Genomic DNA, 57,671 nt, shown 5'->3' with positions numbered 1-57,671 from the left:
GGCAGGTGTCGACGACAGCGTGCGCAGCTACCTGAACGCCCTGATGATGGATCTCGCGCTGGCGGACCCCGATCAGCGCGACGTGGCGTTGTTGCGCGCCGGGCAGGTTGCCCGGTCGCTCGGCAGTCTCGACGCATTGCAGCTCAACCTCCGGCGCGACGCGGGCCTCGGCAAGCGCGAACTCGAACGCTACAAGCGGCAACTGGCCGAGGAGAAGGACGCATGAACGACAGGATCGCCGACGGTGCGCCGCGCACGCTGCGTACGCTGATTGCCGCGCAGGCCGGCGCGGCGTTGTCGACCGACGACGTGCTCGTGCTGGTGCTGCCGTTGTTCGCGCAGGTGGCGGAACTTCACGCGCAGGGCAAGGTGGCGTCGCTGGACGCGGACAGCATCGTGATCGACGAAGGGGGCGGCCTGGCGCTGCGACGCCCCGACGGCGAAGCGCCGCAGATGGACGTCGGCGCCGTGCATCGCGTCCAGCCGCACCCTGCGTCGGGCCTGAACATCGTCGGTGCGCTGCAACTGGAGCACACGCCCGATGGCCATCACAGCCAGACCGATCTTGCATTGCAGCTTGACGCAGCGGCTCCGGTCGTGCGGCCCGTCTATTTGCCAGGGTACGCGAGCTGGGAGCGATCCATCGGGCATCACGACGAGATCACCGACGTGTTCATGCTGGGGATGGTGCTGGCCAGCCTCGCATGCGGGCTGAACTTCGAAACCGAAAGCGACCTGCGCGCGTTCGTCGAGCATCGACGCAATCTGTTCGTGCTTCATGAACGGCTGCATCCGATCGTTGCGGCGGCGATCGTCGAAATGACGGAAGTAAACCGCCATGATCGCGCGACCGACGTGGCCGCGCTTGCGATGCGCCTGCGCACCTGGCGCGAGCAGCCGCTCGGCCTGGACGTCGAGCGTGCATTGGCCGGGGCGACAGGGGCGGCGTCGCGCCGCGGTGCAGTGCTGACGCACCTGCGCGACCGCTTGTTCGATCTGTCGCGTCGCAACCGGCTGCTGCATTTCCGGCCGACCGCGGCGACCGTCAACCTGACCGTGGCCAGCGTGCCGCTGATGCTGCATATCGAAAGCGTGCGCCCGGAGCACATCTGCACGTGGGGCGGACCGTTCGCCGCCGACCTCGTGGCCGGCAAGGCAGTGGCGTTACAGCAATGGCTGCGGTTCGACGATCAACCGTACCTGCCCGCGTCGCTGGACCGGCTGATCGCCGATACTCGCCGCGAACGGGCCGAATTCGGCTTCAGCAACCTGCGTCTCGTGATCGCGTTCCTGCGCTGGCACAACCTGAAGGACGCTCCCGACGAGCGTATCGTCTCGCCGCTGCTCTGGTTGCCGGTCGAACTCGTCAAGCGCAAGGGCGTGCGCGATCAGTACGTGATCCAGTGCGCTGGCGGCGACGCCGAATTCAATCCGGCGCTGCGGCACCATCTCAGTCAGCTCTACGACATCCGGTTACCCGAGACGGTCGACCTGGGCAAGATCACGCTGGCTGAGATTCATGCGGATATCCTGACGCAGATCCGGAGGTCGGAACCCTCGGTCGAGCTTCGGCTCGTCGACAAGGCGTCCGTACGGCTGGTGCGCCAGAAGGCACAACAGCGCATGCAGCAATACCGACGGCGGAAGCCCGCGGCACGTGCAGGCGGTTCGCACGGCGGTCGGCTGCCCTCTTTCAGCTATGCGCAAGACGATTACCGACCGCTCGGCCGCGCGTTGTTCGAGGAATGGGTGCGGCCGAGCGAACTGCCGCAGCGTTTCGAGGCCGGCGCCACGCCGGGCGCCAGCCTGCGTCGGCCGCAGATGGCGGGCGCAGCGGCAGAGGCCGTCGACGAGCGGCAGGGTTACGTGCTGCAGGAATCCGACGGGCATCGCTATGCGTGGGATTTCGATCTGACGCAGGTCACGCTGGCCAATTTCAACTACAGGAAGATGTCGCTGGTGCGTGACTACGCGCAACTGCTCGACGAGACCACCGCGAATCCCGCCTTCGACCGGGTGTTCTCGATCGAGCCGCGCGAGGTCGAAGCGTCGGCGGCCGCGCCGCTGCCGGCAGGAGAGCAATGGAACGTGGTGGCTTCCGATGCGACCCAGAATGCGTCGGTGAGCCTGGCGCGCAGCCAGCGCAGCTTCATCATCCAAGGGCCGCCGGGCACCGGCAAGTCGCAAACCATTACCAACCTCATCGCCGATTACGCGGGGCGCGGCAAGCGTGTGCTGTTCGTATGCGAAAAGCGTGCGGCGCTGGACGTGGTGTTCCACCGGCTCAAGCAGAGCGGGCTGGACGCGCTGTGTTGCCTCATCCACGATTCGCAGTCGGACAAGAAGGCGTTCGTCGCCGATCTGAAGGGCTGCTACGAGCGATGGATCGCCCAACCGCACGACAGCGAAGCGCTGCACGCACGACGAGCGGCGTTGATCGATGCGCTCGACGTACAGCAGCGACGCATCGATGCATTCGAAGCGGCGATGGCGGCTGCGCCCGACGCGCTGGGTGGCAGCGTGCGCACCTTGCTGCGGCGGCTGGTCGCGCTGCCGGCGGTACCGGATGTCGGCTTTGCTTTGCGCGAGCGCTTGCCGGCGCTGGCCGTTTGGGACCGGCATGGCGAGCTGACCCGGCGCGTGCATCGTGCGATGCGCGAACGGTTCGGCGCGAACAGTCTGGCCTCGCAACCTTTCGCACGGCTGTCTGCGGCGCTGCTGGCCGACGAGCGGGCATTCGGGCGGGTCGAGCAACTGTGCCAGGACGCCGACGCGCTGTTCGACGCGCTCGATCCGGTGCTCGACAGCACGGTGGCGTCGATCGGACACGCCACGGCGCTGTCGCGCGCATGCGCGATCGCAGCCGATTGCCAGTGGCTGATCGATACCGGCCTCGCCGCGCATCTCGACGTGCTCGATCCGGCGTCGTCCGCGCAGACGGTATTGCGAGAAGCCCGCGATGCGTTGTCCGCGCACGCAGACGCGCTCACGGCCGCGCAGGCTGCCACCGTGCACTGGCGAGACAAGCTGTCGCCGGGCGATACCGTGTCGGCGCTCGCACTCGCGCGCCGGCTCGAGGCGTCGGCGATGCGATGGCTGCAGCCGGCATGGTGGCGGTTGCGCGGCGAGCTTCGGCGTCGCTACGACTTCGCGCAGCATGCGGTGCATCCCGGCTACGTCAAGGTGCTGGAGCAGCTTGCCGCCGAGCAGGCCGCGGCTGCGGCACTCGACGCAGCCGATGTCGAGTGCCGCAAGCGCTATGGCGTGAGCGAAATGGCGGCGTTTCTGCGCGCGCTGGCCGAGCTGGAGGCGCGGCTGGCGTCGGACGGCGATCTGCGCGAACGGATCGCGAATCTGCGTCAGGCGGTCGATCCGCTTGCTGCCGCGCGTATCGATGCCGGCGCACGCGAGGCCCTCGACAAGCTCGAGCGTCGCATCCGCGACAACCTGGTCATGGACGATGACGTGTCGCTGGCCGAAATCGCCGAGGCGCTGCGCGATCTTCGGGAGGGACTGGACGACCTGCCTGATTTGCTGCCGCTGTTGCGTGCGGTCCACGCGGCCGACCCCGCCTATGCGGCGACGCTGCAGTCCGTCGACCTCGCGCCCGCGGAGCTGGAGGCGCTGATTGCCGACGAGGCGTTGCGCCGCCTGGAGCGCGAGAATCCGGTGCTCGCGCGATTCGGCGGCGTGGCGCTCGCACAGGCCGCGCGTGCCGCGGCCCGGATCCAGCGCGAATTGCTGACCGTGAATGCCCAGGTCGTGAGCGCGACGTTGCATCGGCAGTTTGCCGACCACGTGCGCCAGTCGTCGTTATCGGCGACGCAACTCGATGCCGACGGCAAGACCTTCAAGAAGCGCTACGCAACCGGCCGGCGCGAGCTCGAACACGAGTTCGGCAAAAGCATGCGCCACCGTTCGATCCGCGATCTCGCCGATGACGAAACGGGCATGGTCGTCAACGACCTGAAGCCGATCTGGCTGATGAGCCCGCTATCCGTATCCGATACGCTGCCGCTGTCGCCCGATCTGTTCGACGTGGTGATTTTCGATGAGGCCAGTCAGATTCCCACCGAGGAAGCCGTGCCTGCGCTCAGCCGTGCCCGTCAGGTCGTGGTGGTCGGCGACGAGATGCAGTTGCCGCCGACGAGCTTTTTCACGGCAGCGGGCGCGGATGGCGACGACGAGATCGTGATCGAGGAAGAGGGCGAGCGCATCGCCATCAATCTCGACTCCGACAGCCTGTTGAATCAGGCAGCGCGCAATTTGCCCGCGACGCTGCTGGCATGGCATTACCGCAGCCGGCACGAAGCGTTGATCAGCTTCTCCAATGCGGCGTTCTACGACGGTCGTCTCGTTACGATTCCGGACCGCGTGCTGGAGCGCGCCGACGAGGACGGGTGGTCGGTGCGGTCGAGCCAGGACGATGCCGGCATCGTGGGCGCCGACGCGTTGCTCGCGCGGCCGATCAGTTTTCATCGGCTCGACGACGGCGTGTACGTCGAGCGGGGCAACGTGCCCGAAGCGCGCTATATCGCGTCGCTCGTACGCGAGATGCTGCGCCGGGAGACGGGCCTGAGCCTCGGCATCGTCGCGTTTTCCGAGGCGCAGCAGAACGCGATCGAAGCGGCGCTGGAGGCACTGGCGGCCGAAGACGCCGACTTCGCCACGCGGCTCGAGCGCGAGTACGTGCGCGAGGACGACGACCAGTTCAACGGCCTGTTCGTGAAGAACCTGGAAAACGTTCAGGGCGACGAACGCGATGTGATCATTCTCAGCATCTGCTACGCACCGGGCCCGGACGGCAGGATGCTGATGAATTTCGGGCCGATCAACCAGCGTGGCGGCGAAAAGCGTCTGAACGTCATCTTCAGCCGCGCAAGGCACCGGATGGCGGTGGTTTCCACGATTCAAGCCGATGCGATCACGAACGTGCACAACGACGGCGCGGCCGCGCTGCGGGCATTCCTGCAATTTGCGCAGGCGAGCGCCACAGGCCAGTTCGACCGTGCACAGGCGGTGCTCGGTGCGCTGAATCAGGGTGCGCGCGATGCGTTCACGCGGCGGACATCGCCTGACGCCATTCGCGATGCGTTGGCCGAAGCACTGCGCGCACGCGGTCACCAGGTCGATATCGACGTCGGCCGTTCGCAATTCCGCTGCGACCTGGCGATCGTCGATTCGTCGAAGCGGGACTACGCGCTTGCGATCCTGCTCGACAACCCAGCCCATGTCGTGACCGATACGGCGGAGCGCTATGTATTCCGGCCCGGCATCCTGCGCGGCTTCGGCTGGCGTGTGCTGGACATCCCCGGGAAAGATTGGCTTGATGACCCGGCCGCGGTGCTGGCGCGCATCGAGGCAATGCTTGCTGACGGTGAAGATCGAGCACTCGATCAGGAAATCGAGCTGCCGACGCCGGTTGTTCAGACGCCCGCGCAGGAGGCGGAAACTGTGCAGGGCGAGACTGCAGCGGCGACTGGCGTGCCGACGGAACGCGTGAGATCGCTGCGATTCGAGCAAGGCACTTCCAGCAAGTTCTGGCGCGCCAGCCTGCGGGGCACGGAGCTGAACGTGACGTACGGTCGGATCGGATCGGCAGGACAAGCCAACCTCAAGCAATTCGAAACCGTCGAGCGTGCACAGCGCGAGATGGACAAGCTGGTGGCGGAGAAACTGCGCAAGGGCTATGTCGAAGACCCGGCCGGGTGACGGCCGGCGTTCGATCCGCCGTTCATGCACGCGTTCCGCACGCAGCTGTGGTGCGACTTCACGTTTTCCGCGTTCCGCGCGTGAATTGGTGGCGTGTTCGATTTGACCGGGTGAAGCGGGGCCGATCTCGGGACACCGGGCATCACGCGGGGGATGAACGGGGATGGCGGCGTGCACATGCGTGCCGCCGTATCGTCAATACGAATCGTCGTCGAAGCGAGACGCCGCCGGCTGGCGCTTCATGTCCTTCAGCCAGCGCCTGACGTTGTCCGGATCCTCGAATTCGCGTAGCGCGACGGCCAGGTCCTGGTTGCTCCGCTGCATGCCGGCGATGTCGCGCGTCAGCATGCGCAGCACGGTATCGGGCGTGACCTTGGTGGACGACGCGATGCCATAGGTGCGCCGGAAATCGTGCTCGACGTGTTCGATCTCCCGATCGAGCTCGCGCAGTTGTTCCTCGAGGATGCCGTTGTAGCGCGTCAGCCGCGCTTCGCCGAGGCCGTCGATCGCGCGCCGGTCGATCTGTTCGATTTCCAGCTGCAATTCCAGCAACTGCAGCAGGTTGCCCTTGTCGTAAGCGTGATTGACGCGCTGCATCAGCGCGGTCTTGCGTGTCTGTTCGTTCGGATCGGATTCGCGATCGGGGTGCAGCGCGCTGGCCAGCTTGCGATAGATTTCGCGGATCGATTTGTTCGATTCGGCCTGTTCGGCTTCGATCCGCGCCTGCGCGGCCGATTGCTTCGGTGCTTTCTTGCGCTTCGCGCGCTGCGCCTCGCGGGCCGCGTGCGCGGCCATGTCGCGCTCGAACTGGGCATCGAGTTCGGCCTGCATCCGCTCGGCGAGTTCGTCGGGGGACAGCGAGTCGAGATCCTCGGGCGAGGGCGACTGCGATTCGGGTTCCCGTTTCGGTTTCGTCGGCTCGGGAGCGGCCGTTGCGTTGCCGACGCGATCGGATCCGGCATGCCGGTGGTAAATCACCTTCAACGCCGCGTCGTCGCTGGTGTGCAGCAAATCGCGCGCCATGTCGGCGATCAGGTCGGACAGCGTGCGCTGCTCGGCTTTGCTCAAGCCCTTCTGCAGGAACGCGTCGTCGAGCAGATGGATCAGCCGGATGCGCAGCGCCGTTGCCTCCTGTTCGAGCGGCAACAGCCCGTCGACGAACTTCTTCTGGAACGCCGGCATGACGGCTTCCCACGCACCGAGACGTTCGCGCCGCTTTTCGATTTGCTCGACGAGCGTATTGAACGTCTTCTGGGCTTTCGACAGGCTGGCTGTCTCGTGGCTGGGCGCGATGGCGACCGCGGCACCGCGACGTCCGGTCATGATCGATGTCCTCCGGCCGCGGCGGGAGGCGCGGCAGGCCGGTATTTTAGCCGGATGGGGGCGCCCCCGAAACGGCTCGCGGCGCGTTAGCGCTTCATCGTCGCAGCCGCCGGCGCGCCCGAGTCCATGCCCGGTGCGCCGTTCGCCCCGTAGGCGGCTTCCGCGCTTTTGCGTTCCGCGAGGCGCTTCGCGGCGAGGCGTTCCTGCGCGGCGACGATGTCGCCCGGATAGTTGTCGCCGTCACCGGCGACCGGCTCGTAGCCGACCGACTCGAGATCGAGCAGTTCCTGGCGCACTTGCGCGCGCGTGAGCGTCGAGTGCGACGACTGTGCGTACGACGCGGCCGGTGCGGTGAGAAGGGCGGTAGCGGTGACAGTGGCGATGGCGGCGATGATGGATTTCACGGTTTCCTCGGACGATTTCGTTGCGGTTTGCTGAACCGACGAGGAAAGTTTAGGAACCTTGACCGGCCTGATAAATGGCGATTCCAGGCGAACTGTGTTCCAGAATGGGTGAAAGTGCGCGATGTGGACGGCACGCGATGGAGATCGACGTCACATGGCAGCGAGATGCGACGACTGCGCCGACGCGTGTACGGACGCGTCATCGTTCGTCAGTCGCCGAACAACTGCCCCTGCCCGGAGATCACGCGTTCGAAATCGTCCCGCAGGAACGGCAGGATCGCATCGGCGACGGGTTGCAGCTGACGACTCAGATAGAACGCATAGTCGATCGGCGAACGCATCGTCTCCAGCGGCTCGGGGCCGGCCGTCGTCATCACGTAGCTGATCCAGCCGCCGCGCTGATACTGCAGCGGCCGGCCTTGCGCGAGGTTGAACTCGTCGGCGATGCGCGCTGCGCGCACGTGCGGCGGCACGTTGCGTTCGTACTCGCGCAGCGGCCGGCGCACGCGCTTGCGGTAGACGAGCTGATCGTCGAATTCGCCGGCGAGCGTGCGCCGCACGTAATCGCGAATGAAATCCCGGTACGGCTCGCGTCTGAACACGCGCCGGTACAGCTCGCGCTGGAACTGCTGCGCGAGCGGCGTCCAGTCGGTGCGCACCGTCTCGAGCCCCTTGAACACGAGGTCCTCGCCGCCGTCGGCCGTCGCCGCGAGGCCCGCGTAGCGCTTCTTGCTGCCTTCTTCCGCACCGCGCACGGTCGGCATCAGGAACCGGCGGTAATGTCGCTCGTACTGCAGCTCCAGCGCGCTGTCGAGCCCGAATTGGTCGCGCAGGTGCGCATGCCACCAGCGATTCACGTGCTCGACGAGCGCGCGGCCCTTGGCGCCGGCTTCGTCGTCGTCGTGCGCGCGGCCGAGCCACACGAAGGTCGAATCGGTATCGCCGTAAATCACTTCGTAACCCTGCGCTTCGATCAGTTTGCGCGTGCGATGCATGATCTCGTGGCCGCGCATCGTGATCGACGACGCGAGGCGCGGGTCGAAGAAGCGGCAGCCCGTCGAGCCGAGCACGCCGTAAAACGAATTCATGATGATCTTCAGCGCCTGCGACAGCGGCGCGTTGCGCTGCCGCTTCGCGTCGTCGCGGCCCTCCCACACGCGGCGCACGATGTCGGGCAGGCAGTGCGCGGTGCGCGAGAAGCGCGCGCCGAGAAAGCCGGGCACCGATGCGTCGTCGCCGGGATTCGCGAGCCCTTCGATCAACCCGACCGGATCGATCAGGAACGTGCGGATGATCGACGGATAGAGGCTCTTGTAGTCGAACACGAGCACCGAGTCGTACAGGCCGGGGCGCGAATCCATCACGAAGCCACCGGGGCTGTTCTGCCCCGTCACGTCGCCGAGGTTCGGCGCGACATAGCCGAGCCGGTGCATGCGCGGCAGGTACAGGTGCGTGAAGGCTGCCACCGACCCGCCGGTGCGGTCGGCCGCGAGCCCGGTGACGCTCGCGCGTTCCAGCGCGAAGGACAGCAGGTCGGCCTTGTCGAAGATGCGCGTGACGAGTTCGCAGTCCTTCAGGTTGTAGCGCGCGAGCGCGGGCTTGTCGTGATCGAAGCGGCGCTGGATCTCGTCCATGCGCTGGTACGGATTGTCGATCGACTTGCCTTCGCCGAGCAACGCTTGCGACACGTATTCGAGGCTGAACGACGGGAACGTCCACGTCGCCGATTTCAGCATGTCGATGCCGTCGAGGATCAGCCGGCCGGCCGCGCCTGCGAAGAAGTGGTCGGGCTGCTGGCCGTGCGCGCGCCAGTCGAGCACGCTGCCGCCGCGCCCGAGCTTGAGCGGCACGCCGTATTGCTCTGCGTGCGCATGCAGGATGCGCAGGTCGAACTGCACGAGGTTCCAGCCGATCACCGCATCGGGGTCGTGTTCGTCGAACCAGTCGTTCAGGCGCGCGAGCATCGCGGCCCGGGTGTCGCAGTAGTCGAGGCGGAAGTCGACGGCGCTCGCGTCGGCATCGCCGTTCGGCGGTCCGAGCATGTAGACCTGCCGTTGTCCGCAGCCTTCGAGCGCGATCGAATACAGCTCGCCGTGGACGCTGGTTTCGATGTCGAGCGACACGCAGCGCAGCGCCGGGCGGTAGCCGGTCGCGGGCTTCAGCTCGGCGCCGGTCAGCGTGCCGTCGCGGCCGGGCTGGCCGCGAAACTCGACGCATGCGGTGATGAAGCGCTCCATCGCATAGCGATCGGGCGGCTGCACGTCGGCTTCGTAGACGTCGACGCCGGCCGCCGCGAGGCGCTTCTGCAGCCCGGACAGATGGCGATAGCGCCGGCAATAGAGGCCGACGACCGGGCGCCGGCTGAAATCGCGCAGCGCGAGCGGGCGCAGTTCCGCGTCGCGTTCGCCGGCCAGCGTGCGTTCGGCGAGCGCCTGCTGTTCGGCCGGAATGAACGCGACGGCTTCCTGCGGGCGCAACCGCACGCGGCGCGGACCGCGTTCGGTCGCCAGCCAGAACTCGATCTCGATACCGGATGCGGTGTCCCGCCAGTGGCGGGTAAGGATGAAACCCTGCTCGAACGCCGTCAAAACGCTTGCTCGTCGTGGATGCCCAGGCGGCGGATTTTAGCGCTTGAACGGCTGTCGTGCCGCTGCGGGCGCTTGGCAACAGGCGGCAGGAAGCCGTCGAGCGATGCGGATGCGGCGCAACGGAAGCGACGGCATGGCGATGACGGCCGAGGTAGACGGCCAGGCACCCGACGGACAACGGACGCTATTCGCGACGCAGCGCTTCGAGCACGGTTGAGGGCGACCGCTGGCCGGCGCCATAACCGTTCGACTGTAGCCTGGGCATCATGCCGACCACGAAGTCGATGAACGCCCTTACCTTGGCCGGGACGTGGTTTCGACTGGGATAGTAGACGTAAAGAGGAAACGTCTCGTCGCACCAGTCCGTCAGAACCGGCTCCAGCGTGCCCGCACGCAGGTGCGTGTCGATTCCGAGGTCGATCACCTGGGCGATCCCGAAGCCGGCGAGGCAGGCGCCGATTTTGGTTCCCGCATCCGTGACGGTCAGGGTGCCGCTGACGGCCACTTTCACTTTCTCGTCGTCGCGCCAGAACTCCCAGTCGAAGGGGCGGCCGGTAGCCGGGTCGATGGCGAGGATGCATTCATGGCCGCCGTCGACCAGATCCTGCGGCGACCTCGGCCGACCGCGCTGCTCCAGGTAGGACGGCGCGGCCAGAGTCAGTACCCGCGGACTGTATAGCCTGCGGCAGACCAAGGTCGAAATGGACGGCGGTCCAAATCGGATGGCGAGATCGAATCCCTCGCTGACCAGGTCCGAGAGATCGCTCCGGGTTTCCAGCTTCAGGTGAAGCGCGGGGTGATCCTTCATGAACCGGGTCAGCTCCGGGGCCAGCACGAGGCGTGCGAACACGGCATCGCATGCGACACGGAGCGTTCCGTTGACGACCGAGGTCTGATCGGAGGCGTCGACGGCCGCCTCTTCGATTCCCTGGAGTAACGGCAGCACCTTCGACAACAACGCATGGCCGGCGTCCGTCACTTCGACGTGCCGGCTGGTGCGATGCACGAGCTTTGCGCGCAAGCGGTCCTCCAGTCGCTGGATGGCGCGACTGACCGCCGGCTGAGTCTTGCCCAGACGCGATGCCGCACGGCCGAAACTGCCGGATTCGGCCAGGGCTGCCAGGACGAGCAAGCCGCTGACCAGCCCTCCATCGAGGTCTTCCATCATCCATGTGTTCCTGTAATGGCAGCGATAACCGGGTCGCCGTAGCAGAGAGCGGGAAGGATCGCTCACTATACGAGCCGTTCACTACCGAGGAAAGCCAACAATGACCCAGACCCAAGCCGTCGTCGCTTTGATCGACGATTATTTCAACCTCGCTTATGAGCCGCAGAGCCGTGACTTCGACAAGATTTTCCATCCGAACGGCTTCGTTCAGTGGCTGGATGAAGGCCGGTTGCGCACGCTGTCGTCGTCGGAGTACGCGGCGCTCATCGGCGGGAGGCCCAGTCCTCGATCGACCGGCGCGCCGAGAGACGAGGCGATCCTCTCGATGGAGCATGTCTCTGACGGCCTTTCAACGGCGACGGTGCGGGTGCGGATCGGCAACCGGCTGTTCAACGATCACTTCGTCATGCATAAGGTGGCGGGCGACTGGCTGATCTCGACCAAGGCGTCCGCCATCGTGCGTACGTTCGACTGAAGCGCAGCGCGGCAGTGTCCGGTTTCGTCGGCGTGCGACAAGATGCGCGCCGACACCGACGAATGAAAACCGCGGGAAATTCATCGATTTCCCGCGGTTTTCATGCTGCCGAGCATTGACCGACTTGAAGCGGGCGCCTGAGGCCCGACTCGAACCGGCACTGCTCAAACATGCCCTTCATGCTCGATCGGGCTGCCATGCGCGGGCCGTGCGGCCAGCGACGGCAGCGGCGCACCGCTTGCCCGCGCCGCCCGCTTCGCCCACATCGCCGTCAGGATCGGCACGAGTATCGCCGTCACGAGGCACGCGGTCGCGACGATCGCGGTGGCCGCCGGCACCATCGGCTTGAACTTCGGAATCATCTCGCCGATGATCGCCGGGTTCGCGACCGCAGCGCCCGCCGTCGACGACGCGGCAAGCCCGGCCGTCCCGTTGCCGCCGCCCAGGACCTTGTCGGCGAGCATCAACGGCACGCCCGTCACGACGATTACCGCGAGCCCGAGCGCGATGCCCGGCAGCCCGCTCTTCGCGATCACGTTCAGATCGATGCCGTTGCCGAGCGCGAAGCCGAAGAACGGAATCAGCGGATGCACGCAGCGTCCGAACAATTCGCGCAGCTCCACGTCGAGGTTGCCGAGCGTGAAGCCGATCAGGAACGGTAGCACCGCGCCGACGAAGAGCCGCGTCTCGAACACCGCGACGCCGGCCGCGCCGAGAATCAGCATGCTGACGAGCGGCCCCGATTCGATCGACATCAGCACGAACGCGCCGGCTTCTTCCCGGGTGCCGTACTGCTGCATCACGGCCGCATAGAGGCCGCCATTGGTCATGTCCATCGACGTCGTGATCGCGAGCAGCGACAGGCCCGCGAACAGGCCCGTGCGGATGCCGTCGTCGGGGATGAAGCGCGCGGCGATCACCGTCGCGAGCCATGCGACCGCGATTTTCGTCGCGAGCAGCGTGCCCGATTTGCGCAGCACGACGCCCGTCGCGCGCAGGTCGATCGTCGCGCCCATGCAGAAGAACCAGACGGCGAGAATCGGCACCGTGCCCGCGATCAGGCCGTTGGTGAACGAGCCGAAGTACTTCCCGGCGTTCGGCGCGAACGTGTGCACGCACGCGCCCAGCAGCATCGGGACCAGCATGAGTCCGCCCGGAATGCGGTCGATGGCCTGTTTCAGCTTCACGTCTCCTCCGTGGACGTCGATGCGTCCCGTTGTCGAATGATGTCTGCTGACTGACTATAGGACAGGATTCGGAACGATGGTCCGTTTTTGTGAGTTTCGACGGTAGTCGTATACCCGTAATGCTAGATAGCGCTGATCTGAAAGGAATTTATCGATCCACCAGACGAGATCGAAAATCCGGATCGACGTTCCGAATTCAAGAAATGTGTGCTTCAATCCTCATCGGGGCGACCGGCGGCGACGGTGCGGGCGGCGGCCCCCTTCCCGATGGAGAACCGGCATGGACGTGCGGCATGGCATTCACGGCGAACACGCGAAGACGCTCGACACGGCCGGCCTGCGCCGGCATTTCCTGGTGGAGAAGGTGTTCGCGCCGGACGCACTGTCGCTCACCTACAGCCATATCGACCGCATCGTCGTCGGCGGCGCGTGGCCCGCGACGCGGCCGGTCGAGGTGCCGGCGTCGCTCGGCGCCGCGATGGGCGTGAGCCATCTGCTGGAGCGGCGCGAACTCGGGGCGATCAACATCGGCGGGCCCGGCTGGGTCGAGGTCGACGGCCAGCGTCATGCGGTGGGCACGGAGGAGGCGATCTACATCGGGCAAGGCGGGCAGGGTGTCGTGTTCGGCAGCGACGATCGCGCGCAATCCGCGAAGTTCTACCTGAACTGCGCGCCCGCGCACACGGCCTATCCGACCCGCACGATCACGCTCGCGCAGGCATCGCCGGAAACGCTCGGCGACGCGGCCACGAGCAACCGCCGCACGATCTACAAGTTCATCGTGCCCGATGTATTGCCGACCTGCCAGTTGTCGATGGGGATGACGAAACTCGAGCCCGGCAGCGTGTGGAACACGATGCCGTGCCATACGCACGAGCGGCGGATGGAAGTGTATTTCTACTTCAACCTCGCCGCCGACGCGGCCGTGTTCCACATGCTCGGCGAGCCGCAGGAGACGCGTCACGTGGTGGTGCACGACGAGCAGGCCGTGATCTCGCCGAGCTGGTCGATTCATTCCGGCGTCGGCACGCAGGCGTACACGTTCATCTGGGGGATGGCGGGCGAGAACCAGGTGTTCAAGGACATGGACCACATCGCCGTTGCCGACCTGCGCTGACATCATGAAACGCGATACACCCGATCTTCCCGCCGCCGATGCGCATGCCGTGCTCGCCGGCCTGTTCGACCTGACCGGCAAGGTCGCGATCGTCACCGGCTGCAACACGGGGCTCGGCGCGGCGATGGCCGTCGCGCTCGCGTCGGCCGGGTGCGACATCGTCGGCGCGAACCGTTCGTCGTCCGATGCAACGTCGGCGCGCGTGGCGGCCGTGGGGCGGCGTTTCGTCGACGTGCGCGCGGATCTGTCGACGCTCGAGCCGGTCGAGCGGATCGTCGGCGGCGCGCTGGATGCTTTCGGCCATGTCGACATCCTCGTCAACAACGCGGGCATGATCCGCCGTTGCGATGCGCTCGAGTTCACCGAAGCCGACTGGGACGCCGTGATCGACGTGAACCTGAAGAGCGTATTTTTCCTGTCGCAGGCGGTCGCGCGGCAGATGGTGCGGCAGGGGCGCGGCGGCAAGATCGTGAACGTCGCGTCGATGCTGTCGTTCCAGGGCGGCATTCGCGTGCCGTCGTACACGGCGTCGAAGAGCGGCGTGCTGGGCCTCACCCGGTTGCTCGCGAACGAATGGGCCGCGCGCGGGATCAACGTGAACGCGATCGCGCCCGGCTACATGGCGACCGACAACACCGCGCCGTTGCGCGAGGACAGCCGGCGCAGCGACGAAATCCTCGCCCGCATCCCGGCCGGCCGCTGGGGCGTGCCGGACGATCTCGCGGGCGCGGCGGTGTTTCTCGCGTCGCGCGCGTCGGACTACGTGCACGGTCATACGCTCGCCGTCGACGGCGGATGGCTCGCGCGCTGACCGGGTCGCGCGACGAACGCGTTATGCTCTCCCGATTCGCATCTCACGGATTCACGGACTCACGGACATGACAGCAACGCCCAGGCAGCGCAAGCGCGATCAGGCGAATCAGGAAACCGGGGCGGACCTTGCGGCGGCAGGCGCCGTCGAGAGGCCCGATTCGGTTGCCGCCGTCGGCAAGGTCTTCACGATCCTCGCCGCGCTCGGCGAGCGCCGCGAGATCGGCATCAGCGAACTGTCGCACCAGCTCGGCATGTCGAAGACGACGGTGCATCGCTTCCTGCAGACGCTCAAGGCGCTCGGCTATGTCGCGCAGGAAGGCGAGACCGATCGCTACCGGCTGACGATCCGGCTGTTCGAGCTCGGCAGCAAGGCACTGGAGAGCGTGGATCTCGTGCGCGAGGCCGATCTCGAGATGCGCCGCATCGGGCAACTGACGCGCGAAGCCGTGCATCTCGGTGCGTTCGACGAGGACGCGATCATCTACATCCACAAGATCGACGCCGATTACGGGCTGCGCATGCAGTCGCGCATCGGCCGGCGCAATCCGCTGTACAGCACGGCGATCGGCAAGGTGCTGCTCGCATGGATGTCGCCAGCCGACGCGCGGGCGGTGCTGGCCGGCATCGAGTTCAGGAAGTCGACCGCGAAAACGCTCGCGTCGGCGGATGCGGTGATGAGCATCCTGCCGCACGTGCGACGGCAGGGCTACGGCGAGGACAACGAGGAGCAGGAGGATGGGCTGCTGTGCCTCGCGGTGCCCGTGTTCGATCGTTTCGGTCGCGTGATCGCGGGGTTGTCGCTGTCGTTTCCGACGATGCGGTGCGGCGCGGACACGAAGGCGCATTACGTCGCGCTGCTGAAGGAGGCCGGGCAGGCGATCTCCGCGCGGCTCGGGCATCATCCGGAAGCGGCGGGCGTCGAAGCGACGACGGTCGCGCAGGATTGAGCGCGGGCCGGACGCGAACCGGCAAACCGAAAAAATACGGCGTTCACGAACGAACCATGCAGATGAAGACGACGATGCACATCGGCATCGCGATGCTGGTGCTCGGCGCGAGCCTGGGCGTGCACGGCGCGCACGCGAAGAGCTCGGTCGATTGCGGGAAGCTCGACGCAGCCGCGAGCGGCCCGGACGACAACTTCCGACCGCCGGCGTCCGGCACGGTCGTCGGGGCGGGGCGCGCGTATTTCTACTCGGCGCCCGACGCGCAGTGCGTCACGAAGCGGACCTTCATCGTCCCCGGCGATTCTGTGACCGTCTACAAGTCGCACGGGCGCTGGTACAACGTCATGTACGTGAACGGCAAGACCGGCGACGACGTCGAAGGATGGGTCGAGCAGGGCCGCGTGCACCTCGGCGGTCAATACGGCGCGCAGTAGTCGCCGTCGGCGGCGCCGCTACACCGTCGCCGACGCGAAATCCCGCGTCAGGTGCGCCGCGCGCATGGGTCGCTGATACAGGTAGCCCTGCGCGTACTGGATTCCGACCGCATGCAGCGCGCGATGCTGCGCTTCCGTCTCCACGCCTTCCGCGATGATCTTCAGGCCGTAGTGATGCGCGACGGCCGCGATCCCCTCGATCAGCCCCGCGCTGCCATGGTCCAGCTGCGAGACGAACTGTCGGTCGATCTTCACGTAGTCGAACGGAAAGCGCGACAGCATGTCGAGATTGCTGTGATGCGTGCCGAAATCGTCGATCGCGAACTTCGCGCCTTTCGACCGCAGCGCCTGGAAGATCTCGGTGGTTCGCGCGTTCTTCTCGAGCAGGATGCGCTCGGTGACTTCGAGCACCAGCGTGAAGCCGGGCGGCAGCGCGCGGATCGCTTCCTCGACGACGGCCACGAACCGCCCGCGCTCGAGGTCCTGCGGCGCGACGTTCACGGCGATGCGCAGCGGCGCGGACGGCGTCAGTGCGGTCAGCTCGGACACGGCGGTGCGCAGCACGAATTCGGTGACCTTCGGCAGCACGGTGCTCGATTCCACCTGCGGGATGAACACGGCCGGGCTGATGGCCCCCCACTTCGGATGGTGCCAGCGCAGCAGCGCTTCGACGCCGACCGTCCTGCGTGTCTGCACGTCGACGATCGGCTGGTACACGACATGGAATTCGTTGCGCCGGAGCGCGTGGCGCACCGCCTTCAGCAACAGTCGGCGCGGCGCCATCGCGAGCAGGTACGCGGCCATCACGAGGCTGTCGGCCAGCAGCACGATCGTCGCGCAGATCAGCCGGTAGTGGCGCTGGACCTGTGACGCGTAGTGCGCCGAGGCGACGACCGACACCGTGAACGGCCAGTGCTGCGAAGCAATCGTGCTGCCGCCCGCGGGGCCTGCGTCCGTTTCCGGCGTGAACTTCCCGTGCTGATCGAGACGGCCCGAGCCCGCGATCGACAGCACGGCCGTCGCCGCTTCATTGCCGGTGCCGTGGGCGAGCGCGTCGGCCACGTAGTCGCCTTCGATCAGGTACAGGACGCCCGCGCCGCGCGCGGTGGCGCGAAACGCGGACAGCACCGGAATGTCGTGCTGGAACGGCGTCTGGCGCAGCAGCGTGACGATCGTCGATCCCGGTTCGGGTTCGCGTGCATAGGCGGCGAGCGGCAGGTCGATCGAACCGAGCGCCGACGAGCACATGACGCGCCCGTCGTTCACCAGCGCGACCGCACGCAGATAACGCAGGCGAGTGCCCACTTCGGCCAGCGTCCGGAACACCGTCGCACAGGGCCGCCCGACGAGTGCGGTCAGCTCGTCCGCGTGCCGAAGGCGAACGCCGTCCAGGATGCGGTCCACGGAGGTCACGATGTCGTTTGCCACGACGCGCTCGTGCGCGGTGACGGCATCGCGCGCGTAGCGGTCGGCCAGCACGATTGCAAACGCGGGCACGAGCACGCAGATGATCGCGGCGGCGAGAAACACGACGCGAGGCCACGCGCCGCTGCGCTGGAAAACGGGTTTCGAGCCGCGGGGGCGTGCCCACGGTCCTGCGGTCGCCTTTGGTGTTGTACGCATGGCGCGGCAAATCGAACCGGTCGATGTGCAAACGGCGCGCATGCCGCATGCCTGATTCGGGCCATGCGGCTCGCGCGCCGGTTTCGGGACGCCGGTCGATTCGGCCGTTGCGACGGGCATCGGCACGCGCCTGTCGCGATCGGCCATCTATCCGGCAGCATTCCGTAATAACATGCTCGCATCGAGCATGTATATGGACGCAGCGTACCGAAAAAAGCCCCGGCCGCACAGTGTGTGCAGCCGGGACGAAAGACACCGTCTCTTGGCACGAGGATGGTGCGCGGCAAGTATAAGATGCGGCGCGCCATTGCGAAATATTGTTGTCTAAATATTGATGAGATTTCGCGATTGTGTCTCAAAAAGAAACATTTTCATGTGGTGCCGTTGTCGGCCGACTGCCGCCGGCGTGTCAAAACCGGAGCGTTGCGATGGAGAAAATGCCGCCCCCGGTCATCGTGACCGACGGCGCCGCCGCGGCGGACGGTGGTTCACTGTGGATTCGGATCTCGGTGGACGGAGCTGCTCGCGACTATTCGCTCGATCGCGCGCTCGCGTCGCGCGGTACGCCGCGTTACGACAGCATCCGCGGCGCGCATGGCGTGCTGTCGAACGAAGAACGGCAGGAATTGCGGGTGCTGCTGGAACGCATTGCCGACCCCGGGATGTGGGCCGGCATCGTCGGCGCGTTCATCCAGGTGCTGAACCGCCCCGACGCATCATGAACGATGCGGTGCCCGCGGCGCTTCAGAAATCGTTGCGCATCTTGTGGAGCAGGCCGCTGGGCGACTGGTGCGTGTCCACGGCGGTGAGGACATCGGTCAGGAACCACGGCAGGTTCAGTTGCGTGTCGGAATCGCCGACGCAGACGCGGATCGGCGGCGCGCTGGAGGGGGAGCGGGCGCCTTGCGACGCATCCCGCGACGGCACGCAATTCTTTGCGTATGCCTGAGTCGGGGCCGCCGAGGCGGCGCCGGATGGCGCGCCGGCGATAGCCGGCACGCCGATGGTGGCAAACAGGGTCAGGACGGCGGCAAGCGCGACGCGTTTCATGAGAGTCCTCCGACGATGCTCGTTCGACCGACCGAGCCGCCGCGAGTTCGTTGGCGCGAGATGCCGGCCGGCCGCACCGCTGCAGGCTGCGGCGCTGCGCTTCACTTCACTGATACCCGTAACACTGCTTCAGCCCCGCGTAGTCGTAGAAGTGGCTGCCCGGCGCGATCTTCGCGCCGTCGCACGCGGCCTGGAAATCCGTTTCGCGCTCGTTGTACAGCATCTTCACGATGAGCCGCGACCCGTTGCGATAGACGTCCCACTGCATGTTCGCGGCCATCGGCGACACCTGGTCGCCGCGCCACGGGTTGTTCGCATACGTGTACGTCTGTGCCTGCGGTGTCGGCACGAACACGTTCTTCAGATTCATGATCGACGCGAACGGAATCACGATCTCCGCATGCGTGAAGCGCAGCTTCGCGGCGTGCGTCAGGTCCCCGCGCGCGATTGCGTCGACTTCGCCGAAGAAGTCGTCCTGCAGCACCTTCGCCATCCGGTACGTCACCGGGTTCGCTTCCTGGATGCCGGGCCCTTTCTGATAGTAGTCCTCGGCATCCTGCAGATACGCGAGATACTGCGCCTGCTCGGCGCCGATGTACTTCTCCATCGTGACGCCGCCGGTTTCCGCGGTCATGGCGGGCGCAACCTGCAACAGGTTGTACAGCACGTTCACCGCGTCGACGGCCGTCGCGATCTTCGTCTTGCCGTCGCCCTTCAGCGTGTTGGTGAATTTGCCGTCCGACGACGTGAACGCATAGGTGCCGGTGTTCGCGAACGTGTAGCCGTCGGAGCCGAGCTTCGCGATGAAGGCCGGCGACACGAGTGCGGACAGCACCGTCTGCGCGACGTCGGCCGCCTGCGGCGCGGCCTTGATCGCCTTCAGCTTCGCGGCCACCGTCGCGTCGTTTGCATAGGCCTGGTACGCCTGGCTCGCCTGATAGGTCGCGTAGTACGGATCGCTCGTGTCGGTCACGAGATCGGTGGCCGGCTTCAGCGAGTGGAAGTACAGCAGGAAACGGTTGGTGCCGGCCGGCTGCGCGACCGGTGCGCTCGCCGGATAGCCGGCCGGCGCGGCCGGCAGCGTGATGGCCGGCGCCAGTGCCGGCTGCGCGGCGACGAGTGCCGCCGAGAAATACGTCGAACTGTCGACCGCGCGATCCTGGCCCGAGTTGACGACGACCACCTGCCGATTGCCCGTCGCGAACAGCGCGGGCAGCCGCTGCGCGAGACGCGCGGCGAGTTGCTGATGTTCGCGGATGCCGGTTTGAGTCAGGTTGCCGTAACCGGGCGTCGAGATGCCCTGCACGCCGTAGCCGAGCAGCGCATTGGCCTTCATCATCGCGTACGTGTCGGCCTTGAGCTGCGCGCCGAGCGTGGTCAGCGCGCCGTCGGCCTCGGCCTTGGCCAGCATCGCGTAGATCGCGCCGTCGTACTTGAAGCCCGACAGCCCGCGCGAGCCGTGACGTGCGACGAGTTCGGTATAGACCGGCGCGTAGCCGGCCGGCGGCGCTTCGTACGTTGCGGCGTCCTGCTGCGGGCGGTACGGCGTCTTCGTCTGGTAGTAGGTCGCGGGTGCCGGGGCCGGCGCGGGCTCAGGCATGGGCTGCGGCGCGGGCGCCGTGCCGTTGTTGTCGGCCGACGTGGCAGGCGGCGTCGAGTCGTCCCCGCCGCAAGCGGCGAGCAACAGGCAGGCAATCGTGAGAGCGGCGGCGGTGCGGATCGGGCGTGTCATCGTGGCGGGCAACGGACGGGACGATGCGCATGCGCGTCGTCCCGTCGCCGGGGGAAAGTGGTTGAGCCCCGCAGTGTTGCAAGCGACTTTGACAGCAGAATGTCAGGATGCGGTCGGGCAATCGTCGGATTGCCGCCGGATCGACGATGATGGCCGACTCGAGCGGGCCCGGGGTCCGGCGTTCAGTGCAGCTCGGCCGATGCGATCGAGCGCACCGTGTCGGTGATGTTCACACAGCGCGAGAACCCGAAATGCTCGGCTTCGCGGCGTTCCGGTTCGCTGCTCGCGATTCCGACCGCGCGCTCCCTCGGCACGCCGAGCGCCTGCAGCGCGACGTCGAACGGATGCCGATTCGATCGGGAGTCCTGTTGATCGGTGTCCGTGACGACGACCGAGAAGCGGTCGAGGTTCGCGCGGCCGAACTGGCCTTCGAACATGTCGTTGAGCCGCGCGGCCGGCAGCGTCGTGACGAGACCGAGCCGATAACCTTCTTCCGATGCCCGGTCCAGCCAACGGAGGATCGCGTCGCGTTGATGGCGCGACTCGCGCGAATCCGGCGTTGCTTCGATCTGCGCGAATGCTGCGTCGAGACGGGTGACGATGGCTTCGATGACCACGGTGATTCCTTTTCAGAAACGTGATGATCCGTTCGCCGACGGGAATGCCACACACCTTAGCGTCGATGCGGAAAATGCGACCAATCAATATTTATAGCCGACTCATACGATTCGACTTATGAATGGGGCGGCAGGCCAGAGTGGGCGTGGGATACGCGTCGCATGGCATTTCACGCACGCATCGCATCGTATCGACGGCGTTCGATGCGATGCACCGGCGTGGCGCACGTTCCGGCTGCATCGCGCATATCCATATGGAAAAACGGCATATCGGACGATGCTCGCCCGATATGCCGCGCTGTGAGGCTGCGTGCGAACGGCGACGATCAATGCAGCTTGATCGACGGCTGGTTGCGGCTTTGCAGCCAGTGGCTCAGCGACTGGAACAGCGCGCGCTTGATGCCGACCACGCTGAACAGGTGCTTGCGATACAGGAACTTGTACAGCCCGATCGCCGCCAGTCCGTCGACGATCAGCGAGCGCGAGCGCATGCCGATATCCGCCTGATACACGGCGCCCGCATGCCCGAGCGACACGACGGTGCCCGCATCGCGGAACGTGAAGCCGGGCACGGGCTTGCCGGCGACGCGGCGTGCGAATGCGTCGGCCAGATACACGGCCTGCTGATGCGCGACCTGCGCACGCGGCGGCAGGAACCCGCCTGCACCGGCCGACGGGCACGCGGCGCAGTCGCCGAACGCGTACACGTGCGGATCGTCGGGCGTCTGCAGCGTGTCGGTCACGATCACCTGGTTCGACCGGTTGAGCGCGATGTCGCCGATGTCCCGCAGCATCGCGGGGCCGGCGACGCCGGCTGCCCAGATCGTGATGTCGCTCGCGAGGCGTTCGCCGGTTGCGGTCGTCACGGCATCCGCGCCGACTTCCGCCACGCGCGTATCGGTCAGCACGTCGACGTTCAGCGCGCGAAGCTGCGCGTGCATCTTGCCGGACAGCCGTTCGTCGAGCGCCGGCAGGATGCGCGGGCCGCCTTCGATCAGCCGGATATGCACGTCGCGCGCGGACACCAGCGCCTTGAAGCGATACGTCGTCAGTTGCTGGACCGCATGCCGCAGCGCGGCGGCCAGCTCGACGCCCGTTGCGCCCGCACCGATCACGTTGATGCAGATCGGCGCGCTGCGCCGTGCCGGCTGCTGCTCGGCCAGGTGATTCGCCTTCGTGCAGGCAGCAAGGAACTTGCGGCGGAAATCCTCGGCCTGGTCGAGGTTTTCGAGCGGCAGCGCATGATGCGCGGCGCCCGGCACGTTGAAGTAGTTCGTCACGCTGCCGACCGCCAGCACGAGATCGTCGTAGTCGAGCACGCGTTGCGGCAGGATTTCCGTGCCGTCCGCATCCTGCACGGCCGCGATCGTCGCCGTGCGCGCCGCGCGATCGACCCGCTGCAGCGCCCCCTGCACGAAGCGAAAGCCGTGGCGCTTCGCCTGCGCCGCGTATTCGATCGTGTGGGAAGCCGGATCGCGATGGCCCGATGCGGCTTCGTGCAGCAGCGGCTTCCAGAAATGCGTCGGATAGCGGTCGACGAGCACGACGTCGGCCTGCCCGCGGCGTCCGACCGTATCGCCGAGACGCGTCGCGAGCTGCAGGCCGCCGGCGCCGCCGCCGACGATCACGATGCGCGGCAGGCGCGGTGCGTGGTCCGTTGCAAGGTTGGGCGTGGTGTAGTCCATGTTCGGCTCCCGCTGAATGACGATTCGGATGACATTGCTCAGGAACCGACGATATAGTTTCGAACCCACTCGAACAATTTAATGTTTATAAGCAACTCATATGTATTCACTTATAGGAAAGACCGCGACGTTCCGACAGTTGAAGGCGCTGGACATGATTGCGCGGCTCGGCAGCGTGTCGCGCGCGGCCGAGGAACTGAACCTGACGCAGCCGGCCGTGTCGCTGCAGGTTCGGTTGCTCGAGGAGGCCGTGGGCGCCGCGTTGTTGCAGCGAGTGGGGCGCGGCGTGCAACTGACCGCGGCCGGCGAGATCGTGGCGCGCTATGCGCGCGAGATCCTGCATCTGTGGAGCGAGGCCGGCGACGAGGTGGCCGCGCTGACGGGCGATCTCGGCGGCACGTTGCGGATCGGCGCGATCACGACGGCCGAATACCTGATCCCGCCGCTGCTCGTCAAATTCACTGCCACGCGTCCGCACGTGAAGACGTATTTCAAGGTCGGTAATCGCGACGACATCATCCGCATGCTCGCGACGCACGAAATCGATCTCGCGGTGATGGGCAGCGCACCGAAGGAGCTGCGTACGCATGCGGTCGAGTTCGCGAAGCACCCGATGGTGTTCGTCGCGGCGCCCGACCATCCGCTGATGCGGCGCAAGCGCGTCGCGCTGAAGGATCTCGAATCCGCGCACCTGCTCGTGCGCGAACGCGGCGCCGGCACGCGCTCGACCGTCGAGAGCCTGTTCAAGAACGCGGGCTACCGCTTTCATGTGGGCTCCGAACTGTCGAGCAACGAGGCGATCAAGCAAATGGCCGAAGCCGGGCTCGGCGTCGCGTTCCTGTCGTTGCACGCGTGTGCGCTCGAACTGCGCACGGGGCTGCTTGGGCAACTGCCGTTTCCCGGCAACCCGATCGAGCGCGAATGGTATGTGGTGACCCTCGCCGACCGGCGCATCTCGCAGGTGACGGGGTTGTTTCGCGATTTCCTGATCAAGCAGGGTGCGCCGGTGATCGACGGCGCAACGGTGGCGCCGCACGAGCGGCGGCGCAAGTAGGCGGCCGCAAGTAGGTGACGCAAGTAGGCGGGGTGTCGACCGGTCGGTCAGACGAGCCCGAAATCGTCGTTGCTGTCGGGAATCGACGCGAGCAGCCGTTCGAGCCGGTACCAGCCGACGATGCGCAGGCACCACGCGGCGATGGCCGGGCGGCCGTGGCGTGGGTGGGGGCCGGCTGAAGGGCGGGCGGCGCAGGGCGAGCGCGCGACGAACGCCGCGCGTTGCGGGCAGTAATGGGGCATGACGGGCTCCGTAGGTGTCGGATGAGCCGATCGTAAGCGGGGCGGCGCCCGTCGGCGCGCACGCAAGGATCGTCCCGAGCAGAAACGGATGATCTTTTTGTGCTCGATGCGCAGACGGCCGGGCACGGCCGGCACGCCGGCGCGAAACGCGTCACAATGCGCATTCGTCACCCGATCTGGTGGAGACCCTCGATGAGCGATCCGATTCTTGCCGCGCCGACGGACAACGGCGTCCCGGTCAGCCTGCGCTCCAGCCGCGGGCTCGGCTGGCAGGGCTTCGGCGCGTCGCTGCTGGAGATCCGCGCGGGCACGTACCGGATTCCGGCAGCCGAGCATCACCGGATCGGCGTGCACATCGGCGCGCCGGTGCGGGCGGATTGCGTATGCGACGGCGAGCGCGTGTCGCGTATCCAGGCGCACGGCGACGTCGACGTGATTCCGGCCGGCCTGCCCGGCCAGTGGACCGACAGCGCCGACTGCCGGATTCTGCACATCGCGCTCAGCGACACCTTCGTGCGGCGCACGGTCGAGCAGCTCGAACTGAAGCCGTCGCACGCGCAGATCCGCCGGCGGCTGCAGGTGCGCGACCCGCGGCTGCAGCACATTGCATGGGCGATGGCCGCCGAACTCGAAGCGGAAGACGCATCGGATCCGCTCTATGCGGAAAGCCTGTGCACGGCGCTCGTCGCGCGGCTGGTCGACGGCCAGCCCGCGTTTCGCGAACGCCGGCGCACGCTTGCGCCGAAGGCCGCTGCGCGCGTGATCGACTATGTCGAAGCGAATCTCGACCGGCGCATGACACTGGCCGAGCTCGCGGCGCTCGTGTCGATCAGCGTGCCGCATTTCAAGGTACTGTTCCGCGAAACGCTCGGGATGCCCGTGCATCAGTACGTCGTGCGGCGGCGGGTGGAGCGCGCGAAGGCGCTGCTGCTCGAAGGGAGGCTCAGCATCAGCCAGATCGCGCTGGAAGCCGGGTTCGCGCATCAGAGTCACATGGCGAACTGGATGAACCGCGTGCTCGGCGCGACGCCGACGGAGATTGCGCGGTCGGGCGCGCGGGGCGGGTTGCGGCTGGCCTATGACGGCGAGGATGGAGGCAGGGACGCATAACGAAACAGCGCTGCACGGGCGTTGCATTCGATCCGGCGGCAATTGTCCAACAGGGTGTTGGACAATTGCCGCGTTCGCTTCTCCGGCGCACACGAGCGCTGTCGACGCGCGACGCGTCGGATGTGAGCGGCGGTTCGTTTCAGGTGGGTTGTGCCTCGTGATCGGCAGATCGCCCGACGCGACGCGATCGGTGTCGCATCCAGCAGCGCGCATGGCAACCGCCGTTCATCCCGCCATCCTTTTCTGCTCGATTCATCCGTCCGTGCGCGCCACCCGGGCCGCGCATGCCGACAATCACAGCACTTCCATCCCCCAAGGAGCGAATCGTGTTCGTGATCTTCGGCGCATCCGGCAACGTCGGCCAGTCGACCGTGACGACCTTGCGCAACGCAGGCCATTCCGTGCGCGCGGTGCTGCGCGACGCACGCCATCGTGAACGCTTCGTGCAACTCGGCTGCGATGTCGCGATCGCGGACCTGACGGACGCGCACGCGATCGCCGCGGCGATCGACGGCGCGCAGGCCGTGCAGATGCTGTGCCCGGTGCCGGTTGCCGATCCCGATCCGGCCGCGACGATGACGCGGACGATCGACGCGGCGACCGCCGCGCTCGCAGCGAATCCGCCGCCGGCGCTGCTCGCGTTGTCGGACTACGGTGCGGAGCTTGAAGGCAATACGGGTATCACGCGCTTGTTCCATGACTTCGAGGAACGACTGAAGACGATTCCGACGCAATTGACGCTGCTGCGCTCGGCCGAGCATGTGCAGAACTGGGCCCGCGTGCTGCAGGTCGCGCTGGGCACCGGTGTGCTGCCGAGCTTTCACCATCCGGTCGACAAGGTGTTTCCGACGGTCTGGGCGCCCGACGTGGGCGTCGTCGCGGCGCGGCTGCTGCTCGATGCGCCGGAAGGCGGTAGCGGGCCGCGCATCGTCAGCGTCGAAGGGCCGCGGCGGGTGAGCGTGACGGCGATCGCGGCTACGTTGGGCACGGCGGCGGGCCGTGCGATCGTCGCGCACGAACTGCCGCGCGACACGTGGAGCGCGACGCTGCTGCGCGCCGGGCTCGGCGAACGCCATGCGCAACTGATCGTCGATTTGTACGACGTGCACAACGCGGGGCGGATCGACGTCGAGGCCGACGTGTCGGAGCGAGTGTACGGTACGACGCCGCTGGAGGAGGCCCTCGCGCAACTGGTGCGCCGGCATGCGCGTTGAGCGAAGCGTCGGCGCGCGGCGTGTCACGCAGGCCGTCGCACCCTGTTCAACACCGCAAACGACAGGGATCCGATCACGATCCCCCAGAACGCGGACCCGAGCCCGAGCCACGTCATCCCCGACGCGGTCGCGAGGAACGTGATCACCGACGCTTCGCGATGGTTCTCGTCCTCGAAGATCCCGTGCACGTTCGCGCCGATCGCGCCGATCAGCGCGAGCCCCGCCAGAATCGCGACGAACGCCTTCGGCAGTGCGAAGAACACCGTGACGATCGTGCCGGCGAAGAGTCCGCCGATCAGGTAGAACGCGCCGTTCGCGAGCCCGGCGACGTACCGTCGGTCCGCGTCCTCGTGCGCGTCCTTGCCGGTGCACAGCGCCGCGGTAATCGCCGCGACGACGATCGTGATCCCGCCGAAGCACGCGACGACCAGCGACATCACGCTGGTCGCCGTAATGATCGGGCGCGCCGGCGTGCGATAGCCGGACACGCGCAAAATCGTCATCCCCGGCAGGAACTGGCCGGTGAGGCTGACGACGACGAGCGGCAGCGCCAGGCTGAGCGTCGTGCCGAGCGTCCACTCGGGGGCGATGAAGATCGGCCGCGCGAGGCTCGGCGACACGTTGCCGAGATGCGTCATCCCGAGCAGCGTCGCGAGCGCGGCGCCCGTCAGCAGCACGAGCACGATGCTGTAGCGCGGCAGCAGGCGCCTGAAGATCACGTAGGCGGCGATCATCCCGAACGCGAGCGCGGGCTGCGCGGACGCGGCCGAGAACGCATGCATGCCGAACGGCAGCAGGATGCCGGCCATCATCCCGCAGGCGATGCCGCGCGGGATGTGACGCACCAGCCGGTCGAAATAGCCGGAGACGCCGATCGCCAGGATGATCAGCGCAGCCGTGATGTACGCGCCGACGGCCTGATTGAGCGTCAGTTGCGGAAACAGGCCGACGAGCAACGCGGTGCCGGGCGCCGACCACGCGGTGACGACGGGCACCTTCAGCTTCCAGCTGGCGACGAGGCCCGACACGCCCGCGCCGATCGAGATCGCCCAGACCCACGACGACACCATGTCGTTGGACGCGTGCGCGGCCTGCGACGCCTGGAAGAAGATCGCGAGCGGGCCTGCATAGGAAATCAGGACCGCAAGAAAACCCGCGGTGATCGCGGAAACGGACCAGTCGTGGCCGAGCGTGCGGATCGCGCCGGATGGGGTGTTCGGTTGCATCGTCTTCGGGGAATGCGGCGCGCGGCCGGGCGGCGGAGCCGGGGCGAATGATGGTTGGAAGCCCGGATGAGCCGCCATTCTGGACATTGCCGACGCAATTGGCAATTCGGGCGCGGCCGAGCGGCATTGTCGGCATTTCGTAAGAATTGGCGCGCAAGCCCGGAGGGTCGACAGCGCGTGCCGGGCGACGTCACGTGCTGATCTGCAACACCTCGTCGACCACCGCCACTTTGATCCCGCTGCCCGTCGACAGCGACGCCGTGCCCTCGCCGAACGGATGCACGGGCGGATCGGTCGGCGTCCACGCATGGCGTGCGAGCAGTTCGCGATAGCCGCCGCGGATCACGAAGCCCCCGCATTTGCGCGCATATGCGTCGCGTCGCATCCGGTACGCGCGCGGCAGGTCGTACCACGGCAGCTTCGGCAGGTCGTGATGGACGAGGTGATAGTTGTTGTTCAGGTACAGCAGCCGCATCGCGAACCCGGCTTCGTTGATCGCGATGCGCGCCTTCGGATGCGGTGCGGCGCGATGCTCGTACAGCGAGCGGATCATCGCGAGCGACAGCGCGGGCCATGTCACGAGCAGCAGGTAGTACCACCACGGCACGCCGATCGCGCAGTGCAGCCACGCGAGCAGCGCCGCCACGCACGCGGCATGCGTCGCCCACATCGGCAGATAACGGAAGTCGCCGCGCCGGAACGCGGCGAACGCATCGCCGAACGTCGCGGCGATGGCCAGCGGCGGCCCGACGACGATTCGTCCGGCGAAAGTCTTGCGCGCGACCGTCAGCGCCCGGCGCCAGCGTGGCAGCCGCGCCCAGCGTTCGCGCGTCACGTAGTTCGTTTCGGGATCGACGCCCGGCACGGTCAGGTCTTCGTCGCGGTGATGATCGAGGTGCGTGTCGCGATACAGCGTGTACGGATACCAGACGGTCAGCGGCGGATAGCCGAGCAGCTTGTTCACGAACGCGGAACGCGTCGGGTGGCCGTGCAGCAGTTCGTGCTGCAGCGACAGATGCCACGCGCCGAGCAGGATCAGCGGCGGCGTCGCGGCGGCGAGCGACAGGTGCCCGTCGCGCACGAGCAGCAGCACGGCGAGCCAGCCGCCGTAGATGACGACGACCAGCAGCCAGGTCGGCCACTCGGTGCGGGCGGTGAAGCGGGCGTCGAGCGCGGCGATCGCGCGCGCGTGGTCGACGTCGAAATATTCGGCCATGGCGTTGAGGCGGGGTGGATCGGGCAGTGCGGGGAACGAGCGGGGGAACCGGGGCGCTCGGCCCGGGTGCGCTGGTGTCTCGCGGATCACGGTCGACCTGCACGGCGTCGCGCGCGGTGGCGGCGCCGACAGGCATTCGAACGGTACCGGGGCGGGGCGGCGACGCCAACCAATCGATTCGCATTTGCTTATCGTGCCGGCGCCGATAAGCATCGGGGCCGCCGCCGATGCGTAGAATGTCCGCATGAAGCCCTGGATCGCCGTCTTGCCGATGTACAACGTGACGCCGCGCCACACGGCCCTGTGGCGCGCGCTGCTGCGCGACGCTCTCGATGGGTTCGCGAAGGCGGGCGGGCCCGCCGGCGTCGTTTTGCCCGACGCGCCGTTCGACGACCTGCATGCGCTATGGCGGCGCGACGATCTGCTGCTGTCGCAGACCTGCGGCTATCCGTACCGGATGCTGGGCCTGCGCGATACCGTGCGATTGATCGCGACCCCGGTGTTCGACGCGCCCGGTTGCGACGGTGCGCGCTACAGCAGCGTGCTGGTCGTGTCGGCGCGCGCGCATGCGGGCGGCGCGACGACGCTCGCCGCATGCCGCGGATTGCGAGCTGCCTTCAACGGCGAGGATTCACACAGCGGGATGAATGCATTCCGGCACGCGATCGCGCCGCATGCGCGCGACGGCCGGTTTTTCGGCTCGGTCACGCCGTTCGGTTCGCACCTGAACGTGCTGCGTGCGCTGGCGTCGGGAGAGGCCGATTGCGCGGCGATCGACTGCGTGACGTTCGCGTACGTGCGCGACGCGCTGCCCGGTCTGCTGACGGATATCCGGATCGTCGGCACGACGGCATCCGCGCCGGGATTGCCGTTCATCGCATCGCGGGCGCTGGCGGACACGCAGGTCGGCGCGTTGCAGGATGCGCTCGATCGCGCGGTCGCGGCCGATGCGCAGCGCGCGCGCGTGCTGAGGCTGAAGGGATTCGACCGGCTGTCGCCGGCCGACTACGACGCGATTGCGCGGTTCGAGCGGGAAGCCGTCGCGCTCGGCTATCCCGAACTCGCGTGACGCACGGAGCGCGGCGGCGCCGCGGCCGTCCGCCCCGCGGCCCGTTTACTCCTCGTCCATCAACCGGACCTTGACCCGCTTGCCCTTGATCTTCCCGGCATTGAGCTTGCGCAGCGCGTCGCGCGCGACGCCGCGCTCGATCGCGACATAGGTCGAGAACTCGGTCACGTTGATCTTGCCGATCTGCTTGCCGTCGAACCCGGCGTCGCCGGTCAGTGCGCCGAGCACGTCGCCCGGACGAATCTTGTCCTTGCGGCCGCCGAGAATCTGCAGCGTTTCCATCGGCGGCAGCAGCACGCTGTCGTCCGCCGGCGTCAATTCGGCGAGCGGATGCCATTCGACGTCGCGCTTCTGCGCCTGTTCGATCGCGCCGACGCGGCCCATCTCGTCCATGCTCGCGAGGCTCAGCGCCCAGCCGTCCTGATCCGCGCGGCCCGTGCGACCGATGCGGTGCACGTGCACTTCGGGGTCGGGCGTCACGTCGACGTTGATCACCGCTTCGAGCTGCGCGATGTCGAGCCCGCGCGCGGCGACGTCGGTCGCGACCAGCACCGAGCAGCTGCGGTTCGCGAACTGGATCAGCACCTGGTCGCGCTCGCGCTGATCGAGCTCGCCGTGCAGCGCGAGCGCGTGAAAGCCCTGCGCGTGCAGCACGGCAAGCAGATCGCGGCACTGCTGCTTGGTGTTGCAGAACGCGATCGTGCTCACCGGCCGATAGTGGTTCAGCAACTGGCCGACCGCATGCAGCCGCTCGTCCTCGGTCACTTCATAGAAGCGCTGGCGGATCTTGCTGTCGTCGTGGCGTTCCGCGAGCTTGATTTCCTTCGGATTGCGCAGGAACTGTTGGCTCAGCTTCGCGATGCCGTCCGGATAGGTCGCGGAGAACAGCAGCGTCTGGCGCGTCGTCGGGCACATCCGCGCGACCTTCGCGATGTCGTCGAAGAAGCCCATGTCGAGCATCCGGTCGGCTTCGTCGAGCACGAGCGTGTTCAGCGCGTCGAGCTTCAGGTTGCCGCGATCGAGGTGATCCATGATGCGGCCCGGCGTCCCGACGACGATATGCGCACCGTGCTCGAGGCTCTGCGCCTGCGGACGCATCGGCGTGCCGCCGCACAGCGTCAGCACCTTCACGTTTTCCTCGGCGCGCGCGAGGCGGCGCACTTCCTGCGCGACCTGATCGGCGAGCTCGCGCGTCGGGCACAGGATCATCGCCTGTACGTCGAAACGGCGCGCATCGAGGCGCGCGAGCAGCGCGAGCGAGAACGCGGCGGTCTTGCCGCTGCCCGTCTTCGCCTGCGCGATCAGGTCCTGGCCGGCCAGCGCGACCGGCAGGCTGGCGGCCTGGATCGGCGTCATGTCGACATAGCCGAGCTGCGCGAGGTTCGCGAGCGTGGCGGGCGTCAGCGGCAGCGCGCTGAACGGCGTGGCGGTCGGTTGGGTCAAGACAGGTCTCCGAGGTAGGGGCGGCCTTCCATCTGCTCGTAGACGACGTTGCCTTCGTCGTCCTCGAAGCGTTCGAGATAGTTGCGGGCGCCGCACAGCGGGCAGCGGAACAGCAACCCCTGGCCCTCGTCCTTGATGACGACGTCGGACTGCTCCCACTGCGTGCCGCAGCTCTGGTTTCGGCAGGTAAACACGGTCTTTCTCCAGCTGAATTCGGTTGTGCGCCCTTTGCGGGCGGTCGCGGGCGTCGCACGGCCGCGGCGCTCGCGTGCACCCGCGGGCGCGGGGCGGTGCGGACGGAGGCGTAAGGGTGCGACGCTGCGGATGATGGATCGGGAGGGCGATTCGGGATCGCGCGTGCCGCAATTCTAGCGGATACCGCGCGCCACGCCGGGCCGGATGCGGCGGAACCGGCGCCATCGGTCGATTTTGCCCGGATATCGCGACCGTGCGGCCGGTGGCGCGCATCGGGCGCGCCGGGCGTCGACGCAAAAACGGCCATCCTCCCGGATGGCCGTGGATCGCCGCCTGCCTCCCCGTGCTCCGGGGCGAGACGATGTCCGCCTTTCAGGCGAAACAGGCCGGAACGGGCGACGGTCGCCCGTCGGGTTCGCGTGGCGTGTCGCGGTTCGGCGCGTTACAGCGCCATGTCGGCCGACGCCTTCGCCGGGCGGGCCGGCGCGGCGCCGGCGCCGGACGGAGCCGGCGCGCCCAGGTCGATCTTCGGCGGCGGCGCGAGTTGCAGCACGTCGCTCGTGTAGGTCCATTCCTCGACGACCTTCGCCGGGCTGTCGTTCAGCTTGGTGCCGTAGCTCGGCACGATCTGGCGGATCTTCTGCTGCCACTCGGGCGTCGCGACCTTGTCCTTGAACACCTTCTGCATCAGGTTCAGCATGATCGGCGCGGCGGTCGATGCGCCCGGCGACGCGCCGAGCAGGCCCGCGATGCTGCCGTCCTTCGAGCTGACGATTTCGGTGCCGAGCTTCAGCACGCCGCCCTTGACCGGGTCGCGCTTGATGATCTGCACGCGCTGGCCGGCCTGCCACAGGCGCCAGTCTTCCTTCTTCGCGTTCGGGAAGTATTCCTTCAGCGCGTTGAAGCGGTCGTCGTCGGACAGCATCAACTGGCCGGCGAGGTACTGCACCAGCGGGAATTCGTCGACGCCCACGCGCATCATCGGCGCGACGTTGTGCAGATTGGTGCTCTTCGCGAGGTCGAAGTACGAGCCGTTCTTCAGGAACTTGGTCGAGAACGTCGCGAACGGCCCGAACAGGATGATCTTCTTGCCGTCGATGATCCGCGTGTCGAGGTGCGGCACCGACATCGGCGGCGAGCCGACCGACGCCTTGCCGTATGCCTTCGCGAGATGCTGCTTCACGACCTCGGGGTTGTCGGTCACGAGGAACGAGCCGCCGACCGGGAACGCGCCGTAGTCCTTCGCTTCGGGGATGCCCGACGCCTGCAGCAGGTGCAGCGCACCGCCGCCCGCGCCGATGAACACGAATTTCGCGTCGACCGCTTGCGGCGGTTCGTCCGAGTGCAGCTTGACCCACGACACGTGCCACGTGCCGTCGGCGTTGCGCGAGATCTCGCGTACTTCGCTCGACAGCGACAGCGTGAAGTTCGGCTGCGTCTTCAGGTAGCCGACGAACTGGCGCGTGATCTCGCCGAAGTTCACGTCGGTGCCGATCGGCGTCCACGTCGCGGCCACCTTCTGGTTGCGATCGCGGCCTTCCATCATCAGCGGCACCCACTGCTTGATCTGGTCGTAGTCTTCCGAATACTGCATCCCGCGGAACAGCGGGCTGGCCTGCAGCGCTTCGTAGCGCTTCTTCAGGAAACGGACGTTGTCGTCGCCCCAGACGAAGCTCATGTGCGGCGTCGAGTTGATGAACGAATGCGGGTTCTTCAGCACGCCCTGTTTCACCTGCCACGCCCAGAACTGGCGCGAGATCTGGAACGACTCGTTGATCTCGATCGCCTTCGAGATGTCGATCTTGCCGTCCGCCTTCTCCGGCGTGTAGTTCAGCTCCGCGAGCGCCGAGTGGCCGGTGCCGGCGTTGTTCCAGCCGTTCGAGCTTTCCAGCGCGACGCCGTCGAGGCGCTCGACCATCGTCATCGACCAGTCGGGCTGGAGTTCGTGCAGCCAGACGCCGAGCGTCGAGCTCATGATGCCGCCGCCCACCAGCAGGACGTCGACCTTCTTCGTGTCGGCGGCGTGCGCGGACGATGTCGCGACGCACAGCGCGAGCGCCGACAGTATTACCCGTAACGTTTTGATCACAGCAGATCCCTTTTTCAACTTGGATGCATCGGTTTGCCATGCCGCCCGGCACGCGGTTCCCGCGGTTCCGTTTCGCCGAAACACGGATCCGGAGATCCGGACCGCGAATCCGGAACTCCGGATCGACGCTGCGCGCCGTTGCATTTGCGCACGCGAAGCCATTCGGAAGGACACCTTCGGATCGGCTTCCCGCGAGCCGGCGAGCGCCTGCGTCGTGACGGTGCGCCACGCGTCCGGGCCGTGGCGGCAAGCCTGGGCGGACGGCGCTTCGGGCCGCGTCGAAAGCGGCCGCGTGCGGCGCGTTTTGCCGGGGCGGGACGGCAAGGGGCGCGTAATATAACCGAACTCGGACAACATGTCGCAGACGCTGAATATCCTTGTTTTTGTGGGGTTTTTCGTGCGTCCGGGTTTCCGGAATGGCGAGGCGGGAAAGCGAGATTTCGCGGGAAGCGCAGGGGCGTCGGGCGGCCGACGTCAATGCTTCGCCGGCGAGGTTGACCGGCTGCGCCGTGCGATGGCTGAAGGAAAGCGCAAGCGGCGGACTCGGGCCGTATCGTGACCGGCGCGCGCGGCTACGATGGAGAGTGGGTCGAATCCATCTTTGCGCAAATTACTGGATGTGGCGAGTGCCGGTTCCATGGGTGGGGCCGGTTGACGTGCCGTCGCTTCCCGTCCTGCCCGCGCCGCTTCGAGCGGAAACGAGTCGGAACGGCTGAACAAAACCTGACGAGCGTCGCGACCTCGGTTTTCCTTCGATTGACGTTCAAGAAATCAGAGCGAATCGTCGCGAATTCGATTGACGGTATCGAGCGTGACTGGGCGGGTCGTCGACGAGATCGGTATCAGCGGCACTCCGTTGCGGCTTATCTGGTCGGTTGTCGTTCGCTGCAATGCCGCGCGAGCGAGCTCGGAAATGACCTTGCCGACACTCATACCGGGCCTTGCACGTTCCCGGGCGAATGCGAGAACGTCGTCATCGATGTCGATTGTTGTACGCATGAGGTAGTTCTCCCATTAGGCAGCAAACATCTAGCACTAGGCGTCAAGCAGGTCTCTGAAGGTGGAGCAATCTCGCGCCGTGTCGAGATGTGAAATGCATATCGCGCGCCAACCGCAGGCGAAGACCTCAGGCCGCGATATCGGCGAACACGTCGTGGTCGATCACACCGGGCACGAGGCGCGGCTGCCGCAACCACTCGAACGCGAGCTCGACGATCATCGGCGTCGGCCGGCTGCAATGTAGCGACCTGAGCGATTCGCGGTCGATCCACGCGCAGTGTGCGATCTCCTGCGCGGGACGCGCGATCGCAGCCGGATCGATCTCGGCGAGAAACACGTGATGCAGCTTGTGCGTGCCCGCGATCCGGAACAAGTAGCGCGCGTTGCCGCACGCGAGCCCGGTTTCCTCCTGCAATTCGCGCCGCGCGGCGTCGCGCAGCGATTCGCCGTCGTGCGGCTTGCCGCCGGGCAGCGCCCAGCGGGCATTCAACCGGGCGACCAGAAGGATCCGGTCGCCGCGTCGACAAAGGACGGTGGCGCGTTCTTTCATTTCGGTTTCCTGATTTCATGCCCGCGTCGAACGGCGGACAAAAAGACGCCGCCCGCGAAGGGCGGCAAGGTAAGGACAGTTCGCTACTGCGTGCCGGACGAGATGACCGTTTCGTCCAGCACGGCCATTGTCGCGAGACGATGTCGCGCAGTGAATCAGACGGGTCCGATTCGAAGGCGGATCGGGCGACAACTCGACCGGGCGCGGCTGCGTACCGCGACGCGGTGATCGCCGCCGTGGTCGTGATGGCGGCGGGCGCTCCGGGCGCGCCCGCCGCCGCGGCGATTACACGCGTCGGACGGGCGTGCTGTCCGTGCGACGCTCCGCGTCGTGCACGATGTGCAGCTCGCGCGTGCGGATCGGCAGCGCGCAGTTCGCATCCGCGAGCGCCTTGCGCGCCTGGCGCGCGAGACGCCAGCGCATGTCCCAGAACTTGTCTGTATGCGTCCACACGCGCATGTTCGCGACGGCCGTGCTGTCGTCGAAGCGCATCACCATCACGTCCGGCGCCGGGTCCTGTAGCACGTCGGGATCGGCCACGGCCAGTGCGTGCAGTGCCTCCAGCGCGCGATCGATATCGTCGTGCACGGACACTTCCACTTCGAGATCGAGGCGGCGCGTCGGGTTGCGCGTGTAGTTGCGGATCGCGCTGCCCCACAGTGCGCTGTTCGGCACGTATTCGCAGATGCCGTCCGGCTTCGTGAGGCGCGTCATGAAGAGCCCGACCTCTTCGACGGTGCCCGCGACGCCCGTGCCGCCGTCGATGTAGTCGCCGACCTTGAACGGCCGCAGCAGCAGAAGCATGATGCCGGCCGCGATGTTCTGCATCGTGCCCTGCAGCGCGAGCCCGATGGCCAGGCCGGCCGCGCCGAGCACCGCGACGATGCTCGCGGTTTCGATGCCGAGCTGCGACAGCGCGCCGACGATCGCGACGATGCGGATGCCCCATACGGCGACGTCGCAGAGGATCGGCCGCAGCGTGTCGTCGACGCGTTCCTTGTTCGAGAGCAGCCGGTTCAGCCAGTTGCCGATGCGTTTCGACAGCCACCAGCCGGCGACGAGCAGCGCCACTGCGGCGCAGAGTTTGATGGAAAGCGTGGACAACGCGTTCCACAGGAACGTCCAGCGTTCCGGATGAAGTTGATCGAGAAACATGACGGGATTCCGGTTGGATGAAACGATGCGCGGCGCGCATGAGCGTGCGCAGGCAGCGTTCGACCATGCACGGCGCGCGATGGTTCGCACGCGTGAGTGGAGGCGGAGTCGTTGTCGTGCCGGATGAACGGTACATCCGGATTTCGTTCCGGTACTAAACGTTGTTCCAGGAAAATAGGATTGGTCCTATTTGCCCGTTTCAAGCCGCCCGATACACTCGATTTCATATTGCCGGATCGCGACGCCTGTTCCTTCGCGATACCCGGTTTTCCCGAATTTCCATTGATAGCGAGTGACGACGTCATGCGGTTCGACCTGCGTTCCCGTCTCGCACGCGAACAAGGTCGATCCGCCCGATGCGGCGTCGCGCGTTTCCCGATGTACCGCGCGCTGTTGCGCGGCGTCATCGCGGCAGCCTGCGTGGCCGGCGCCCAGAGCGCGCCAGCTCAGGGCGCTCACGATGTCGCCCCCTTCGCATTCGCGATGGCGGAAGCCACCGACCTTGGCGACGTGCCTTTCTTCAATTCCGCGCGCACGACGTGGGGTGGCCTGCGTGTATCGGCAGCGCCGCTCGACGTCGCGTACGCGCCGCATGCATCGAACTTCTCGTCGAGCGGCGATAGCGACGACCCTGTCGCGCGCTTCGGCGCATGCGTGGCGTACCGCGTGCTGTGCGACACGGCGCGCGGTGCGGTCGAACGCGCGTACGCGACCCGGTTCGATTACGGGCTTGCGTCGCCGCTGTCCGTGCTGGGGTCGTCGGCGGCATTCGAGCCGCGTCCCGTCGATTTGACTTCCGCCGAACCGTTCGTGCTCGCGCAGCCCGATCGCGGCGCGCGAGCCAGTGCGATCGATGGCACGCTGCAGGCGTCGCTGGCGCTCGCCGAGCTGCCCGACGGCGTTGCCGCGCAGGTCCTGCGCGCGTTGACCGGCCGTATCGATGCGAAGCAACGCGGCGCGGTCGGCGACACCTTCCGCGTGGCATACGAACCCGACGACGGTGCGGCGGCGCCGGGCCGCGTGCGCGCGACGGCGTTCGACGTCCGTTTCCGCGGCCAGCGGGTTTCAGGTGTGTGGTTCGCAACAGGGGCACACGCGTCGGGCGCCTATTACGACTTCGACGGCATGCCGCTCGCCGGCGCACACTTCGCGATGCCGGTCGCGGCGACGCGGATCAGCTCGCAGTTCGGCACGCGCGTGCATCCGGTGAGCGGTGCGCGTCACGTGCATTCGGGTGTCGATCTCGCGGCGCCGGCAGGTCGTGCCGTCCATGCGTCGGCGCACGGCGTCGTGACGTTCATCGGCACCGAGCCGCGCGGCTACGGCAAGTACGTGGTGATTCGTCATGACGACGGTTACGCGTCGTACTACGCGCACCTGTCGGCGTTCGAGCCGACGCTGCGAGTCGGCGCGCGCGTCGTGCGCGGCGAGCGCGTCGGCGCGGTCGGCAGCACGGGTACGGCGACCGGCCCGCATCTGCATTTCGAGGTTCGGCGGCACGACCGTCTCGTCGATCCGATCGAACTGGTACAGGCGGCCCGCGCGGCGAAGCTGAAGGGAGAACGGCGCGTGGCGTTCAACCGTGCGACGCATGCCGCGCGGACGCAACTGGCGTCGGCCGCGTGGTCACAGCCGGTCGCGATGTCGGCGACGGTCACGCCGAGCGCAGGCTGAGCGTCGGTGGGTGCCCGTCCGTCTCGGCCAGTGTCGGGCCGCCGGCGTGCGTGATCGCGCATTCGCGCGCTGGTTCGCCGGTGCGCCCGAATTCGCACGGCAAGACATCATGCGAAGCAACATCGCTGAATGGCGTATGACCCGTGCGCAGTGAATCGTTCGACGAACGATGTCAAATTTTCCGATCGTTTCGGATTGCAACGCGATCGTCTTTCGAGGCGGCAACGAAACCCGGTAAATTTCACCGGTTTCCGTTTGGCCAGCCCGCGAAGTTTGCAGATATCCCGCTTTTCTGCGACGCAGCAAATTTTCCTTCATTGTTTCCCAGTACGAAATTAATCGACCTCTGATTGTCGATATATCTCATTTGGTTCTTGTGATTATTTCGAGACAGGTGCTATAACGCGTTTCACGTACCGATTGATAGCAATAACATCATCAATAAAGGCCGGCGGAACGATGAAAAGAAAAACGAGGCACCTGGGTTTGGGTGGGATGGCGATCCTGACCGGCGCGATGCCGGTGGGCGTTCATGCGGCGTGTTCGGCCACGGCGCCAGGCAGCGGCGCGACGGTCACGTGTTCCGGCGCTGGCATCCCTTCGGTCGTGGCCACGGCCGGCAGTACCAACGTGACGATCAATCTCGATGCGACCGCGACGGGCAGCTATGTGCTGAGCGCCACGCCGACGCCGTTCTCCGTCGACACGTCGAGCGCGATCGCCAACAACGGCAGCGTGTCGATGTCCGGCAACGGCACGGGCGTCGCGAACCGCGGCGCGGCGCTGCTCGGCGTGAACAACGGCAACACGCTCACGAACGGCGCGAGCGGCACGATCTCGACGACGGGCGCGTACAACGACGGGATGGCCGCGAACGGCAACAACAACACGCTCGTCAACAACGGCGCGATCACGACCACCGGCAACAACGCGTACGGGATGACGGCCGCGTGGGGGCAGAGCAACCCGGGCGCGTCGGGCAACCAGATCGTCAACACGGGCGCCGTGACGACATCCGGCAGCAACGCACGCGCGGCATCGCTGCTCGGCGGCAACGGTACGATCACCAACAGCGGCACGCTGACGTCGAACGGCAAGGACGCGCCGGCCGTCTACATGCAGGGCAACAACGACACGCTGGTCAACAGCGGCACGATCCAGACTACCGGCACCGCGACGAGCGGCGGCAGCGTCGACGCGGTCGTGTCGAACACGCTCGGCAGCTCGTTTACCGCAACGATCACGAACCAGGCCGGCGGCCGGATCATCAGCAACAACGGCATCGGCGTGCGCTCGACCAACGGGGCGACGACGATCACCAACGCGGGGCTGATCCAGGGCGGCGGCGGCACCGCGATCCAGGGCGGCAACGGCAACGTGACGCTGATCCTGCAGACCGGCTCGCAGATCGTCGGCACGGCGAACGGTGGCGCCGGTACCAACACGGTGACGCTGCAGGGCACGGGCACCGCGTCGAACGCATTCACGAATTTCCAGAGCCTGACGATGGCCGGCGCCGACTGGACGTGGGCCGGCACCGGCACGTTCTCGACCGCGCTCGTGCAGAGCGGCACGCTGAACCTCACGGGTACGCTCGGCACGACGACGGCGTCGGTCGTCGCGACCGTCAACGCAGGCGCGACGCTGCAGGCGAATGCAGCGAACCTGCCGCTGTCCGTGACCGATAACGGGCTCGTGCGGTTCCAGCAGGATAGCGCCGGCACGTATGCCGGCACGATCGGCGGAAGTGGCGCCGTGGAGAAAACCGGTGCGGGCACGCTCGCGCTCGCACCGTCGGGAGCGGGCGGAAACACTTATTCGGGCGGAACGACGATCACCCAAGGCACGCTGTCGGTCGCAGCCGACAATGCGCTCGGCGCTTCGTCAGGAACACTGACTTTCAACGGCGGCACGCTGCAACTCGGCAGCGCGTTCGATCTCGCGGCGAGCCGTGCGGTATCGATCACGTCGAACGGCGGCACGATCGATACGCAGGGCTTCAACTCGACGATCGCGCAGAACGTCACCGGCGCCGGTTCGCTGACGAAGCTCGGTAGCGGCACGCTGACGCTGAATGGATCGAACAGCTACGCAGGCGGCACGAACGTGAATGCGGGCACCGTGGTCGTCGGCGACGGCACGAGCGCATCGGCGGCGCTGGGCGGCGGCGGGCCGGTGACGATCGCCGCGGGCGCGACGCTCGGCGGTTACGGCAGCGTGACGGGCAACGTGACGAACAGCGGCACGCTCTCGGTCGGGAATGCGCTCGCGAGCCTCGCCAGCGGCGCGACCGGCAATTTCCGGATCAACGGCAGCCTGACCAACGCGGGCCTCGCGCAGCTCGGCGGCAGCGGCGTGGGCAATACGCTGACGGTCGCCGGCAACTACATCGGGCAGAACGCGACGCTCGCCCTGAACACGACGCTCGCCGGCGACGGCGCACCGTCGGACAAGCTGATCGTCAGCGGCGGCGTGGCGAGCGGTGCAAGCACGCTGAAGGTGACGAACGTCGGCGGTGCGGGCGCGCAGACGGTGGCCGACGGCATCCAGGTCGTGCAGGCGACGAACGGTGCGACCACGAGCGCGAGCGCGTTCTCGCTGTCGGGCGGATCGGTCAGCGCAGGCGCCTATACATATTTTCTCGCGAAGGGCGGCGCATCGAACGGCACCGGCGAAAGCTGGTATCTGCGCAATACGGTGCCACCAAAGCCGGAGCCACCGGTCGTGCAGCCAGGTCAGCCGACGCCGCCGACCGAACCGTCGATCACGCCGGCCGAAGGCACGCCCGAATCGATCGTCGAAGCCGTGGATCACGCAGGCACCGGAGGCACGTCCGAACCCGTGTACCGTCCCGAGGTACCGCTGTACGCGGAAGCGCCGGCTGTCGCGCGGCAGCTCGGGTTGCTGCAGATCGATACCTTCCACGATCGCGAGGGCGAACAGGGGCTGCTGGCCGAGAACGGTTCGGTGCCTGCGGCGTGGGCGCGCGTGTGGGGCGGTCATGGCGACATCAAGCAGAAGGGTGACGTGACGCCGTCGTTCGACGGCACGGTATGGGGGATGCAGGTCGGGCAGGACCTGTATGCCGACACCACCGCCAGCGGCCACCGCAATCACTACGGCTTTTTTCTCGGTTTCTCGCGTGCCGTGGGCGACGTGAACGGCTTCGCGCTCGCGCAGCAGGACATGGGCGTGGGTTCGCTGCAGGTCAACGCATACAACCTCGGCGGCTACTGGACGCACATCGGCCCGGGCGGCTGGTACACGGATGCGGTCGTGATGGGCAGCGCACTCACGGTGCGCACGCATTCGAACGACAACGTGAGCGGTTCGACGGACGGCAATGCGTTCACGGGTTCCGTGGAAGCCGGCTTCCCGGTCGCGCTGGGCGGCGGGCTGACGCTGGAGCCGCAGGCGCAGCTGGTGTGGCAATGGCTGTCGTTGGGCAAGTTCAACGACGGCGTGTCGGACGTCACGTGGAACAACGGCAACACGTTCCTCGGCCGGATCGGCGCGCGGCTGCAATACGCGTTCGATGCGAACGGCGTGAGCTGGAAGCCGTACCTGCGCGCGAACGTGCTGCGCTCGTTCGGCACGGACGACAAGACGACGTTCGGCGGCACGACGACGCTCGGCACGCAGGTGGGGCAGACGGCCGGGCAGATCGGCGCGGGGCTCGTCGCGCAGCTGACGAAGCGCGGCAGCGTGTATGCGACGGTCAGCTATCTGACGAACCTCGGCGGCGAGCACCAGCGCACGATTACCGGGAACGCGGGCGTGCGCTGGGCGTGGTGAAGCCCGGCGCGTCGATCGCCGCGGCGGACGACTGCGGGCGGTTCGGCTGCGGCGCGAGCACTCGATGCTCGCATCTGGCAGCGTATCGTTTGGAGCACAACAGCGTTTGAACCCTGTGGCCGCGCCCACCGGCCACCATCGAACGCCCGCGCCGCAGCCGGACCGTGCGCGGCATCCGGACGGCCGTCGGTCGAAGCGTGCGCTGCAAGCCCCGATCGCCAGTCGCTCGTCGAACCGGAATCGCACGTCGACAGCGTAGCCCGAAGGGCGACGCAGGCCAATCAGCCCGGTCCGAATCCACGCCGGTCGCGACGAGCCATCAGGTCTGTCGGCCGAATCGAAGACCCATCGTTCTCCGTGTCTCCTCTCCTCGGCACCGTCGGCCGCGGGTCGTTTCCCGCGCGCCTTCGACCATTGCGTGACCCGAATCGTCTCGCCATCGACGCCGCATCTTCGTCGCGGAAATGTCAACTACTGTGCGCCCGTGCGCCGAATCATCCCAGTCCGATGGACCCGCCGAAAGTGCGTGCGTAGCATCAAGCGATTGCATCGGTCGCTGTATCTCGTATGCCGGGATTCCGCATCCATTCGGCTCTTTCGGCCCGATGCAACGGAGAAAATCGATGCGCGCGGAATCCGCTCCGTGATCGGCCAGATGAGGAAGCAGGAAAATGAATTCGAAGCAGTCCTTGAAGTTCGACGCGAGGCGTGCACGTCAGTGCGTGCTGAAGCCGCTCGCCATGTTGATTCCGTTGATTGCGGGCGGTCATGCGTATGCAGCTCAAGGCGGCGCGATCGCGGCCGGCGCCGGCAGCATCACGCATAGCGGTCCGAACACGCAGATCGACCAGACGTCGTCGAAGATGATCGTCAACTGGAAGAATTTCGACATCGGCAAAGGGGAAACGGTCAACATCGCCCAACCGAATGCCAATGCCGCGATCCTGAACCGCGTGCAATCGGGCGACATGACGTCGATTCAAGGTGCGCTGAACGCGAACGGGCGCGTGTTCGTCGTGAACCCGAACGGCATCGTGGTCGGCAAGGGCGCGACGATCAATGCGAACAGCGTGGTGTTGTCTGCGGCCGACGTGTCGGACGGCGACTTCATGGCGAATCGCCCGCTGACGCTGCAGAACGCCAACGGTGCGACGGGCACCGTGCGTAACGACGGCACGATCACGACGCAGAGCGGCGCAGTACTGGCTGGCGCGCGCGTCATCAACGGCCCCGACGGGGGCGTCGTGGCCGAGAACGGCAGCGTCGGGCTTCTGGCGGGCGGTAAGGTGATGCTCGAGCTGGCCGCGGACGGCAGCGTGCAAGGCGCCTACGTCACCGATGGCGCGGCTGGCGCATTGGCGGCCAACGACGGGGTGGTTTCGGCCGGCAACGGCTGGGCGCGACTGGAAGGGAATACGACCGATGCGTTGCGCTCTGAAGTCGTGCGCAATACCGGCCACCTCGAAGCGGCGTCGCTTGCGGACCTGGGTGGAGTGGACGGAGCAGGTACCGTGTCGATGTACGCCGCCAACGGCGCCCCGAGGAGTGCCGATATCCGTGTCGGTGGCGATATCAGCGCACGCAACATAGAAATTCGCGGTACCGGCGGAGTGACGTTCGACGGAGCGACGTTGAGCACCAACCGCGGAGACGGTATCCGACGCGCGGCCGATACCACCGTGAATGCCAATCGGGTCACCGTGTCGGCGAACGGCGCGACGTCCGACGGCACGATGAAGATCGTCGGGAGTGGGCCGGATTCGACTTATCTCCAGCAGGGCGATCTGATCCTGACCAACGGCTCGATGAGCGCCTCCGGGTTCGATCGGATCGACCAACGTGGCGGGCTGTTGTATGCACGAGGCCCTGTGGATCTCTCCGCACGCGAGATCGTGATCGGCAATGTGACGACGCCCGATCTCCTGACGGCGAAGGCCGGGGGCAACCTGACCGTCGCGGGGACCGGGGCGGTCAGCGCCGACACGGTTGCACTGGAAGCAAACAACGATCTGAACGTGGCCGGCACCGGGACGGTCAGCGCGGGGCGGGCCATATTGACTGCAAACGACAAGCTGAGTGTCGACGGACGGGTCCACGCGACCGGTAGCGCGGGGTTGTTCGGCAAGAACGTGGATATTGCCGGCGAAGTGACGACGCCGGACGCGTCGCGGTTCGGAAACCTGACTATTGCAACGGCCGATGGCGGCGGCGGTGTGCTTCGGATCGACGGTGTCGTCGACGGTACGGGGCAAGTCGTGCTCTTCGGGGATCGAGGCGTCGAACAGTCTTCGGCTGGCGTTTTGCGCGGCGGCAGACTGTTGCGGGTCGCGACCAACGAGAACGGTCACGTCGTGCTCAACGGCACGGTTCACGCGCCGTCCGGTTATACCGTCGCGAACTCGGCTACTTCGTCGACCTCGTACGCGCCGGGCGACTACGCACCGGGGCAGGCGCACGGCGCGACCGTCGCACCGGTCGATCCGGTCGTTCCGGTACAGCCGGGCCGGGGCGGTTCGATCGTTGCCGGCGCGGGCGCCATCGAACAGGACGGCAAGGTCACCGACGTCCAGCAGTCGACCGACCGCATGGTCGTGAACTGGAAGGATTTCGACATCGCACGCGACGAGGCCATCAATTTCCGGCAACCGAATGCGAATGCAGCCGTGCTCAACCGCGTGGCATCCGGCAAGGTCACGTCGATCGACGGCGCGCTGAACGCGAACGGCCGCGTCTTCGTGCTGAATCCGGACGGCATCGTGGTCGGCAAGGGCGCGACGATCAACGCGAACGGCGTGACGCTGGCGGCCGCCGACACGTCGGACGACGACTTCATGCAAAAGCGCGCGCTGCGCTTCAACGTGGATCCGGCCAAGCGCGCGATCGTCCAGAACGAAGGGACGATCGCATCGAGAACCGGCGCGGCGCTGATCGGCCGCGAGGCGACGAACCTCGCGTCCGGGCGCATCACGAGCGGCAACGGCAACGTCGCGCTGGCCGCAGGCGGCGGCGCAACGATGTCGCTGAACGCGGACGGCAGCCTGAACCAGGTCGACGTGACGGATGCGACCGATCGCGCACTGGTGGCGAACGACGGCCGGATCACGGCCGACAACGGCTATGCGAGCCTGCAGGCCTACGCATCCGGCGCTGCCGATGCGGAAGTTGCACGCAACCGCGGCCAGATCGACGCGATCAACCGGTCGAACGCGAGCCGGTCGGCAAGCGGCCTGAGCCGGGGTGACGTGCTGATCAGCGGCCGCAATGCCGACAACGGCGACCAGGGCGGTATCGTCAACATCCGCGGCCGGATCACCGGGCAGAACATTCGCGTGGCCAGCACCGGCGACCTGAATCTGTCGAACGGCGCCACGCTGGGCACGCGAAGCGTCGGTCCCGACTACGGCGTGACGCTGGCCGGCCGGCGTGTGGCGATTGCATCGACCGGCGCGACGATCAACGGCGATGCGACCGTGCAGGGCGTGGGCGATAACGCCATGTACGTGCAGGACGGGCCGTTGAACACGTCCGGCCAATTGTCGATGAGCAACATCGGCACGTCGCGATAAACCGCGCCGCATGCCGCACGGGATGCCCTCCGTGCGGCATGGGCGAACGCGAACGTGACGCTTGCGTTCGCTTTTGCGCGTTCCGGGGCAGGCGATCGTTACGCCTGCCCCTCTTGAATTCGCCGGTAGTCGTCGCGGCGCGTGCCGCGAATGGTTCGTCTGACGGATGCACGGCTCGGCGCCGTGCCTCTTTTCCGTCCTATCCGCTGCAACGCAGGCTTGCGGCGTCGCATCCCGAATCTCTCGAAGAGCCGCATGACCGGAAGCCGCAGCAGGCGTCCGCGCCTGACTTGCGGCTATTTGTTGGCGGAACTCATCATGAAATCGACGTTGACCATCGGTCGTCGCATGGACGGCGCGACGGCGCGCATCTCTGCCTCCGCGTTGCTGCTGTTCGCCGCTGCGCGTGCCGACGGGCAGACTTTGCAGCCACCCGGAAACGCAGGCCAGTTGCTGCAGCAGAATCAGTCTCTGTTGTCCCCCGGTGTCGACGGCGTGCGCCGGCAGGAAGGTGCGGACGATGGGGGCGTCGACGATCGCGCCGGCGCTGCCGGAAGCGGCACGGCGACGCTGCACGTCACGCGCTTCGAGTTGAACGAAACACTGGGCGAACCGCTCGACAGCGACGTCGCGCGGCTGTTCGCGAGCGCGGCGGGCCGCGACCTGACGTTCGAGCAGATCACGATGGTGCGCATGCAGCTCAACGCGCTGCTGCGTCGGCAACTCGGCTTGCTGGTATTCGCGATCCTGCCGGAGCAGGATGCGCGCAACGGCGTCGTGCGCTTCACGATCGTGCGCGGGCATGTCGAAAGCATCGAACTGCACAATCGCTCGCGTGTGTCGGACGCGACGCTCGAGCGCGTCGTGCCGGGTGCGGGCAAGCGCGGGGCTGCGCTGCTCGCGATCACGCGCCCCGATCTGAGCGACGTGCAGCACGCCGCGCAGATCGCGCGCACATTGCCCGGTGTCGCATCCGTGACGCCGATGCTGACGCAAGGCGAGACCGAGGGCGGCACGCGCGTGGTGCTCGACGTCGCGCCCGAACCGGCCATCGAAGCGACGGCGGTCGCCGACAACGGCGGATCGCCGAGTACCGGACGCTACCGGGTCGGCGCGCAAGTGACCGCGAACAGCCCGTTGGGCATCGGCGATCGCGCGCGCGTGCTGGCCTACAATGCGCCGTCCGCGATTCAGGATCGGGACGGCGCGCATGGCAAGACGTGGATCGGTCTCGCTTCGTACGATGTCCCGCTGGGCGGCGCGGGAACGCGCGGCGGCGTTCAGTACTCTCGCGTTCAATATGCGTTGGGTGGCCCCTTGCAGGATCTGGGCGACGGTTATGCGGACGTGATCGGCGCGTATGTCAGGCATCCGCTGGTGTCGACGCCAAAGGACGATCTGAGCGTCGGTGTCGCGTACAACCGGAAGCTGCTGAAGGATGCGTTCTTTTCCTACGCGTTTCGCCGGCGCTCGAACGTGGCGAGCGTCTCGCTGAACGGTTCGCATTTCGGCGACTGGAAAGGGCGGGCCAACGGATTGCAATACGCGTTCACGGTCGATGCCGGCGACGTGAAGCAGCTCGAAGTCGGACTGGGCGACCCGTCCACGCAGGGACGCTTCGTGAAGTGGGGCGGCTCCGCCGATTTCACGCAGATGCTGTGGCCGGGCGCCAATATTCGCGCACGCATGAGCGCGCAGTTCGCGAGCACGCACCTCGATCCGTCGGAACAGATGACCCTAGGTGGGCCGAACGCGGTGCGCGCCTATGGATACGACGCGCCGAGCGTCGATCAAGGCGCAATCGCGTCGGTCGATCTGACGCAGGAGATTGCCGCGGTGCCCGGCCTTTCGGCGCGCGTGTTCGCGGATGTCGGCCGCGGTCAGATCAACAAGTCGCGCTCGCTGGCCGGTGCGGACAACACGTGGAACGCGCGCGGCTACGGCGTGGGGCTGTCGTATCAGTACAAGGCCCGGGCGCGCGTCGACGTGTCTCATGCGTTCAGGGTCGGCGCACCGGCCGGCCAGCGGCCGGACGCCGGACAGACATGGGTCACGGCGACGCTCAATTTCTGAGCGTCGCGCTCCCGGATCGCCACGCCATGAGGGCTGGCGATGGCCGCGGCATGCGCCCCGGTGCCGCGCAATCCTCAGCCCAACGGCCAGTTCAGGAACACGATGCCGTCGTTGTAATCGTCATCGGTGCCGTCTTCCGAGCCGACGATCCCGAAGTACGACTTCTTGAAGATGTCGACCTGGCGCGAGCCGAGCCGCGACGGCTTGCCGTTCACCGTCACGATCACGCGTACGCGTCCCTTGCCGGAGTCGAGCACCTTCGTGCCGAGATTCTGGTCCTGGACGCCGGCGCCCTTGAACGTGGCGGCCGGTTGCGGGTTGTCGTCGATGTAGACGTCGATCGTCTGGTCGTTCGCCGCATTGGTGAGCGCGGTCACGCCGAACTTGGTGTTCGGCGGGAGGTTGAACGTGCCGTCGCGTTCGCCGCCACCGCCGATGTTGCCGGCACCGCTGCCGCCGCTGCCGCCGCTGCCGGTTTCGGCGCCCTGGTTTCCGCCGGACTGGGACGGCGATTGGGCGGACGCTTCGCCGATCGCGGAAAGGCTGGCGAACGAATCGATATGCATCGTGCTGCCGCGCACGCTCTTCCACTGCGCTTTCACGAACGTGACGTCGCTCGTGACGTCGATCGCGACGACGAGCGTGAACGGCACGCGTCCGCTGGTTTCCGGTGCCTTGGTGGAATGGGTGAAGCAGCCGTCCGCGACCACGCCCTTGTCGGTCGCGATGGCGAAATAGATGCCGGGATAGTTGTTGCCGGTGGCATACGGCGTCGGCACGTTGAGCGTGACCAGCAACTTGCCGTCGCGAATGTTTTGCTTCGCGATGTCGAGGTGCAGGCCCGGTATGTCGACGTACGCCTCGGACGTCAGGACGGGCGCGCTGTTGATCGAAGTCGAAAGAATGGGCATGAAGGTCTCCAATGCCGAAACGGGGTTCGATTGAATTGCCGTGTGCGGTTCGACGCGCAACCGTCGGGCTGCCGCTGCGAGCGGCCTCCCGACGACTGCCTGACGATCGCTCGATCGATCAGCCGATCGGCCACTGCAGCACGACGATGCCGTCGTTGTAGTCGCTGTCGTGACCGTCTTCCGACACGACGATCCCGAAGTTCACCGTGAACGGCGACCCGTCCGACTTCTTGCCGGTGACCGGCGCGAGTCGCGCGTCGGTAGCCGACGGCTTGCCGTTTACCGTGATTTCGAAGCGGATCTTGCCGTTGCCGGAATTCAGCGTGGCTTCGCGCGGGCCGTCGCGCGTGGTCAGCTTGTGATAGGCGGCGGGTTCGGTGCTGTCGCCGATGAACAGTTTGATGTGCTGCTGCTCGGCGGCATTCGCGAAGAAAATCGCGCGAAAATCGGTATTCGGCGGAATCGAGAATTCGCCGGCGCGATTCGAGGACGTTTGAGAGTCGGCCATGCTTTCCTCCTGAGGAACGGTGTTTAAGGCGTCTCGCCGCGTCATGCAAACGTTTGCCGTTTGAAACGCGGTGTGAAAAGCATGTCGAAAAATAAATTGAAAAATATTCGCCGGCAGATTATTTATTGTTCAATCAATTGAAACCGAAGGCGAATCGATTGACTTGAATGGAATAAATGAAACGATATTGGCGATTTCGATAAATTGTATCGACGCGAATTGCGTTTCTTTGAATGATCGTCATGGCGCCGGTTCGGCTTCGGAGCGGGCGCTCGGCGTTCGCATATGGCAGCGTTGCGTTTCAACACCATCAATCTCTGTCGTGGCCGCGCCCACCGACCACCACCGAACGCCCACACCGAAGCCGGACGGCAAAGGAGGGGTGCGGCAAACGGCGAAGATTGATGACCGACTCACTCCGACATGAATAGGGCTTCACCGATGCCGCACCACGAAAGCATATCGGCGGGCGGCGCCTGCGCCTATCGGACTGGACTGATTCTGGTGGCGGCGCTCGGTACGGGTATCGCCGTGAATCCGGCGGCCGCGCAACCGGCGGCGATCGGCGGCTTTCCGATAGCGATGCACGACACGGGCAACTGACTGAGCGGTAGATCGAGCGACGCTGCGACGAGCGTGCCGAAGGTGTCGATTGGCACGCCGCGGTTCCGGTCGTCCGAATGACGAAAGTTATCCATCACCGTGTCGCCGATGAGGCGGATCCGATCGCCGGCCGTGATCGCGTACCGGCGAAATCAGCCCAGTCCGATTTACTTGCCCGCGTACCGAACGCGATACTGGAATCGGTGAATTTCCATTCAAACGAGCGCGGTGCGGTTTGCCGAGGACGTACTCCTATGGACATCATGGGCTATCGACACATCATCGGGCGGTTGGCGACACGGGTCGCGCATCCGTTCGCAGGCGTGCGGCTCCAGTGCGGGCCGTGTGCCCGGCGCCCTGCCGTCGTGGTGGCGATGGCGGGATCGATGTTCGGGTCGATGTGCGTCGCGGCGCCTCACGCGCACGAGCTGCGGCGGCCGGCCGCGATCGGGATGCACGACGGCGCGAATACCCCGCACCCCGGTTTCGTCGCGCGTCCGGCCGCCGCACCCGGCGGTGCGGCGCCGAGCGGCTCCGACGAAGCGAGCCGAAAAGCGCGCGAGTCGGCCACGCTGGCGGCGGCTCACGCCAAGGCGCGCTATCCGCGCAAGCCCGATGCGTCGTCCGACACGGCGAAGGCGCTCGGCATGACCGATGCCGAGCTGGCGTCGTGGCTCATCGACATCCGCCGGCAGGCATCGGCCCCGATCCTGCGGCCGCAGCGACGCGGCGAGGCCGAGCTTCACCCGATGTATCCGGCGCGCCCGACCGACTCCTGACGCCGCCCGCGCCTTCTTCCAACGACCGGCCGACCGCCGGTCGCATGCCCCGCCCATTTCCCGCGCACGCTTCGCCGTGCGCCGGCGACGGCGCATCCAACCATAAACGGAGACCCGCATGCAGTTCTACGACGAAATGCATCTCGAAGGCGGCGCCGTGCGGCGCCACTACGAAGCGTTCCAGCACTGGCTGAGCGAGCAGACCGACGACACGATGCGCCGCAAGCGCGCGGAAGCGGATCTGATGTTCCGGCGCGTCGGCATCACGTTCGCCGTCAACGACGACGAATCGGGCGGCGAGCGGCTGATCCCGTTCGACCAGATTCCCCGCATCGTGCCCGCCGACGCGTGGCGCACGCTCGAAGCCGGCCTGCGGCAGCGCGTGGAGGCGCTGAACCGGTTCCTGCACGACGTCTACCACCGCGGCGACATCGTGCGCGCGGGCATCGTGCCGGCCGCGCAGATCTACGCGAACGCGCAGTACCGGCCCGAAATGCAGAACGTCGAGGTGCCGCGCGACATTCGCGCGCACATCGCGGGCGTCGACCTCGTGCGGGCCGGCGACGACGGTGCGTTCTACGTGCTCGAGGACAACCTGCGCGTGCCGTCGGGCGTGTCGTACATGCTGGAGAACCGCAAGATGATGATGCGGCTCTTTCCCGATTTGTTCGTGCGCAACCGCATCGCGCCCGTCGCGCACTATCCGGACCTGCTGCTCGATACGCTGCGCGCGAGCGCGCCGGACGGCGTCGACGATCCGGTGGTCGTCGTGATGACGCCGGGCATGTACAACGCCGCGTATTTCGAGCACACGTTCCTCGCGCAGCAGATGGGCGTCGAGCTCGTCGAGGGCAAGGACCTGTTCGTCGACGGCGGGTATGTGCATATGCGTACGACTCACGGGCCGAAGCGCGTCGACGTGATCTATCGCCGGCTCGACGACGATTTTCTCGATCCGCTCGCGTTCCGCAGCGATTCGGCGCTCGGCGTGCCGGGGCTGCTCGGCGCGTATCGCGCGGGACGCGTGACGATCGCGAACGCGATCGGCACCGGCATCGCCGACGACAAGTCGATCTACCCGTTCGTGCCCGACATGATCGCGTTCTATCTCGGCGAGCAGCCGATCCTGAACAACGTGCCGACCTACCAGTGCCGCAAGCCCGACGATCTCGCGTACACGCTTGCGCATCTGCCCGAGCTCGTCGTCAAGGAAGTGCACGGCGCGGGCGGCTACGGGATGCTCGTCGGCCCGGCCGCGACCCGGGCCGAGATCGACGCGTTCCGCGCGCGGCTCGTCGCGCAGCCGGACAACTACATCGCGCAGCCGACGCTTGCGCTGTCCACCTGCCCGACCTTCGTCGAAGCCGGCATCGCGCCGCGCCATATCGACCTGCGTCCGTTCGTGCTGTCGGGCCGTACCGTGAAGATGGTCGCGGGCGGTCTCACGCGCGTCGCGCTGAAGGAAGGCTCGCTGGTGGTGAATTCGTCGCAGGGCGGCGGCACGAAGGACACGTGGGTCGCGGGCTGAGCCCGAAGCGCAGGGCCGCCGGATGGAGCGACGGCCGGAATCACAAGACACAGGAGGCAGCATGCTGAGCCGCACCGCGGATCATATCTACTGGATGGCGCGCTATCTGGAGCGAGCGGAGAACACCGCGCGCATCGTCGACATCAATCTCAAATCGCTGCTGCTGCCGCAGGGCGCCGAACGGCAGCGCCGCACGCTGCGCGCGCTGCTGCGCTCGGTCGAACTCGAACCCGCGTTCGCGGCGAAACATGGCGAACCCGCGCCGGAAACCGTCATCGCGTTTCTGGTCGCCGATCGCGACAACCCGTCGAGCATTTACGCATGCCTGCGCAGCGCGCGGGAGAACGCGCGCGCGGTGCGCGGCCTGCTGACGACGGAGTGGTGGGAGACGATCAACCACACGTGGATCGAGTGCGTCGAGCAGCTCGGATCGGATGCGCTCGCGTCCGATCCGCATGGGTTTCTCGAATGGGTGAAGTCGCGCGTGCACCTCGCGCGCGGCGTGTCGATCGGCACCGCGATGCGCGACGACGCCTATTACTTCTCGCGGCTCGGCACGTTTCTCGAGCGTGCGGACAACGTCGCGCGGATGCTCGACGTGCGCTTTCTCGACATCGAACAGGCGACGGCCGACACCCCCGACGAGATCGACGAGTTCTATTACTGGACGTCGATTCTCACGTCGGTGTCGGGCATGGAGATTTATCACAAGGTCTATCGCGACGTCGTGACACCCGAGCGCGTGGCCGAACTGCTGTTGCTGAACCCCGCGATGCCGCGCTCGCTGCGCGCGGCGATCGACGATTTCTGCATGACGCTCGACAAGCTGAAGAACGCCGCGTCGGCCGAATGCGAACGCGAGGCCGGCCGACTGCGCGCGGAGCTGCACTACGCGGATATCCGCAAGATCCGCGCGCAGGGGCTGCACGCATTCCTGAACGAATCGCTCGAGCGCGTCTATGCGCTCGGCAACATGGTCTCGCGCGCCTTCATGATGTCCGCGAGCTGAATCGAGGTTCCCATGTATCTGACCATCCGACACGACACGATCTATCGCTATTCGGCGCCGCTCACCTATTCGATCCAGCAGATCCGGATGACGCCGCCGACGCTCCCGTCGCAGTACGTCGCGGGCTGGCGGATCGCCGCGCCCGGCGCGCTCGACGCATCGACCGACGCATACGGCAACGCGCTGCATTCGCTGGTCGTCACGCGGCCGCTGACCGAGATCGCGCTGCACGCGCACGGCGCGATCGACACGCAACCGCTCGACGACGGCCGGCTCGGGCTCGATCCGGGGCCTGTGCCGGTCGAGCACTACACGTGCCCGACGCGGCTCACCGAGGCCGACGACGCGATCCGCGAACTCGCCGTGCCGCTCGGCGCGGGCGACGGGCCCGATGCGTTCGTCGCGCTGGCCGAGCGGATCGCGGGCACGGTTGCGTACCGGCAGGGCGTCACGGCCGCGACGAGCACGGCGGCCGATGCGCTGGCGCTGCGCCACGGCGTATGCCAGGACCACGCGCATCTGATGCTCGCATGCTGTCGCGCCGGCGGCGTGCCCGCGCGCTACGTAAGCGGCTATTTCGATGCGGGCGACGTCGAGCATGCCGCGAGCCATGCGTGGGTCGACGTATGGGTGCGCGAGATCGGCTGGGTGTCGATCGACGTCACGCACGCGCGCTTCGCGGGCGAAGCGTATTGCCGTGTCGCGACGGGGCGCGACTACGAAGCGGCGGCGCCCGTGCGCGGCATGCGCATCGGCGGCGGCGAAGAGTCGCTCGACGTGAAGGTGGACGTGCAGGCAGGAGGCGCGCAATGACGTACTGTGTCGCGATGCGCGTGGACGAAGGGCTCGTGTTCCTGTCCGATTCGCGCACCAACGCGGGCATCGATCACGTGAGCACGTTCCGCAAGATGGTGCTGTTCGAGGTACCGGACGAACAGGTCGTCGTGCTGCTGTCGTCCGGCAATCTCGCGATCACGCAGGCCGTGACGCAGCATCTGGCGTCGCAGCCGAAGACCGATCCGCAGTCGATCTGGCGCGTGCGCTCGATGCACGATGCGGCGCGGCTCGTCGGCGACGCGGTGCGAGCCGTCCACGCGCGCGACGCGCAATCGCTGCGCGAGTTCGGCGTCGATTTCAACTGCAGCTTCATCGTCGGCGGGCAGGTGCGCGGGGAGGCGCCGCGACTGTTCCAGATCTATGCGGCCGGCAACTTCATCGAGGCGTCGACGCTGAGCCCGTATGTGCAGATCGGCGAAGCGAAGTACGGCAAGCCGATCATCGAGCGGATGCTGTGCGAAGCGATGTCGCTCGCGGACGCGACGAAGTGCGCGCTGATCTCGATGAACTCGACGATCCGCTCGAACGTGTCGGTCGGCTTGCCGGTCGATCTGCTGGTGTACGAGCGCGATACGCTGAGCGCGACCAAGTTCGCGACCTTCGACGAACACGATCCCTATTACGGGATGCTGAATACGACGTGGGCGCAGCGGCAGCGGGCGATGTTCGACGAGATTCCGAATTTGCCGTGGGCGGAGGTGGGCACGGTGGCGCCGCCGAAAGTGGCGCCGGGGCGGTCGACGCTGCGGGACGGCGCGGAGGGAGACACGAGCACGATGTGCGCGCGAGGGGGCGAGTAGGCGGACCGCTTTCCCGCGCGGTGCGTTGCCGTTCCATCGAGCGCGGCGATTCGCGGCTGGCATCCCGGTACCGCAAAATCAGACTCGACTGATTCCGATTCCCCTTCGTCTCCACGACAATTTCAATTCCACGAGGCGCCGGGCATGGCCCCTGCCGCTTCACGGAAACGATCTGCGATTGCGGCCGCTCCTGTCGAGCGGCCGTTTTTTTGCGTCATGTCACGTTACGTCAACGGAGAACCATGGTGGCGATGTCGGTTGAACGCCTGATTCCTGAAATCCTGTTCGGCTTCACGGGCCTGGTCGGCATCATCAATCCGATCGGCATGGCTTTCGTGTTTCTCGAGCGCACGCAGTCGCTGACGGAAGCCGAGCGTGCGCAACTGACGAAGAAGCTGGCGATCAACGTGTTCGGCACGCTGCTCGTGATCTTCTTCGTCGGCGCACCGGTGCTGAACTTCTTCGGTATCTCGATGGAGGCGCTGCGGATCGGAGGCGGGTTCGCGGTGGCGGTCGCCGGCTGGTCGATGCTGAATGCGCCCGACGTGCCGGGCGGCTCCGCGCCGGCGCAGGGCGGCGATCTGCAAAGCCTGATGTCGCGCGCGTTCTTTCCGCTGACGGTGCCGCTCACGATCGGCCCAGGTTCGATCGCGGCCGGTATCGCGCTGCACGCGAACCGCACGCGCGGCGTGGCCGACTATTTGATGTCGGGGGTGATTTCGGTGGCGGTCGCCGCGCTGGTCGCGCTCGCGATCTGGCAGATCTATAGCCGCGCGACGACGCTCGCCCGATATCTCGGCGCCGACGGGACGAAGGTCGCCATGCGCGTGTCGGCGTTTCTACTGCTGTGCGTGGGCGTGCAGATCATGCTGACGGGCGTGTCGGAGTTCGTCCGTACGGTGGGCGCGCAGGCGGGGTGAGCGTGCTGCAACCGTCATTCGCCGATATGGGTCGCGTGGCAGCTGACGCCCGCCCTGGCGGCGTCGAACGTCGACGGTCGAAAAGGCGATGCACGGCACCGATCGCCGCCGGACGGCTCCGATCGACACGGCCCGATAGGGCGCGCGGAGCCCGGCATGCGGGCGCGGGGAGATCGACAGCAACCCGGTGAAGATTAGGACTGGTCCGATTTAGTCGCTGCGAAGGAATGCCTAAAGTGGCGTTGGCTATGGCGTCGCGATCGCCCCGCGGCGAACGGCGACATCGTCACCGCACGGTATGCCGGGCGCATGGCCCGACGTGCCGTTGCGGGCAGTCATTCAGCCGAACGCTGCGCGTCGCCGATGGCCGGTGATCGCGGACTGGACTGGTGCCGAGCGACATGGTCGCCAATTTCCGCGTTTTGGCTGCATTCGTTCATCACAGCCGGGCCCACAGCGATTCACCGCTTACCTGCCGGGCGATACGGGAGTCTCGTCGTGCACTACAACATTTGCATCGTCCGGCCCGAGGACTACGCGCATTCGGGCGCGTTCACGGAACTCGCCGAAGTCATCGCTTACGGGCTCGAAGATCTCGGTCACGGCGTCAGCTTCAGCGAGAACAACATGATGGCGGGCGCGCGCAACATCCTGATCGGTTGCCATCTTGCCGATCCCGGCGCGACCGGGCACGTCCCGAACGACACGATAATCGTCAATACCGAGCAGCTCCATGTCGACGAACAACCGTGGAACCAGAACATCTACCGCTGGACCGCTCGTTACGAGACGTGGGACTACAGCAAGCGGAACATCGCGAAGCTGCGCCACCTGGGCATCGGGCATGCACGCTACTTGAAACTCGGTTTCCATCCGAAGCTGCGTCGTATTGCACATGACGTGGAACAGGACATCGACGTGCTGTTCTACGGCACGATCGGGCCGCGGCGAGCGGCGATACTCGACGCGTTGCGGGCGCGCGGTCTGACAGTGGGTGTCGTGAGCGGAGTCTACGGCCAAGCGCGCGACGCGTACGTCGCGCGTGCCAAAGTCGTGCTGAACCTGCATCACTACGCATCCCACATCTTCGAGATCGTGCGTGTGTTCTATCTGATGACGAACGGCAAGGCCGTAGTCGGCGAGGTGTCGCCGACCACGGCGGTCGACGACGACTATGCAGGCGGATTCCATGCGGCGTCATACGACGGGCTGGTCGACGCATGCGTCGAGCTGGTCCGGAACACTTCACGGCGTCGGCTGCTGGAGGCGGAGGCGCTCAGAACGATACGCCGGCATTCGCAGGCACGCGCGCTTGCGCCGCTGCTGAGACAGGAGCCGACGGCTGCGTAGCAGCGCGGACCCGGCGCACCCGACCGTATCCGGTACGGGGCCGTTCGAGTCGACGCGCTACGCCGGGTCGATCGTGAAATTCGCGAACGCGTAGTGCGCGCGGCACGTCCACAGCGTGTCGCCGCCGCGATGGAACACCGCGACGCCGTCGCGCACGGTCATCCGCGTGCGCGGATACACGGCGCCGTGGCCGTTGACGGCCGCGGCGAGATCGTTGCGTTCCTTGCAGACGGCCCAGTATTCGCCGTCTTGCAATGTCGTCTGTCGTGGGTTCATGTCGACTCCGAGCGAGATCGGTGAGGCGGTGGGGCGTACGCGCGACAGGCTCCGATGCGGACGCTCGACGCTCGCATATGGCAGCGTTATCGAGTTGCAGCAAGATCAGCGCCCTTCAAAGCGTGGCCGCGCCCACCGGCCACCATCGAGCGCCCGCATCGAAGCCGTCGCAGGCGGACGGTGCGCGAGATCCGGAATCGCGTGAGCGTTGCCCGGTGAGGCGCGCTCAGCGCCGTCGATCCGGTACCGCGCACAACAAGCTTATCGTCGAAGGCACCGTCGGCCTATCGGACTGGGATGATTCGGCAGGTGGGCAATCGACGCTCAAAGCCCCCACGCAAGGTAGTGCGACACGCCGATCGTCAGCGCGGCTCCGATCAACGCCGCATACGGCATCGCATTCAGCCACCACGCGCGCTTCGGAGCGTCGAGCGCCATGTCGCGCTGCATCTGCGTGGGAAAGCGGCCGCGATCCTGCCAGTAGTGGCGATAGAGGAACACCGGCACGATCAGCAGCATCGCGATCAGCCCGTTGCGCAGCGTGCCTTCGCCTTGCAGGTTCGCGCCCGCGCCGACGTAGACGAGGTTCGCATAGCCGCAGATCG

General features: G+C 66.7%; 48 protein-coding genes and 1 pseudogene (1 of these 49 running past the window's edge). 24 read left to right on the top strand and 25 right to left on the bottom strand.

The features are described from left to right. A protein-coding gene (locus tag WT53_RS28020) for a hydrolase (protein WP_230624858.1) crosses the window boundary here: on the top strand, positions 1-226 show its 3' end. Its footprint begins 929 nt before the window's first position; 226 of the gene's 1,155 nt are visible here — the last part of the coding sequence; the start codon falls outside the window, past its left edge; its stop codon occupies positions 224-226. After that, a complete protein-coding gene (locus WT53_RS28015) occupies positions 223-5,712 on the top strand; it encodes an AAA domain-containing protein (protein ID WP_034205714.1) in 5,490 nt (1,829 codons plus the stop codon). Before WT53_RS28020 ends, WT53_RS28015 begins: the two co-directional genes overlap by 4 nt. Positions 5,713-5,907: 195 nt before the next feature. Here WT53_RS28015 and WT53_RS28010 read toward each other — a convergent pair whose 3' ends face one another. From WT53_RS28010 to WT53_RS27995, 4 genes are all read right to left on the bottom strand, one after another. Beyond that, the gene (locus WT53_RS28010) at positions 5,908-7,035 is read right to left on the bottom strand and encodes a J domain-containing protein (RefSeq protein ID WP_034205713.1); all 1,128 of its coding nucleotides are present in this window, start codon (positions 7,033-7,035) and stop codon (positions 5,908-5,910) included. 86 nt (positions 7,036-7,121) lie between these two features. After that, a complete protein-coding gene (locus WT53_RS28005) occupies positions 7,122-7,439 on the bottom strand; it encodes a DUF4148 domain-containing protein (RefSeq protein WP_034205712.1) in 318 nt (105 codons plus the stop codon). Between the two features lie 209 nt (positions 7,440-7,648). Next, a complete protein-coding gene (locus WT53_RS28000; protein WP_034205711.1) occupies positions 7,649-10,027 on the bottom strand; it encodes a DNA polymerase II in 2,379 nt (792 codons plus the stop codon). Positions 10,028-10,211: 184 nt separating this feature from the next. Beyond that, entirely contained in the window at positions 10,212-11,195 is a 984-nt protein-coding gene (locus tag WT53_RS27995; protein ID WP_230624855.1) for a LysR family transcriptional regulator, read from the bottom strand. A 100-nt stretch (positions 11,196-11,295) separates the two neighbouring features. On the opposite strand from WT53_RS27995, the gene WT53_RS27990 reads away from it, so the two are divergent. Beyond that, positions 11,296-11,670, top strand: a complete 375-nt coding sequence (locus WT53_RS27990) for a nuclear transport factor 2 family protein (RefSeq protein ID WP_034205710.1) — start codon at positions 11,296-11,298, stop codon at positions 11,668-11,670. 164 nt (positions 11,671-11,834) lie between these two features. Here WT53_RS27990 and kdgT read toward each other — a convergent pair whose 3' ends face one another. Continuing rightward, a complete protein-coding gene (gene kdgT / locus WT53_RS27985; RefSeq protein WP_034205709.1) occupies positions 11,835-12,857 on the bottom strand; it encodes a 2-keto-3-deoxygluconate transporter in 1,023 nt (340 codons plus the stop codon). A 280-nt stretch (positions 12,858-13,137) separates the two neighbouring features. On the opposite strand from kdgT, the gene kduI reads away from it, so the two are divergent. The 4 genes from kduI (at position 13,138) to WT53_RS27965 (ending at position 16,168) form a co-directional block, all read left to right on the top strand. After that, entirely contained in the window at positions 13,138-13,974 is an 837-nt protein-coding gene (kduI, locus tag WT53_RS27980; RefSeq protein ID WP_034205708.1) for a 5-dehydro-4-deoxy-D-glucuronate isomerase, read from the top strand. 4 nt (positions 13,975-13,978) lie between these two features. Next, positions 13,979-14,785 (top strand): 2-dehydro-3-deoxy-D-gluconate 5-dehydrogenase KduD, encoded by an 807-nt coding sequence (gene kduD / locus WT53_RS27975; protein WP_034205707.1) that lies wholly within the window; start codon positions 13,979-13,981, stop codon positions 14,783-14,785. A gap of 67 nt (positions 14,786-14,852) precedes the next feature. After that, complete coding sequence (gene kdgR / locus WT53_RS27970; RefSeq protein WP_060262400.1) at positions 14,853-15,734, top strand: DNA-binding transcriptional regulator KdgR; 882 nt, start codon at positions 14,853-14,855, stop codon at positions 15,732-15,734. A 62-nt stretch (positions 15,735-15,796) separates the two neighbouring features. Beyond that, a complete protein-coding gene (locus tag WT53_RS27965; RefSeq protein ID WP_034206282.1) occupies positions 15,797-16,168 on the top strand; it encodes a hypothetical protein in 372 nt (123 codons plus the stop codon). A gap of 18 nt (positions 16,169-16,186) precedes the next feature. Here WT53_RS27965 and WT53_RS27960 read toward each other — a convergent pair whose 3' ends face one another. Further along, positions 16,187-17,791 carry an EAL domain-containing protein gene (locus tag WT53_RS27960; RefSeq protein ID WP_052100227.1) on the bottom strand — a complete coding sequence of 535 codons (1,605 nt, stop codon included), beginning with the start codon at positions 17,789-17,791 and terminating at the stop codon, positions 16,187-16,189. A gap of 350 nt (positions 17,792-18,141) precedes the next feature. Between WT53_RS27960 and WT53_RS27955 the strand changes: the two genes are divergently transcribed. Further along, positions 18,142-18,513 (top strand): hypothetical protein, encoded by a 372-nt coding sequence (locus tag WT53_RS27955; protein ID WP_230624854.1) that lies wholly within the window; start codon positions 18,142-18,144, stop codon positions 18,511-18,513. Positions 18,514-18,535: 22 nt separating this feature from the next. On the opposite strand, the gene WT53_RS27950 is transcribed toward WT53_RS27955, so the two are convergent. The 4 genes from WT53_RS27950 to WT53_RS27935 form a co-directional block, all read right to left on the bottom strand. Beyond that, positions 18,536-18,841 (bottom strand): hypothetical protein, encoded by a 306-nt coding sequence (locus WT53_RS27950; RefSeq protein WP_034205704.1) that lies wholly within the window; start codon positions 18,839-18,841, stop codon positions 18,536-18,538. Positions 18,842-18,947: 106 nt separating this feature from the next. Further along, positions 18,948-20,573 carry a histidine-type phosphatase gene (locus tag WT53_RS27945; RefSeq protein ID WP_034205703.1) on the bottom strand — a complete coding sequence of 542 codons (1,626 nt, stop codon included), beginning with the start codon at positions 20,571-20,573 and terminating at the stop codon, positions 18,948-18,950. A gap of 182 nt (positions 20,574-20,755) precedes the next feature. Next, entirely contained in the window at positions 20,756-21,190 is a 435-nt protein-coding gene (locus tag WT53_RS27940; RefSeq protein WP_034205702.1) for a phosphatase, read from the bottom strand. Between the two features lie 326 nt (positions 21,191-21,516). After that, complete coding sequence (locus WT53_RS27935; protein WP_034205701.1) at positions 21,517-22,875, bottom strand: NAD(P)/FAD-dependent oxidoreductase; 1,359 nt, start codon at positions 22,873-22,875, stop codon at positions 21,517-21,519. Between the two features lie 100 nt (positions 22,876-22,975). Here WT53_RS27935 and WT53_RS27930 point away from each other — a divergent pair, with 100 nt between their 5' ends. Next, positions 22,976-23,929 (top strand): LysR family transcriptional regulator, encoded by a 954-nt coding sequence (locus WT53_RS27930; protein ID WP_034205700.1) that lies wholly within the window; start codon positions 22,976-22,978, stop codon positions 23,927-23,929. Positions 23,930-23,976: 47 nt separating this feature from the next. Here the strand turns inward: WT53_RS27930 and WT53_RS27925 are convergent, their stop codons facing one another. Continuing rightward, entirely contained in the window at positions 23,977-24,171 is a 195-nt protein-coding gene (locus tag WT53_RS27925; RefSeq protein WP_034205699.1) for a hypothetical protein, read from the bottom strand. A 192-nt stretch (positions 24,172-24,363) separates the two neighbouring features. Between WT53_RS27925 and WT53_RS27920 the strand changes: the two genes are divergently transcribed. Both WT53_RS27920 and WT53_RS27915 read left to right on the top strand, forming a co-directional pair. After that, on the top strand, positions 24,364-25,281 hold the full coding sequence (locus WT53_RS27920) for an AraC family transcriptional regulator (RefSeq protein WP_034205698.1): 918 nt from the start codon (positions 24,364-24,366) through the stop codon (positions 25,279-25,281). A 326-nt stretch (positions 25,282-25,607) separates the two neighbouring features. Then, positions 25,608-26,495 carry an NAD(P)H-binding protein gene (locus WT53_RS27915; protein WP_034205697.1) on the top strand — a complete coding sequence of 296 codons (888 nt, stop codon included), beginning with the start codon at positions 25,608-25,610 and terminating at the stop codon, positions 26,493-26,495. A gap of 23 nt (positions 26,496-26,518) precedes the next feature. Here the strand turns inward: WT53_RS27915 and WT53_RS27910 are convergent, their stop codons facing one another. Both WT53_RS27910 and WT53_RS27905 read right to left on the bottom strand, forming a co-directional pair. Then, entirely contained in the window at positions 26,519-27,721 is a 1,203-nt protein-coding gene (locus WT53_RS27910; RefSeq protein WP_034205696.1) for a benzoate/H(+) symporter BenE family transporter, read from the bottom strand. A 190-nt stretch (positions 27,722-27,911) separates the two neighbouring features. Further along, positions 27,912-28,937 (bottom strand): fatty acid desaturase, encoded by a 1,026-nt coding sequence (locus tag WT53_RS27905; RefSeq protein ID WP_034205695.1) that lies wholly within the window; start codon positions 28,935-28,937, stop codon positions 27,912-27,914. 244 nt (positions 28,938-29,181) lie between these two features. Between WT53_RS27905 and WT53_RS27900 the strand changes: the two genes are divergently transcribed. Further along, positions 29,182-30,006 (top strand): phosphate/phosphite/phosphonate ABC transporter substrate-binding protein, encoded by an 825-nt coding sequence (locus WT53_RS27900; protein ID WP_034205694.1) that lies wholly within the window; start codon positions 29,182-29,184, stop codon positions 30,004-30,006. A gap of 45 nt (positions 30,007-30,051) precedes the next feature. Here the strand turns inward: WT53_RS27900 and dbpA are convergent, their stop codons facing one another. From dbpA to WT53_RS34275, 7 genes are all read right to left on the bottom strand, one after another. Next, positions 30,052-31,449 (bottom strand): ATP-dependent RNA helicase DbpA, encoded by a 1,398-nt coding sequence (dbpA, locus tag WT53_RS27895; RefSeq protein WP_034205693.1) that lies wholly within the window; start codon positions 31,447-31,449, stop codon positions 30,052-30,054. Beyond that, positions 31,446-31,643, bottom strand: coding sequence for a hypothetical protein (locus WT53_RS27890; protein WP_006483193.1), 198 nt, complete (start codon positions 31,641-31,643; stop codon positions 31,446-31,448). The genes dbpA and WT53_RS27890 overlap by 4 nt, the downstream gene beginning before the upstream one ends. A gap of 443 nt (positions 31,644-32,086) precedes the next feature. After that, complete coding sequence (gene mqo / locus WT53_RS27885) at positions 32,087-33,733, bottom strand: malate dehydrogenase (quinone) (protein WP_034205692.1); 1,647 nt, start codon at positions 33,731-33,733, stop codon at positions 32,087-32,089. Positions 33,734-34,504: 771 nt separating this feature from the next. Continuing rightward, positions 34,505-34,732, bottom strand: coding sequence for a CopG family transcriptional regulator (locus WT53_RS33070; protein ID WP_080747685.1), 228 nt, complete (start codon positions 34,730-34,732; stop codon positions 34,505-34,507). A gap of 127 nt (positions 34,733-34,859) precedes the next feature. Continuing rightward, positions 34,860-35,282, bottom strand: coding sequence for an NUDIX hydrolase (locus tag WT53_RS27880; RefSeq protein WP_034205691.1), 423 nt, complete (start codon positions 35,280-35,282; stop codon positions 34,860-34,862). A gap of 285 nt (positions 35,283-35,567) precedes the next feature. Next, on the bottom strand, positions 35,568-36,437 hold the full coding sequence (locus WT53_RS27875; RefSeq protein WP_034205690.1) for a mechanosensitive ion channel family protein: 870 nt from the start codon (positions 36,435-36,437) through the stop codon (positions 35,568-35,570). A gap of 186 nt (positions 36,438-36,623) precedes the next feature. Then, complete coding sequence (locus WT53_RS34275; RefSeq protein WP_230624852.1) at positions 36,624-36,896, bottom strand: hypothetical protein; 273 nt, start codon at positions 36,894-36,896, stop codon at positions 36,624-36,626. Positions 36,897-36,920: 24 nt separating this feature from the next. On the opposite strand from WT53_RS34275, the gene WT53_RS27870 reads away from it, so the two are divergent. Together WT53_RS27870 and WT53_RS27865 are read left to right on the top strand one after the other, a co-directional pair. Continuing rightward, complete coding sequence (locus WT53_RS27870; RefSeq protein ID WP_230624851.1) at positions 36,921-38,111, top strand: M23 family metallopeptidase; 1,191 nt, start codon at positions 36,921-36,923, stop codon at positions 38,109-38,111. Between the two features lie 495 nt (positions 38,112-38,606). Beyond that, positions 38,607-41,906, top strand: a complete 3,300-nt coding sequence (locus tag WT53_RS27865; protein WP_060262397.1) for an autotransporter outer membrane beta-barrel domain-containing protein — start codon at positions 38,607-38,609, stop codon at positions 41,904-41,906. A gap of 781 nt (positions 41,907-42,687) precedes the next feature. Here the strand turns inward: WT53_RS27865 and WT53_RS34465 are convergent. Further along, entirely contained in the window at positions 42,688-42,840 is a 153-nt protein-coding gene (locus WT53_RS34465) for a hypothetical protein (protein ID WP_257127884.1), read from the bottom strand. Between WT53_RS34465 and WT53_RS27860 the strand changes: the two genes are divergently transcribed. After that, positions 42,770-45,472 carry a filamentous hemagglutinin N-terminal domain-containing protein gene (locus tag WT53_RS27860; RefSeq protein ID WP_257127883.1) on the top strand — a complete coding sequence of 901 codons (2,703 nt, stop codon included), beginning with the start codon at positions 42,770-42,772 and terminating at the stop codon, positions 45,470-45,472. The two genes, WT53_RS34465 and WT53_RS27860, sit on opposite strands and share 71 nt — an antisense overlap. Positions 45,473-45,790: 318 nt before the next feature. After that, positions 45,791-47,545 carry a ShlB/FhaC/HecB family hemolysin secretion/activation protein gene (locus WT53_RS27855; RefSeq protein ID WP_179949054.1) on the top strand — a complete coding sequence of 585 codons (1,755 nt, stop codon included), beginning with the start codon at positions 45,791-45,793 and terminating at the stop codon, positions 47,543-47,545. Between the two features lie 74 nt (positions 47,546-47,619). Here WT53_RS27855 and WT53_RS27850 read toward each other — a convergent pair whose 3' ends face one another. Further along, the gene (locus WT53_RS27850; RefSeq protein ID WP_060262390.1) at positions 47,620-48,456 is read right to left on the bottom strand and encodes a fucose-binding lectin II; all 837 of its coding nucleotides are present in this window, start codon (positions 48,454-48,456) and stop codon (positions 47,620-47,622) included. Positions 48,457-48,574: 118 nt separating this feature from the next. Beyond that, positions 48,575-48,964 (bottom strand): fucose-binding lectin II, encoded by a 390-nt coding sequence (locus WT53_RS27845; protein WP_034205684.1) that lies wholly within the window; start codon positions 48,962-48,964, stop codon positions 48,575-48,577. A gap of 423 nt (positions 48,965-49,387) precedes the next feature. Between WT53_RS27845 and WT53_RS33690 the strand changes: the two genes are divergently transcribed. From WT53_RS33690 to WT53_RS27810, 8 genes are all read left to right on the top strand, one after another. Continuing rightward, complete coding sequence (locus WT53_RS33690) at positions 49,388-49,567, top strand: hypothetical protein (protein WP_156447912.1); 180 nt, start codon at positions 49,388-49,390, stop codon at positions 49,565-49,567. Positions 49,568-49,941: 374 nt separating this feature from the next. Continuing rightward, positions 49,942-50,346, top strand: coding sequence for a hypothetical protein (locus WT53_RS27840; RefSeq protein ID WP_156447911.1), 405 nt, complete (start codon positions 49,942-49,944; stop codon positions 50,344-50,346). Between the two features lie 118 nt (positions 50,347-50,464). Next, positions 50,465-51,874 carry a circularly permuted type 2 ATP-grasp protein gene (locus WT53_RS27835; RefSeq protein ID WP_034205682.1) on the top strand — a complete coding sequence of 470 codons (1,410 nt, stop codon included), beginning with the start codon at positions 50,465-50,467 and terminating at the stop codon, positions 51,872-51,874. 61 nt (positions 51,875-51,935) lie between these two features. Further along, positions 51,936-52,883: an alpha-E domain-containing protein gene (locus WT53_RS27830; protein WP_034205681.1), complete on the top strand. Its 948-nt coding sequence runs from the start codon at positions 51,936-51,938 to the stop codon at positions 52,881-52,883. Between the two features lie 12 nt (positions 52,884-52,895). After that, a complete protein-coding gene (locus tag WT53_RS27825) occupies positions 52,896-53,696 on the top strand; it encodes a transglutaminase family protein (protein WP_034205680.1) in 801 nt (266 codons plus the stop codon). After that, complete coding sequence (locus WT53_RS27820; RefSeq protein ID WP_060262386.1) at positions 53,693-54,520, top strand: peptidase; 828 nt, start codon at positions 53,693-53,695, stop codon at positions 54,518-54,520. The genes WT53_RS27825 and WT53_RS27820 overlap by 4 nt, the downstream gene beginning before the upstream one ends. A 251-nt stretch (positions 54,521-54,771) precedes the next feature. Further along, positions 54,772-55,440: a MarC family protein gene (locus WT53_RS27815; RefSeq protein WP_034206280.1), complete on the top strand. Its 669-nt coding sequence runs from the start codon at positions 54,772-54,774 to the stop codon at positions 55,438-55,440. A 309-nt stretch (positions 55,441-55,749) separates the two neighbouring features. Beyond that, entirely contained in the window at positions 55,750-56,790 is a 1,041-nt protein-coding gene (locus WT53_RS27810) for a hypothetical protein (protein ID WP_257127881.1), read from the top strand. Positions 56,791-56,847: 57 nt separating this feature from the next. Here the strand turns inward: WT53_RS27810 and WT53_RS27805 are convergent, their stop codons facing one another. Both WT53_RS27805 and WT53_RS27800 read right to left on the bottom strand, forming a co-directional pair. Then, a complete protein-coding gene (locus WT53_RS27805) occupies positions 56,848-57,066 on the bottom strand; it encodes a hypothetical protein (protein ID WP_034205677.1) in 219 nt (72 codons plus the stop codon). A gap of 324 nt (positions 57,067-57,390) precedes the next feature. Beyond that, positions 57,391-57,671: pseudogene (locus WT53_RS27800) on the bottom strand (amino acid permease); the annotation flags it as partial.

This window comes from Burkholderia sp. MSMB2157WGS, from assembly GCF_001532755.1.
GTDB lineage: Bacteria > Pseudomonadota > Gammaproteobacteria > Burkholderiales > Burkholderiaceae > Burkholderia.
This window is presented reverse-complemented; position numbering and strand designations above follow the sequence as displayed.

Coding starts and splice junctions, on each gene's coding strand:
- WT53_RS27875 (WP_034205690.1), bottom strand. CDS start 36,437: ATGTTTCTCGATCAACTTCATCCGGAACGCTGGACGTTCCTGTGGAAC.
- WT53_RS27835 (WP_034205682.1), top strand. CDS start 50,465: ATGCAGTTCTACGACGAAATGCATCTCGAAGGCGGCGCCGTGCGGCGC.
- WT53_RS27920 (WP_034205698.1), top strand. CDS start 24,364: ATGAGCGATCCGATTCTTGCCGCGCCGACGGACAACGGCGTCCCGGTC.
- WT53_RS27850 (WP_060262390.1), bottom strand. CDS start 48,456: ATGCCCATTCTTTCGACTTCGATCAACAGCGCGCCCGTCCTGACGTCC.
- WT53_RS33690 (WP_156447912.1), top strand. CDS start 49,388: ATGAATAGGGCTTCACCGATGCCGCACCACGAAAGCATATCGGCGGGC.
- WT53_RS27845 (WP_034205684.1), bottom strand. CDS start 48,964: ATGGCCGACTCTCAAACGTCCTCGAATCGCGCCGGCGAATTCTCGATT.
- WT53_RS27995 (WP_230624855.1), bottom strand. CDS start 11,195: ATGATGGAAGACCTCGATGGAGGGCTGGTCAGCGGCTTGCTCGTCCTG.
- WT53_RS27945 (WP_034205703.1), bottom strand. CDS start 20,573: ATGACACGCCCGATCCGCACCGCCGCCGCTCTCACGATTGCCTGCCTG.
- WT53_RS27965 (WP_034206282.1), top strand. CDS start 15,797: ATGAAGACGACGATGCACATCGGCATCGCGATGCTGGTGCTCGGCGCG.
- WT53_RS28010 (WP_034205713.1), bottom strand. CDS start 7,035: ATGACCGGACGTCGCGGTGCCGCGGTCGCCATCGCGCCCAGCCACGAG.
- WT53_RS27830 (WP_034205681.1), top strand. CDS start 51,936: ATGCTGAGCCGCACCGCGGATCATATCTACTGGATGGCGCGCTATCTG.
- WT53_RS27990 (WP_034205710.1), top strand. CDS start 11,296: ATGACCCAGACCCAAGCCGTCGTCGCTTTGATCGACGATTATTTCAAC.
- WT53_RS27815 (WP_034206280.1), top strand. CDS start 54,772: ATGTCGGTTGAACGCCTGATTCCTGAAATCCTGTTCGGCTTCACGGGC.
- WT53_RS33070 (WP_080747685.1), bottom strand. CDS start 34,732: ATGCGTACAACAATCGACATCGATGACGACGTTCTCGCATTCGCCCGG.
- WT53_RS27840 (WP_156447911.1), top strand. CDS start 49,942: ATGGCGGGATCGATGTTCGGGTCGATGTGCGTCGCGGCGCCTCACGCG.
- WT53_RS27935 (WP_034205701.1), bottom strand. CDS start 22,875: ATGGACTACACCACGCCCAACCTTGCAACGGACCACGCACCGCGCCTG.
- WT53_RS27930 (WP_034205700.1), top strand. CDS start 22,976: ATGTATTCACTTATAGGAAAGACCGCGACGTTCCGACAGTTGAAGGCG.
- WT53_RS27950 (WP_034205704.1), bottom strand. CDS start 18,841: ATGAAACGCGTCGCGCTTGCCGCCGTCCTGACCCTGTTTGCCACCATC.
- WT53_RS27810 (WP_257127881.1), top strand. CDS start 55,750: ATGGCCCGACGTGCCGTTGCGGGCAGTCATTCAGCCGAACGCTGCGCG.
- kduD (WP_034205707.1), top strand. CDS start 13,979: ATGAAACGCGATACACCCGATCTTCCCGCCGCCGATGCGCATGCCGTG.
- WT53_RS27870 (WP_230624851.1), top strand. CDS start 36,921: ATGGCGGAAGCCACCGACCTTGGCGACGTGCCTTTCTTCAATTCCGCG.
- WT53_RS27925 (WP_034205699.1), bottom strand. CDS start 24,171: ATGCCCCATTACTGCCCGCAACGCGCGGCGTTCGTCGCGCGCTCGCCC.
- WT53_RS27960 (WP_052100227.1), bottom strand. CDS start 17,791: ATGCGTACAACACCAAAGGCGACCGCAGGACCGTGGGCACGCCCCCGC.
- WT53_RS27905 (WP_034205695.1), bottom strand. CDS start 28,937: ATGGCCGAATATTTCGACGTCGACCACGCGCGCGCGATCGCCGCGCTC.
- WT53_RS27880 (WP_034205691.1), bottom strand. CDS start 35,282: ATGAAAGAACGCGCCACCGTCCTTTGTCGACGCGGCGACCGGATCCTT.
- WT53_RS27855 (WP_179949054.1), top strand. CDS start 45,791: ATGAAATCGACGTTGACCATCGGTCGTCGCATGGACGGCGCGACGGCG.
- WT53_RS28015 (WP_034205714.1), top strand. CDS start 223: ATGAACGACAGGATCGCCGACGGTGCGCCGCGCACGCTGCGTACGCTG.
- WT53_RS27900 (WP_034205694.1), top strand. CDS start 29,182: ATGAAGCCCTGGATCGCCGTCTTGCCGATGTACAACGTGACGCCGCGC.
- kdgR (WP_060262400.1), top strand. CDS start 14,853: ATGACAGCAACGCCCAGGCAGCGCAAGCGCGATCAGGCGAATCAGGAA.
- WT53_RS27865 (WP_060262397.1), top strand. CDS start 38,607: ATGGCGATCCTGACCGGCGCGATGCCGGTGGGCGTTCATGCGGCGTGT.
- WT53_RS27825 (WP_034205680.1), top strand. CDS start 52,896: ATGTATCTGACCATCCGACACGACACGATCTATCGCTATTCGGCGCCG.
- WT53_RS27820 (WP_060262386.1), top strand. CDS start 53,693: ATGACGTACTGTGTCGCGATGCGCGTGGACGAAGGGCTCGTGTTCCTG.
- kduI (WP_034205708.1), top strand. CDS start 13,138: ATGGACGTGCGGCATGGCATTCACGGCGAACACGCGAAGACGCTCGAC.
- WT53_RS27805 (WP_034205677.1), bottom strand. CDS start 57,066: ATGAACCCACGACAGACGACATTGCAAGACGGCGAATACTGGGCCGTC.
- WT53_RS27860 (WP_257127883.1), top strand. CDS start 42,770: ATGATCGTCAACTGGAAGAATTTCGACATCGGCAAAGGGGAAACGGTC.
- WT53_RS27910 (WP_034205696.1), bottom strand. CDS start 27,721: ATGCAACCGAACACCCCATCCGGCGCGATCCGCACGCTCGGCCACGAC.